At 49.8% G+C, this 57,671-nt stretch carries 39 protein-coding genes and 5 tRNA genes (1 of these 44 running past the window's edge); 32 read left to right on the plus strand and 12 right to left on the minus strand.

Annotated features, from left to right (window positions below):
- Positions 1-424: 424 nt before the first annotated feature.
- The 12 genes from M3087_RS07920 to M3087_RS07975 all read left to right on the plus strand — a co-directional run bounded on the left by M3087_RS07920 (position 425) and on the right by M3087_RS07975 (position 20,064).
- A complete protein-coding gene (locus M3087_RS07920) occupies positions 425-2,035 on the plus strand; it encodes a polysaccharide lyase family 1 protein (protein WP_249094873.1) in 1,611 nt (536 codons plus the stop codon).
- A 46-nt stretch (positions 2,036-2,081) separates the two neighbouring features.
- Positions 2,082-4,343, plus strand: coding sequence for a fasciclin domain-containing protein (locus tag M3087_RS07925; protein ID WP_249094875.1), 2,262 nt, complete (start codon positions 2,082-2,084; stop codon positions 4,341-4,343).
- A gap of 19 nt (positions 4,344-4,362) precedes the next feature.
- Positions 4,363-7,629: a SusC/RagA family TonB-linked outer membrane protein gene (locus M3087_RS07930; RefSeq protein ID WP_249094876.1), complete on the plus strand. Its 3,267-nt coding sequence runs from the start codon at positions 4,363-4,365 to the stop codon at positions 7,627-7,629.
- 13 nt (positions 7,630-7,642) lie between these two features.
- Positions 7,643-9,166 carry a RagB/SusD family nutrient uptake outer membrane protein gene (locus M3087_RS07935; protein WP_249094878.1) on the plus strand — a complete coding sequence of 508 codons (1,524 nt, stop codon included), beginning with the start codon at positions 7,643-7,645 and terminating at the stop codon, positions 9,164-9,166.
- A 24-nt stretch (positions 9,167-9,190) separates the two neighbouring features.
- Positions 9,191-10,963, plus strand: coding sequence for a DUF5108 domain-containing protein (locus M3087_RS07940; protein ID WP_249094880.1), 1,773 nt, complete (start codon positions 9,191-9,193; stop codon positions 10,961-10,963).
- Between the two features lie 5 nt (positions 10,964-10,968).
- The gene (locus tag M3087_RS07945; RefSeq protein WP_022384719.1) at positions 10,969-12,663 is read left to right on the plus strand and encodes a lipoprotein; all 1,695 of its coding nucleotides are present in this window, start codon (positions 10,969-10,971) and stop codon (positions 12,661-12,663) included.
- A 20-nt stretch (positions 12,664-12,683) separates the two neighbouring features.
- A complete protein-coding gene (locus M3087_RS07950) occupies positions 12,684-15,827 on the plus strand; it encodes a SusC/RagA family TonB-linked outer membrane protein (protein WP_249094882.1) in 3,144 nt (1,047 codons plus the stop codon).
- 6 nt (positions 15,828-15,833) lie between these two features.
- Entirely contained in the window at positions 15,834-17,513 is a 1,680-nt protein-coding gene (locus M3087_RS07955) for a RagB/SusD family nutrient uptake outer membrane protein (protein ID WP_249094885.1), read from the plus strand.
- 442 nt (positions 17,514-17,955) lie between these two features.
- Positions 17,956-18,501 carry an RNA polymerase sigma factor gene (locus M3087_RS07960; RefSeq protein WP_022384716.1) on the plus strand — a complete coding sequence of 182 codons (546 nt, stop codon included), beginning with the start codon at positions 17,956-17,958 and terminating at the stop codon, positions 18,499-18,501.
- Positions 18,485-18,844, plus strand: coding sequence for a hypothetical protein (locus M3087_RS07965; protein WP_249094886.1), 360 nt, complete (start codon positions 18,485-18,487; stop codon positions 18,842-18,844). Before M3087_RS07960 ends, M3087_RS07965 begins: the two co-directional genes overlap by 17 nt.
- 65 nt (positions 18,845-18,909) lie before the next feature.
- Positions 18,910-19,407, plus strand: a complete 498-nt coding sequence (locus tag M3087_RS07970; protein WP_249094890.1) for a hypothetical protein — start codon at positions 18,910-18,912, stop codon at positions 19,405-19,407.
- Positions 19,408-19,476: 69 nt separating this feature from the next.
- Positions 19,477-20,064 (plus strand): superoxide dismutase, encoded by a 588-nt coding sequence (locus M3087_RS07975; RefSeq protein ID WP_249094892.1) that lies wholly within the window; start codon positions 19,477-19,479, stop codon positions 20,062-20,064.
- A 112-nt stretch (positions 20,065-20,176) separates the two neighbouring features.
- Here the strand turns inward: M3087_RS07975 and dnaB are convergent, their stop codons facing one another.
- Positions 20,177-21,718 (minus strand): replicative DNA helicase, encoded by a 1,542-nt coding sequence (gene dnaB, locus M3087_RS07980; RefSeq protein WP_022384712.1) that lies wholly within the window; start codon positions 21,716-21,718, stop codon positions 20,177-20,179.
- Between the two features lie 169 nt (positions 21,719-21,887).
- Here dnaB and ispE point away from each other — a divergent pair, with 169 nt between their 5' ends.
- Complete coding sequence (gene ispE / locus M3087_RS07985) at positions 21,888-22,712, plus strand: 4-(cytidine 5'-diphospho)-2-C-methyl-D-erythritol kinase (RefSeq protein ID WP_249094894.1); 825 nt, start codon at positions 21,888-21,890, stop codon at positions 22,710-22,712.
- Positions 22,713-22,888: 176 nt separating this feature from the next.
- Positions 22,889-22,964: transfer RNA gene (locus M3087_RS07990), tRNA-Lys, on the plus strand.
- 174 nt (positions 22,965-23,138) lie between these two features.
- On the opposite strand, the gene M3087_RS07995 is transcribed toward M3087_RS07990, so the two are convergent.
- The 6 genes from M3087_RS07995 to M3087_RS08020 all read right to left on the minus strand — a co-directional run bounded on the left by M3087_RS07995 (position 23,139) and on the right by M3087_RS08020 (position 28,424).
- Positions 23,139-23,212 (minus strand) — tRNA-Arg (locus M3087_RS07995).
- Between the two features lie 14 nt (positions 23,213-23,226).
- Positions 23,227-23,300 (minus strand) — tRNA-Arg (locus M3087_RS08000).
- Positions 23,301-23,314: 14 nt separating this feature from the next.
- Positions 23,315-23,388 (minus strand) — tRNA-Arg (locus M3087_RS08005).
- A 19-nt stretch (positions 23,389-23,407) separates the two neighbouring features.
- Positions 23,408-23,481: transfer RNA gene (locus M3087_RS08010), tRNA-Arg, on the minus strand.
- 207 nt (positions 23,482-23,688) lie between these two features.
- Positions 23,689-25,737 carry a molecular chaperone HtpG gene (gene htpG, locus M3087_RS08015; protein WP_249094896.1) on the minus strand — a complete coding sequence of 683 codons (2,049 nt, stop codon included), beginning with the start codon at positions 25,735-25,737 and terminating at the stop codon, positions 23,689-23,691.
- 119 nt (positions 25,738-25,856) lie between these two features.
- The gene (locus M3087_RS08020) at positions 25,857-28,424 is read right to left on the minus strand and encodes an ATP-dependent Clp protease ATP-binding subunit (protein WP_249094898.1); all 2,568 of its coding nucleotides are present in this window, start codon (positions 28,422-28,424) and stop codon (positions 25,857-25,859) included.
- Between the two features lie 534 nt (positions 28,425-28,958).
- Between M3087_RS08020 and gyrA the strand changes: the two genes are divergently transcribed.
- Both gyrA and M3087_RS08030 read left to right on the plus strand, forming a co-directional pair.
- Positions 28,959-31,460, plus strand: a complete 2,502-nt coding sequence (gene gyrA, locus M3087_RS08025) for a DNA gyrase subunit A (RefSeq protein WP_249094900.1) — start codon at positions 28,959-28,961, stop codon at positions 31,458-31,460.
- Between the two features lie 20 nt (positions 31,461-31,480).
- A complete protein-coding gene (locus M3087_RS08030) occupies positions 31,481-32,734 on the plus strand; it encodes a tetratricopeptide repeat protein (protein ID WP_022384707.1) in 1,254 nt (417 codons plus the stop codon).
- 110 nt (positions 32,735-32,844) lie between these two features.
- On the opposite strand, the gene M3087_RS08035 is transcribed toward M3087_RS08030, so the two are convergent.
- On the minus strand, positions 32,845-33,885 hold the full coding sequence (locus tag M3087_RS08035; protein ID WP_410796958.1) for a diacylglycerol/lipid kinase family protein: 1,041 nt from the start codon (positions 33,883-33,885) through the stop codon (positions 32,845-32,847).
- Between the two features lie 322 nt (positions 33,886-34,207).
- Between M3087_RS08035 and spt the strand changes: the two genes are divergently transcribed.
- The 4 genes from spt to rmuC all read left to right on the plus strand — a co-directional run bounded on the left by spt (position 34,208) and on the right by rmuC (position 39,606).
- A complete protein-coding gene (gene spt, locus M3087_RS08040; RefSeq protein WP_249094904.1) occupies positions 34,208-35,407 on the plus strand; it encodes a serine palmitoyltransferase in 1,200 nt (399 codons plus the stop codon).
- Between the two features lie 175 nt (positions 35,408-35,582).
- Positions 35,583-36,755, plus strand: coding sequence for an iron-containing alcohol dehydrogenase (locus M3087_RS08045; protein WP_249094906.1), 1,173 nt, complete (start codon positions 35,583-35,585; stop codon positions 36,753-36,755).
- A gap of 77 nt (positions 36,756-36,832) precedes the next feature.
- Positions 36,833-38,368, plus strand: coding sequence for a carbon-nitrogen hydrolase family protein (locus M3087_RS08050; RefSeq protein WP_249094908.1), 1,536 nt, complete (start codon positions 36,833-36,835; stop codon positions 38,366-38,368).
- Positions 38,368-39,606, plus strand: coding sequence for a DNA recombination protein RmuC (gene rmuC / locus M3087_RS08055; RefSeq protein ID WP_249094910.1), 1,239 nt, complete (start codon positions 38,368-38,370; stop codon positions 39,604-39,606). The genes M3087_RS08050 and rmuC overlap by 1 nt, the downstream gene beginning before the upstream one ends.
- Before the next feature lie 102 nt (positions 39,607-39,708).
- On the opposite strand, the gene M3087_RS08060 is transcribed toward rmuC, so the two are convergent.
- Complete coding sequence (locus M3087_RS08060; protein WP_022383981.1) at positions 39,709-40,185, minus strand: hypothetical protein; 477 nt, start codon at positions 40,183-40,185, stop codon at positions 39,709-39,711.
- 197 nt (positions 40,186-40,382) lie between these two features.
- Between M3087_RS08060 and M3087_RS08065 the strand changes: the two genes are divergently transcribed.
- Genes M3087_RS08065 through M3087_RS08080 form a run of 4 tightly spaced genes read left to right on the plus strand, consistent with a single transcriptional unit; the run spans position 40,383 to position 44,590 of the window.
- Complete coding sequence (locus tag M3087_RS08065; RefSeq protein ID WP_249094912.1) at positions 40,383-41,315, plus strand: aldo/keto reductase; 933 nt, start codon at positions 40,383-40,385, stop codon at positions 41,313-41,315.
- Between the two features lie 27 nt (positions 41,316-41,342).
- Positions 41,343-42,266: an amidohydrolase family protein gene (locus tag M3087_RS08070; protein ID WP_249094913.1), complete on the plus strand. Its 924-nt coding sequence runs from the start codon at positions 41,343-41,345 to the stop codon at positions 42,264-42,266.
- 23 nt (positions 42,267-42,289) lie between these two features.
- Positions 42,290-43,552 (plus strand): L-fucose:H+ symporter permease, encoded by a 1,263-nt coding sequence (gene fucP, locus M3087_RS08075; RefSeq protein ID WP_022383978.1) that lies wholly within the window; start codon positions 42,290-42,292, stop codon positions 43,550-43,552.
- A 21-nt stretch (positions 43,553-43,573) separates the two neighbouring features.
- Positions 43,574-44,590 carry a zinc-binding alcohol dehydrogenase family protein gene (locus tag M3087_RS08080; protein ID WP_022383977.1) on the plus strand — a complete coding sequence of 339 codons (1,017 nt, stop codon included), beginning with the start codon at positions 43,574-43,576 and terminating at the stop codon, positions 44,588-44,590.
- A gap of 325 nt (positions 44,591-44,915) precedes the next feature.
- Here the strand turns inward: M3087_RS08080 and M3087_RS08085 are convergent, their stop codons facing one another.
- On the minus strand, positions 44,916-45,632 hold the full coding sequence (locus tag M3087_RS08085) for a tRNA1(Val) (adenine(37)-N6)-methyltransferase (RefSeq protein ID WP_249094915.1): 717 nt from the start codon (positions 45,630-45,632) through the stop codon (positions 44,916-44,918).
- Positions 45,633-45,785: 153 nt separating this feature from the next.
- Here M3087_RS08085 and lon point away from each other — a divergent pair, with 153 nt between their 5' ends.
- The 4 genes from lon to lepA all read left to right on the plus strand — a co-directional run bounded on the left by lon (position 45,786) and on the right by lepA (position 52,497).
- On the plus strand, positions 45,786-48,272 hold the full coding sequence (gene lon / locus M3087_RS08090) for an endopeptidase La (RefSeq protein WP_249094917.1): 2,487 nt from the start codon (positions 45,786-45,788) through the stop codon (positions 48,270-48,272).
- Positions 48,269-49,399 carry a tRNA guanosine(34) transglycosylase Tgt gene (gene tgt, locus M3087_RS08095; RefSeq protein WP_249094919.1) on the plus strand — a complete coding sequence of 377 codons (1,131 nt, stop codon included), beginning with the start codon at positions 48,269-48,271 and terminating at the stop codon, positions 49,397-49,399. Before lon ends, tgt begins: the two co-directional genes overlap by 4 nt.
- A gap of 24 nt (positions 49,400-49,423) precedes the next feature.
- Positions 49,424-50,548, plus strand: a complete 1,125-nt coding sequence (locus M3087_RS08100) for an LptF/LptG family permease (protein WP_022383973.1) — start codon at positions 49,424-49,426, stop codon at positions 50,546-50,548.
- A 167-nt stretch (positions 50,549-50,715) separates the two neighbouring features.
- Complete coding sequence (gene lepA / locus M3087_RS08105; protein ID WP_249094921.1) at positions 50,716-52,497, plus strand: translation elongation factor 4; 1,782 nt, start codon at positions 50,716-50,718, stop codon at positions 52,495-52,497.
- A 113-nt stretch (positions 52,498-52,610) separates the two neighbouring features.
- On the opposite strand, the gene M3087_RS08110 is transcribed toward lepA, so the two are convergent.
- Together M3087_RS08110 and M3087_RS08115 are read right to left on the minus strand one after the other, a co-directional pair.
- Complete coding sequence (locus tag M3087_RS08110; RefSeq protein WP_022383971.1) at positions 52,611-53,189, minus strand: Crp/Fnr family transcriptional regulator; 579 nt, start codon at positions 53,187-53,189, stop codon at positions 52,611-52,613.
- A gap of 435 nt (positions 53,190-53,624) precedes the next feature.
- Complete coding sequence (locus M3087_RS08115; protein ID WP_022383970.1) at positions 53,625-53,993, minus strand: 2-amino-4-hydroxy-6-hydroxymethyldihydropteridine diphosphokinase; 369 nt, start codon at positions 53,991-53,993, stop codon at positions 53,625-53,627.
- Positions 53,994-54,152: 159 nt separating this feature from the next.
- Here M3087_RS08115 and kdsB point away from each other — a divergent pair, with 159 nt between their 5' ends.
- The 4 genes from kdsB to M3087_RS08135 all read left to right on the plus strand — a co-directional run.
- Entirely contained in the window at positions 54,153-54,911 is a 759-nt protein-coding gene (kdsB, locus tag M3087_RS08120) for a 3-deoxy-manno-octulosonate cytidylyltransferase (RefSeq protein ID WP_249094924.1), read from the plus strand.
- Complete coding sequence (locus M3087_RS08125; RefSeq protein ID WP_249094926.1) at positions 54,898-56,205, plus strand: M16 family metallopeptidase; 1,308 nt, start codon at positions 54,898-54,900, stop codon at positions 56,203-56,205. The genes kdsB and M3087_RS08125 overlap by 14 nt, the downstream gene beginning before the upstream one ends.
- Before the next feature lie 93 nt (positions 56,206-56,298).
- Positions 56,299-57,423: a phosphatidylinositol-4-phosphate 5-kinase gene (locus M3087_RS08130; protein ID WP_410796946.1), complete on the plus strand. Its 1,125-nt coding sequence runs from the start codon at positions 56,299-56,301 to the stop codon at positions 57,421-57,423.
- 20 nt (positions 57,424-57,443) lie between these two features.
- A protein-coding gene (locus tag M3087_RS08135; RefSeq protein WP_249094928.1) for an inositol monophosphatase family protein crosses the window boundary here: on the plus strand, positions 57,444-57,671 show its beginning. 576 nt of this gene lie beyond the right edge of the window; the window shows 228 of its 804 coding nt (coding positions 1-228); the start codon lies at positions 57,444-57,446; its stop codon lies off the right edge, out of view.

A 57,671-nucleotide genomic window follows, 5' to 3' on the forward strand; every position in this document is an offset into this window, starting at 1 on the left:
TTATATATAGGGGACAACGGACGCAGGCTTCCCGGGTGGGCGACAGGCGGCGCGTCCGTCTGCTGGACAACCGGGGGGAATCAACGGACAGCGGCGAAAAAGTCTGGTAAAAAAAAATGGATTCTATCAATGGAACATCCGCAGGAGGCGGAGGGCCGGCGTCCCTGCCTTCCGCTGGTCGGAGTGCGGCGGCAACACCCCGAAGAGGACACTCCGAAGGGGGCGGTAGCGGGAAAAACTGCATTTTTTTCGCAAAAAAATCATTTTTCAAAGTTCAAAAATCAAATTTAATAGTTGTGTTTGTTTTGTTCTTTTCACCTTTGCCCACTATTTTAAGCTTAAAGGATGCTTACATCATGTACTCTAACCATCGAAGAACAGACTTATGATGAAAAAAAAGACTAAAGGAATGAAAGGAACGAGAATGGATCTCTCACTACGTGGATGCAGGATGAGCCTGGTCCTCGCACTGGGCGTGTTGCCGTTTCTGGCTTGTGCGGAGACGGAACCGATTGACGAAGATGACATCGACCCTGCCATCAACCCACCGATTACTTTTGTGGAGGACGACGACGAGCTCCCGTCCGAGGAAACACCCGACGGACCGTTCCCCGACCTGGGCTACGGCATCGAGACGACCTACGCCTTCCCCGGCTGTGTGGGACACGGACGGCTGACGAAGGGCGCACGTGCCGCGCGCAAGCCGACGCTCTACCGGGTGACGAACCTCAACAGCAGCGGACCCGGCTCGTTCAAGGAAGCCATCAGCCAGCCTGACCGCATCATCGTGTTCGGCGTGGCGGGAGTCATCGACATGAAGAAGGAGACGTACGTCTTCAAGAACAACCAGACGGTGCTCTTCGAGACCGCGCCGGGCGACGGCATCGAGCTGTACAACGGGCGGGTCAGCTCGTCGGGTGCCCAGGAACTCATCGTCCGCTACATGCGCATCCGCATGGGACGCCAGTACAGCGGAAGCGACTCGGGCGATGCCGGCGGACTGTCGTCGGGCAAGAACCAGGTCTTCGACCACTGCTCGTTCACCTGGGGATGCGATGAGTGCTTCTCCATCAACGCCGACAACAAGGGAACCCGTCCGCAGAACATCACCCTGCAGAACTCCATCGTCGGGCAGGGCTGCATGAACCACTCGGCGGGCGGCCTCATCCAGACCAACGACAACGAGGGCATCACCATCTACCGCAACCTGCTCATCGACAACGGCACGCGCAACTTCAAGGTGAAGGGGCTCAACCAGTATGTCAACAACGTGGTCTACAACTGGGGCAGCGGGGGCGCGTACATCATGGGCGGCGACTCCCAGGGACACTCGTCGACGGTCATCGAGAACAACTACTTCATCACCGGCCCGTGCAACGTGTGGCGCAACACGGCGGCTGCCGAGGTCGACCCGGACATCATCGGCGACGAGAGCCAGTGCATCCCCTCGGGCAGCGACGGCCGCTACTACATGGTCCTCAGGAAGGAGAAACCGTCGAAACCCTTCTCACGCGGCAACGACGGTTTTGACACCTACTGCCGGGGCAATTACTACGACAGCAACACGAACGGGGTGCTCGACGGCGTGGAAATCACCGACGCCAACTGGGACACGTTCCACAGCTTCCGTCCGACCTTCCTCAGCGCGCCCTCCTCGCTCCACCCGAAGCTGGAGGCAATGAGCGCCGCCGACGCCTACGAGTGGGTGGTGCAGCATGTGGGTGCATCGCTGCCGCGCCGCGACCGGGTGGACGCGTTCATGATTGACGAGCTGACGTCGCTGGGCACGAAGGGCACCATCCTGCGCGACACACGGAACACCACGCAGTATCCCATCGCCGACACGTGGCAACAGCTGGACACGGCGAACAACGTGAAGGACACCGACGGCGACGGCATGCCCGACGAGTGGGAGGACAAGTGGGGGCTCAACAAGCAGGATGCCTCCGATGCCGTGAAGGTGGCGTCGAACGGCTTCACGAACATCGAGAACTACTGCTTCTCGCTCGAATACCCGGACAAGTACGTCCGCTGAACAATGACTGGAAAACTACTTGAACAACCAATTAATATCAATCCCAATGAAAAAAGCTACATTAAGAAAGGCGCTCTACGCCTTGTGCTTCCCGTTCCTGCTCGCAGGCTGTGAAGACAAGATGGACGAGCATTACGAGATTCCCGGATGGGTGGCAGGCAGTGAGTGGGAAGTACTCTCCTCGGGAGAGCACGGCAATTTCTCCATCTTCCTCGAAGGGTGCGACATTGCAGGCTACACGAACATGCTGAAGGGGCGCAGTGTGATGACCGTCATGGCGCCCGACGACGAAGCCTTCCGTGCGTATCTGGAAGAGAAGGGGTATGCCTCCATCAAGGACATGCCTGTGGAGGAAGTCAAGAAGCTCATCGGCTTCCACCTGGTGAACTATTCCTACACCAAGGACATGCTGGAGAACTTCCGTCCGGAGGGCAGCGGTGTGGCGGACGACGGCACTCCGCAGCTGGATGCGGGCCTCTACTACAAGCACCGCACACGGAGCCAGGACGAGCCGACGCTGGAGTACAACCCGTCGACGGGCGAGGACGTGCTGGTGTATCACCGCGAACGTTTCCTTCCGGTCTTCTCCAGCCAGTTCTTCGCCACACGGAAGATTGACGCGAAGTCAAACTACGAGTATTTCTACCCCAACTCCACGTGGACGGGCGACACGGGCTTCAATGTGTCGAACGCGTCGGTGAAGGAGTATGGCATCATTGCCAACAACGGTTACATCTACACGCTCGACCGCGTGCTCGAACCGCTGGAGACGCTCTACACCGAGCTGAAGAACAACCCCGACTTCTCGACCTACCTCGAGCTGTATGATTCCTACGGCTCCTACGTGGTGAACAACGACCTGACGACGAAGTACGCGTCGGCGTATGGCGTGGAGGAGCTTTTCCAGCACACGCACACCGGCGTGCCCAGCATTGCGATGGAATGGCCGACGGACTCGGAGTATGCGTTCTCGTCGTTGTGCTCCATCTCCTACACCATCTTCGCCCCGACGAACGAGGCAATCGAAGACTTCTTCGAGCGTTTCTGGAAGAAGGGCGGTTATGAGTCACTGGCTGACGTCGACAAGGTGGCGTTGCAGATGTTCCTCTACAACTACATCTACAGCGGCTCGATGCTCTTCCCGTCCGACTTGAAGAACACCGACGACGTCCCCGTCTCCGGCGCGGGCACCGAACTCAACATCAACCCCGACGACGTGGCAAAGGACCGCCGCATCATGTGTGTCAACGGCGCCCTCTACGGGCTCGACCACATCGAGACCCCGTCAGCCTTCAGCTCGGTGGTCGGTTCGATATTCCAGAACAAGAACTCGCTGTCCTATCTCTATGCCCTGAACGGTTCGGGCCTGTACAGCAACTACGTGTCCGACGTGGCAAACTATGTCGTGCTCGTCCCCACGGTCGACCAGTTCTCGGCAGCGGGCATCTACACCGTGCAGAGCACGCAGGACCTCGAGCAGGAGGGCGACGACGGACGTGTGGCGCTGAACTCGGCACAGAAGCAGAGCATCATGTACATGCACTCCGCCAGCCTTGCCACGGGTGAGTCGAGCGAACTGCCCGCCACCGGCAAGAAGGTCTATCCGTTGAGCGAGAGCTGGAACTACTGGTTCGTGAAGGATGGCAAAATCACCTGCAACGCGCTGTTCAACCGTCAGCTGAACCCGCAGAACACCGGCGGCTCGCCCTTCTCGGCATTCCACAAGACGACGTCCGCCAGCAACGGAACGGTCTACAGCTTCGACTATGCCGGCATCTTCACCACCGAGAGCACCGACATCCGCCGCGACATTGCGATTTGTGCCGACAAGAACTACGTCTACCACCACTTCGCACAGTTGCTGAAACGTGCGGGCCTGGTGAGCGGCGAGATGCTGTTGCCCTCGGCTTACGGACGTTTCATCGCGTTCATCCCGACGAATGAGGCCATCGAGAAGGCCATCGCCGAGAACCGCATCCCGGGCATCACCGACGGTGCGTTCGACGCCGACGGCAACCTCAGCGGAACCATCGACCAGACGGCGTTGCGCAACTACATGTATTCCTATTTCATCATCATGGGCGACAACGGCATCACGAGCTATCCCTATGTCGGTTCGAACATGAAGAGCGGCACGTACCGTCCGCATCTGGCGGAAGCAAAAGGGCTGGTCTACACCGACGACGGCAGCCGCCTGAGTGTACGGCTGGAAGGCTCGTCCAACACCTGCCATGTGGTGGACACCTACGACCAGTTCCCCTTCGCCTTCGAGAATTGTTGCTTCCATCTGATCGATGATGTTTTATGATTTAACGGAAAACAGCTTTATGAAACTAACGAAATATTTACTGGTGAGCGCCCTTCTTGTCGGAGCTGCTGCTACCGACGCGGATGCCCAGGTAAAGAATCTGTCGGGAAAGGTGACGGAAATCTTTAATGGGAAAACGGAAGTCATGGTGGGCGTGAACATCAACATTGTCAATTCTCAAAACCGTTCGTTGGTGGGAGCCATCACCGACCTGAACGGTAACTTCAACATCAGTGTCCCCGACGAAAAGAACCTGACCATCGAAATCTCCTACATCGGCAAGAAGACGGTGCGCATCAAGTATACCGGACAGAACCGTCTGGATGTCAAGCTCGACGATGCCACGCAGGAAGTCAGCGAGGTGGTCATCACGGCAAACCGTCTCGACCGGAACTCGATGGGTATCAGCTCGCACGAACAGGTATCCGCCACGCAGAAGGTGAACCTCGAAGAGCTGGTGGCTGTTGCGCCGGTCACTTCGCTGGAAGATGCGTTGCAGGGCCAGTTGGGCGGTGTGGACATCGTCCTCGGCGGCGGCGACCCTGGTGCACGTGCCAGCATCCAGATTCGTGGTACCAGCACGCTGAATGCCAACTCGGACCCGTTGATTGTCATCGACGGCATCCCTTATCCGTCGGACATCAGCGATGACACCGACTTCTCCAACCTCGACAACGACGACCTGGGCGCCCTGCTCAACATCTCCCCGCAGGACATTGCCTCCGTCGAGGTGTTGAAGGATGCTGCCGCCACGGCAATCTGGGGAACGAAGGGCGCGAACGGTGTCCTGATGATTACGACCAAGAAAGGTACGGTCGGCAAGACACGCTTCTCCTTCTCGACCAAGTATTCCGCCAAGTTCGAGCCGGAGAGCATCCCCATGCTGAACGGCGACCAGTACACCGCCCTGTTGCAGGAGGCTATCTGGAACAGTGCGAACTACAGCGGCTTCAATACGACGTACCTCGACCTGCTGAACAATACCCCGGAAATCGGCGAAGACCCGAACTTCGAATACTACAACGAGTACCACCAGAACACCAACTGGCTCGACGAAGTGAAGCGCAACACCTACACGTGGGAGAACAACTTCTCGATGAGCGGTGGTGGTGAGCGTGCGACCTACCGTTTCGCCCTGGGCTACCTCGACGAAGGCGGTACGACCATCGGTACGGGCTTCAACCGTCTGAACTCTTCGCTGGACATCACCTATCGCTTCTCCGACCGGTTGAAGTTCAATGCCTACTTCTCCTATACGCAGTCCGACCGCGACAACAACTACTTCAACATCCGTAAGGAGGCGTTCCGCAAGATGCCGAACAAGTCACCTTATTATATAGACCCCGAGACGGGCTTGCGCACCGACCAGTACTTCTCCCGCTACAACACCGAGAGTACCGTCATCGATGCGGCTCCCGCGAAGTTGGATAAGACCGATGATGCGCGGAACTACAACCCGATTGCCCTTGCCAACGACGGCGAGTACAACACGCTGCAACGCGAGAGCAAGATGAACTTCAACGTGGAGTACAAGATTCTGCCGGAGTTGACCTACAAGGCATACATCAGCCTCAACATCCGCAACCAGAAGGATCGCAAGTTCCTCCCGCAGACCGCCACGGGCCTTGCCTGGACCGACAGCTACTCGAACCTGAGTACGGATGCGTCGTCCGACCTGCTCTCCATCAACTCGGAGAACCAGCTGATGTTCATCAAGAACTGGACCGACAAGCACAAGATTATTGCCAACGCCATCTTCCGTACGACGGACAGCCGGAAGGCAGCCTACAACAGCATGACCTATGGTAACGCCTCGTCCGACCTGTCCGACCCCATCATGGGCAGCACGGTGCAGAAGCTGACCTCCAGCGACACCGAAGAGCGCACCCTCTCGGGTATCCTGGCGTTCAACTACACCTTGCTGAACCGCTATGTGTTCAACGCCACGGTCAACATGGAGGGTAACTCCTCGATGGGTAAGTCCGAGCGTTGGGGAACCTTCCCTGCCGGTGGTTTCGCCTGGCACATTGCCGAGGAGCCGTTCATGCGCGACATCGACTGGCTGAATGAGCTGAAGCTCCGTTTCAGCGTCGGTCAGAGCGGACGTTCGGCAAGCGGTACGGGTGTCTACATCGGTGCGTTCGAAGCCGGCGACAACTACATGGACATGAGCGGCATCAAGCCGACGACCATGCAGCTCAACCGCCTGAAATGGGAGACAACGACTGAGTACAACACCGGTCTGGACATCTCGGTGCTGCATAACAGACTCCGTTTCACGTTCGATGTGTACCAGCGCTACACCCGCGATCTGTTGCAGAAGGATGTGAAGGTACCGACGACAACCGGTTACGGTGAATACAAGCTGAAGTATTACAACTCCGGTGAGATGACCAACAAGGGTTGGGAGTTCCGCACCGACTTCACGGCGTACGAGAACAAGGATTGGCGCGTGTCCGGCTATTTCAACATCAGCCGCAACGTGAACAAGATTACCGAACTCCCCATCAACAAGACCGACGAAGAATATACGTTCGACAACGGCAACTACGCCATCCGCAACGAGGTCGGCCGTCCGCAGGGCTCCTTCTACGGCTACCGTTACCTGGGTGTCTACCAGAACAAGGAGGCAACCTATGCCCGCGATGCGGAAGGCAACGTCATGAAGGACATCGAGGGCCAGCCCATCGTGATGCGGAACGGTACGGCAGTCGTTGCCCCGGGTGATGCCATCTACGAGGACATCAACCACGACGGTGTCATCAACCAGTACGACATCGTTTACCTGGGTAGTGCGCAACCCCGCTTCTTCGGCGGTGCCGGCCTGACGGTGTCCTGGAAATCCCTGAAGCTGACAGCCAACTTCTATGGACGTTACGGCATGAACGTGGTCAACCAGGCACGTATGGACAACGAGGCGATGTACAACGCCGACAACCAGAGTACCGCCGTGTTGCGTCGCTGGCGTAACGAAGGCGACCAGACCGACATCCCCCGTGCACTCTACAACCAGGGTTACAACTACCTGGGCTCCGACCGTTTCGTGGAAGACGCTTCCTACCTGCGTCTGAAGTCGCTTTCACTGACTTACCGTTTCCCGAAAGCCCTGTCGCAACGTTTGCGGATGAATACGGTCGATGTCTATGTGACGGGTTACAACCTCTTCACGTGGACGAAGTACACAGGACAAGATCCGGAAGTGAAACCCTCGTCAACCCTGACCAAGGATACGGCGATGACGCCTGCATCCATCCAGTTCACTTGCGGTGTAAACTTAAACTTCTAAACGGAATATTGATATGAAGAAAATATTTGCAGCAATAGCATTGTTCGGCAGCATGTTGACCATGAGCGGTTGTAGCGACTACCTGGACATCCTGCCGAAAGACAAACAGACGTCGGACATGTTCTGGAAGTCCAGAGAAGACGTCGAGGCGGTCCTGGGACAGTCGTACCACCTGTTGCGGGGCAGCGTCAAGGACATGCTCTACTGGGGTGAGTTGCGCGGCGGCTCGGTGAATACGTCCGAGACCGACCCGGCGAAGATTCAGGATTTCCAGATACTCCCCAACAACAAGTGTGTGAAGTGGGCTAACTTCTACAATGTCATCGGTCTTGCCAATGCCGTGCTCCACTATGCACCCGGCGTGATGGGCGAGGACGAGAGTTACAAGGAGGAGCAGATGAAGTCCAACCAGACGGAAGCCTACTTCCTGCGTGCCCTGTCTTACTTCTACCTCGTGCGCAACTTCCGCGACGTCCCCTTGATTACCGAACCGTATATCGACGACCAGATGCCGACCGACGTGGCAAAATCGTCGGAGAGCGAAGTGATTGCCCAAATCAAGAAGGACATCACCGATGCCCTGGCAACGAATGCGGCAAAGGAGACCTACACCGAGGCATGGGAGAACAAGGGACGTGCCACGAAATGGGCGCTCTATGCGCTGATGGCGGACGTCTGCCTGTGGAGCGAGGACTATGACGGCTGCATCACGTATGCCGACAACCTCATCAATGCGACGGCGAGCATCCGTCCGGTATTCATGTCGTCGAGCGCACAGTGGTTCACCATGTTCTATCCCGGCAACAGCAACGAGTCCATCTTCGAGATTCAGTTTGACGGCGACCTCGACCAGACCAGCGGTGGTCCGACCGACCTGACGTACTGGAACGCAGCTCCCGTGAAGCTCTACTTCTCGGAGACGATGACCGAGCGTCTGCAAGACCCCGAGACCCGTGCCAGTGTACGCGGTATCTACGGTACTTTCGGCTACGACAAAACGGCGACGACCGAAGTGACCAGCCCGGTCATCTGGAAGTACAACGGTATGGGCGACGAGTGGGAGCTGAAGCGTGAAGGTGACAACCAGGATGCCAACTTCATCGTCTACCGCATGGCGGATGTCATGCTGATGAAGGCGGAGGCGTTGATTCGCAAGGGAGGAACTGCCAACTGGCAGGAGGCGCTCGACCTCATCGGGCAGACACGTACCCGTGCCGGCATGACCACTCCCCTGGGCATTGATGCGGCAGAGACTAGCGAACTGGACCTGCTCAACGCCCTCCTGGAAGAGCGTGACCTGGAATTTGCAGCCGAAGGCAAACGCTGGTATGACCTGCTCCGCCTGGGCCGTCAGCAGAACTTCAAGTACAAGAGCCAGTTCATCGACCTGGTGATGACCAACAACACGACCGCCAACCGGAAGTGGTTGTCGTCGACCCTGAGCAACGATGATGCCTGGTTCCTGCCGATTCCCGAATGGGACATCCAGACCAACAAGCTGCTGGTGCAGAATCCTTATTATGACGTCGTACAATAAACCTTTCTTTAATTGCTAGTAATTATGAAATCGAAATACACAATCACAAACATGCTTCAACGGGTGTGCGGCAAGGCAGTCCTGGTCCTGATGGCCCTCATCTGCACGGTGACCGCCTGTGACGACCCGTATGAAGGCGATACGTTCACGGTGTATGACATGCAGCCGGCATCCACCTACCTGTCTTCCCGCGAGGATTGTTCCGAGTGGGTCGCCATCATGAAATATGCCGACCTGTACAACGCGGTGAATCAGGCAACCCAGTATTTCACGGTCTTCGTTCCGACGAACGATGCCGTGCAGCGTTTCTATCAGAAGCAGGGCGTCAGCTCCATCCAGGAACTGGGTCAGGAGTATGCCCGCGACCTGGTGAAGTTCCATGTTCTTGCCGATACGCTCGACCAGCAGAAGTTCATCGAGTCGGACGGTGTGCTGCCTTTCAAGACCATCTCCGAGGACGAACTGACACTGACCTATGGCGACGAGACTGCCGGCGGCGGTCTGCAATCGCTCTATCTGAACAACGAGGCTCACGTCATCGAGCTGGCAAACCGCGTTTCGAATGGTTTTGTCTACATCCTGGAGGACGTCATGACTCCGTTGACCCAGAGCGTGTACGAGCGTCTGTGTGAGCCCGAGCGTCCGTTCCAGCTGTTCCGTGAGGCTGTCGAAGCGACGGGACTGGACAAGCGCATCCACACCATCTATCAGGATACGGTCGATTCGAACGGCATGCCCATCACGTTGAAACGCAATTATACGGTCATTGCTGTCAGCGATGATGTCTACCGTCAGGAGGGCATCAACAGCCTGCAGGACCTGGTTGCCAAGTTGGAGGCGGGCAACGATTACACCAGCCCTTCCAATGCACTTTACCAGTATGTCGCTTACCACATCCTGTCGGGTGCCTACAACCTGGGCAAGATGCAGGCTTTCGACACGGACGACGCGACCTCCAAGAACTGGGAGACGCTCAACACGGAAGCCCTCATCAAGGTATCGCTGGTTGACGATGCGTTCTATCTGAACTATGCCGACGAGAACAGCCGCTGCCAGTTCCTGGAAGACGGTTCCGACATCCAGGCAAAGAACGGCTATGTGCATCAGGTCAACGGTTACATGCCGGTGGCTGAAGCGCAACCCGAGACGGTCCTCTTCGATGTGACGAACTACGAAGAAATCAAGAACTGGATCGAGGCTGGCAACGGCGACTTCGAAGAGATGAAATTCCAGACCACCCATGAGACGACCGAAGGCAATGCCGACGTCAGCACCTTGGGACTCTATGACTTCTCCCTGAACAACCCGAGCCCCTGGCGTCCCGGTTCGAGCAAGCCGTCGTGGTTCGTCATCTACTTCACCTCGAAGTCGAACAACGACTGGAAGAATGCCCAGAACCATGACATGCTGATGCTCAACCTCGGCACGAACGGCTGGATCTCCTTCACGACGCCGGTCATTGTGAAAGGCAAGTACAAGGTGAGCATCCAGTTCGGCAATGCGAAGTCGATGGACTTCATCGCCAACGCTACCAATGGCAGCAACGGCGGACAGATGGAATTCTCCATCGACGACCAGAACGTCACTTCCGCCTATCCGTACACCAGCCCGGATGTGCATAAGGGCGGTTCCTATCTCTTTAGCTATGTCGTATACGACGAGATCGAGTTCACCTCGACCTCTACCCATACGTTCAAGCTTGTCATGAAGGACCCGGCAGCGAGCACGAACTCCAACTACCGTTTCATGATTGACTATATCCTGTTTGAACCCATCACAAACACTGTAGAAGAATAAACCCTATGAAAGCAAAATATTATCTGTTAAGCGCATTGTGTGCTGCCGGTATCGGTCTGACAGGTACCGGTTGTTCGGATACCTGGGACGAGCACTATACCCCGGGTGAAAGTACGGTGAACAACACCGACGTGATGATTGTCGACGAGCCGCTCACCTCATACCTCTCCCAGGAGCCATCCTTGTCAGGCATGTACCAGCTGCTGGAGGAAACCGGCATCGTGGACCAGATGGAGCAGCGTCAGCAACTCTACACGGTGCTTGCCGTGGAGGGTGGCTCGCGTGCCGACGGCGAAGTGGACGGCGACGAACTGTACAAGGCACAGTCACACGTGTCCGACGTTTCTGTCTCCCCGTCCAACATCAAGGACGGACAACGCATCCTGATGTGGAACGGCAAGTACCTGAACATCTCCAAGACGGAGAACGAACAGGGAGAAACCGTCATCAAGTTCAACAATGCCACGGTGACCAAGACGGTGAAGACCAACAACGGCTACATCTACTGCATCGACCAGTATGTGGAAGCACCGCGCAGCATGTATGAGATGATCGAGAACCTGGGCGATGACTACTCCATCTTCCGCGAGATGGTCCTGAAGCGCAACGAACGGGTGTTCGATGAGTTCAACTCGACCATCATCGGTGTGGACAATACGGGTAACAACATCTATGACTCCGTCTTCGTGGTCAAGGCTCCCTACTTTGAGAACAAGGGCTTCAACCTCATGTCGGAGAACGTGACCGCCACCATGCTCATCCCCTCCAACGAGGTCATCAACGAAGCCATGGAAGTGGCTCACCAGAAGTTGGCGGAGTGGGAGCTGGAGCGCGAGGATACCGTGCTGCAGAACTGGATTCTCCAGTCGATGTTCTACAACCAGGTCTACACCAAGGCAGACTTTGAGGAGAACGAGGACCTCAGCTCGGTCTTCAGCACCCAGTGGCGTACGACGGTGCAGGAAGTGGATCTCGACAACCCTGTCTCCATGAGTAACGGTACGGCTTACTATGTGAAGAAAATCCACATCCCGACCAACGTGCTTATCTTCCGCTTGAAGGACTACTACAATTACTACGAGAAGCTGACCGACTCCGAGAAGCAGGAATACTTCGTGACGGAGAACCTGAGCTTTGAGAAGATTCGTCAGTCGGGCCTGATGACCGGTCTGGGATGGCCTCAGGGAGGATTCCCCCTGCGCGACTACTACTATGTCCTGTCCTTCACACTGACCGACCCGGACAACAAGACCTATGATTTGAAGTTCACACCGTTCAAGTATGAGGAAGACCCCTCGTCACCTTCCGGACACGTGACAGCCCCCTACAACATCCCGCCGGGCGAGTATGACCTCTGCCTCGGTTTCGAGCAGGCGAAGAGCCAGCAGCTGGGTTCCATCACCGTCTATGTCAACGGCGAGAAGATACAGACCATCGCTGCCAGCACGCTGGCAGGTAGTAGCTATCACTACGACCGTGCCGGACAGGGATATCCCGAAGGCTTCGATTCGAAGAAGGCTACGAGCGACGGTAACAAGAATGCCAGCAAGTATGACCGTGACGGAACGAAGGTGGGCACCATCACCATCACTGGAACGGAAGCCAAGCCCATCGAGCTGCGCTTCTCGGGCGAGGGCAGCAGTGTCACCAACCTCTGGTTGCACCACTGGTGTCTGAAACCGACAAAGAACTGTTATTAATTCTAAGAAACTAACGAATCATGAAAAAGATAAATCTTTTACTATTCTCTTTCCTGTTCACGATGCCTGCTGCGGGTGTGTATGCCCAAAGCGCTTCCAACAAGATCAGCGGACGGGTCTTGTCTACCCAGAACAAACCGATCGAGGGAGCCGTGGTGTCAGTGACCGACGGGACGGATGTGACGACCGATAAAGACGGATACTTCCAGATTGAATGCAAGAACCCGGCGCAAGCCACACTGACCATCTGGGCGTCGGGATACTATGGAATCAACCAGCAGCTGAACAACCGTGAGAAGGTGCGCATCGTGATGATTCCGACGGGCGAGTTCAAGTACAACGAGGCCAAAGTGCTGCCTTTCCGCATCGAGGACAATGTGGAGAGCACGTCGGCTGAGAACATCACCAAGAAGGACTTCGTGCTGGGACGTTCGAAGATTGACCGCGCCTTGTCGGGACAGGTTGCCGGCCTGCAGATGACAGCCGGAAGCGGCATGCCGGGAGAGGGAAGCTACATGAACCTCCGTGGTGTGCGCTCCTTCATCGGCAACAATGCACCGCTGGTGGTCATCAACGGGGTGCCTTACATCCCTGACAACCACGACTCGCAGCTCATCAACGGACTGAGCCGTGACATCTTCCAGGCATACAACATCGACGACATCCAGAACATCACGGTGCTGAAGGGTGCCGAGGCAGCCATGTACGGTTCGATGGGTGCCAACGGTGTCATCCTGATTGAGACCGACGGTGCGAAGTCGGACAACCTGAACACGCAAATCAGTTACTACGGACAATTCGGCGTGAACTGGAACGACAAGCGCATGTCGCTGCTCAATGGCATCGACTACAAGTCCTACCTGACCGACATCGGTATCGGTTACTATGACACGATGGATGAGTTCTTCACGAACTTCCCCTTCATGAAGGATGCCAACAGCAAATACGGCTACCTGTACAACAACAATACCGACTGGCAGGACGAGATTTATCAGAACGGATTCACGACCGACAACCTGTTCCGTGTGGAGGGAGGCGACGCTATCGCCAAGTATGACCTCTCGCTGGGTTACTCCATGCAGGAAGGCATCCTCAAGGGGACGAACCAGAACCGCTTCCACACCCAGCTGAACGGTAACGTGGCGGTGAGCAGCAACTTCGAAATCTATACGACCGTCGGTCTTGCCTATCTGGACGGCGACTACCAGGAGCAGGGCATGAGCGACCGCACGAACCCGATTCTTGCCGCATACGCCCGTTCGCCTTTCCTCTCTCCCTATAAGAAGAACGACGACGGTAGCGTGACGCCCATCTACTCCAACTACTATTACGGCATCTGCGAGAACATGGACTTCGCCGTGAGCAACCCGCTGGCGCTGGTCAACACGCTGGATGCGAACAGCCGTCAGTATGACGTGAACATCAAGGTGGGCTTCAACTACCGCCCGATACAGGAAGTGACGGTGAACGGAGTCTTCGGCTTGTATTACAACTACAACAAGGAGCACATGTTCATCCCCGGCAAGGACGAGCAGGCCATCATCCCCGTGACCGACATCTACGGAGAGGAGACCAACACCGTGCGCGACGGAGTGGGAGAGACCACGAACTACTTCTACAACCTGAATGCCCGCTACAAGAAGGTGTTCGGCGGACGCCATGCCGTGAATGCCATGGCAGGATTCCAGGCACTGCTCACCCAACACGAGTACGATGGCGGCTTCGGTCGGAACACGGCGAACGACTTCTATCAGGTGATGGACGCCACCGAAAGCATCGGACGCTACATCCAGGGTTACCTCGAGAAGTGGAACTGGATGAACTTCTATGCCCACGCCGACTACACCTGGAACAACATCCTGACCGGTTCGTTCAGCATGTCGGTCGATGGCTCTTCGGCTACCGGCAAGTACACCAACCGCTTCCGTGTCTATCCGGCAGGAGGTGTCACCTGGATGGTGAAGAACATGCCGGCATTGCAGGACAAGGACTGGCTCAGTCGCCTGGACCTGCGTGCTGAATACAGCCTGACGGGAAACAGCCGCTTCTCGTCGAATTACGGCAAGTCCTACTACAGCAGCTCGCCCTACATGGATGTGTCGGGCATCATCCGCAACCAGATTCCCAATACCCATCTGCGTCCGGAGAAGACACGCCAGATGAACCTGAGTCTCGACGCTGCCTTCCTGCGCAACCGCATCGAGCTGGGTGTGGACTACTACATCGGTAACACCGAAGACGTCATCATGCCGGTGTCCAAATCGTCGGTTTACGGCACTTTGCCCTACTATGCCAACTGCGGACGGATTGACAACAAGGGAGTGGAACTCTCCATGCAGGCATCGCTCGTCCGTCTGCGCGACTTCGAGTGGATTGTCGGCGGAAACATCGCCTTCACCGACAGCAAGGTCAAGTCGCTGGGCGACAACGAGCAGATGGTGACCTCCTTCAGCGACGGCTCGCAGGTGGTCAGCCGGGTAGGCGGCCATCCGTATGAGTTCTACGGCTTGCAGGCAGACGGAGTCTACTCCACCCAGGCTGAGGCTGAGCAGGCAGGTCTGCTGAACAGCAACCGCCAGGCATACCAGGCAGGAGACGTCCGCTTCGTCGACCAGAACGGGGACGGCATCATCAACTCCCATGACTACGTGTCACTGGGCAGCGCCACTCCCGATTACTTCGGCGGCTTCTATACCCACATCCGCTACAAGGGCTTCGGCATTTCTGCCGAGTTCTCCTACTCGAAGGGCAACCAGGCATACAACGCCGTACGCCGTCAGCTGGAGTCCGTGTCGGGCTTCGGCAACCAGAGCGCAGCCGTGGCAAACCGCTGGAACCTGGAAGGACAGGAGACGGAAATCCCCCGTGCTACCTACGGCGACCCCATGGGCAACAGCAGCTTCTCTTCACGCTGGATTGAAGATGCCTCTTACCTCCGCATGAAGAACATCACCGTGAGCTACAGCTTTGACAAGCCCATCTGGAACTTCTTCCGTTCGGGAACGGTCTATGTGACGGGTGAGAACCTCTGGACACTGACCGAATACCTCGGCATGGACCCTGAGTTCGCCTACTCCGCTTTCAGCAGCGCCACACAGGGATTCGACATGGCGAAGGTGATGCAGCCGAAATCTGTCAAACTGGGTATTAACTTGAAATTCTGACGCGAAATGAAAAAGATACTATTGAGCACAATGTTGCTTTGTGGTGCAGCCATGCTGGGCGGATGTTCCGACTTCTTCGAGGTCGACACCAAGAATGTGCTGGACGACGAAAACTACATCACGGAAGAGAATGAAGTCTATTCCGGATACATCGGTCTGATGACCAAGATGCAGGCCATCGGAGACAAAGTGATTTACCTGAACGAGCTGCGGGGCGAGATGGTGAAGCCGACCGCCTTTGCGCCGAGCGAGCTTTACAGCCTCTACAACTACGAGGACGACCTCACCGGCAACTCGTATGCCGACCCTGCCGGCTACTACGAGCTGGTCAACGCCTGCAACGATTACCTGCGCAAGCTGAAGGCATACAAGGACTCGCACACGTTGAACGACAGCTACTACAAGTCTCTCGTCAGCAGTGCACTCCGCATCAAGGCATGGGCGTTCATGACCATCGCCAAGACCTACGGCGAAGTGGTCTGGGTGGACAAACCCATGACCTCGCTGCGGGACCTGTCACAGTTCAAGACCTTGAACCTCGACGACGCGATGGCAGCCTGCAAGAACCTGCTCGACATCGGCTATGACGGTGTAGACGGGACGTATGACATCTCCTGGCAGGAATGGCTGGACCCCAGTACGGCAGGAACCACGGACAGCCCCTACCGCGACTGGGACAACATCACGCCGCCTTACTATGCCGTCTATGGAGAAATCTGCCTGTGGCTCGGCAAATACCAGCGGTGCATCGACGTCATCCTGGAGCACATGAACGAGATTGCCTACACGACGACCAGCAATGCACAGTACCTGCGCGGACGCTGGCTCCTGGGCAAGTACCGCGATTACTGGACGGACAACACCTACTACAACTACGAGGTCGTGTCCGCCATCTCCTATGACAGCAACAACCGTCAGACGAACAGCCTGCTGAAGCACTTTGACTCGGACAGCCCCAACAAATACTGGCTGGCACCGAGCGAAGCCGGCATGGCACGGTTCAGCGATGACACCTTTACCCCGCTGGGAACACAGGAGGAAGACTGGCGTGCTGGAGACACCTTCGCCGAGCAGAACGGCAACTGGATTATCAGCAAGTTCCGTGCGGTGGGTTCTTCCAAACCGGCCTATGAAGACGACGTCCGCGTGTACACCTACCGGGGTGCGGACCTCTACTTCATGCTCGCCGAGGCATTCAACCAGCTGGGCAAGACCGAGGTGGTGGATGCGTTGATAAACAACGGTCTGGAGTATTATAAGGATGAGTTCGAAGCTGATGCCGACGGTGTCTACTCCGGCACCTGGAACGGCTTCCTGCCCAACTGGACGTCCAATAAGACCAACTACCTGCGCGGCGGTTCGCTGGAAATCACCACCCGCAGCGTGAACAGTGTCGACCTGGGCATCCGCGGATGCAACGAGAAGCAAATCGGTGCCCGTTCGTTCACCGGCGACAAGCGCGCCAACGACGAGGAAATCCTGAAGGAGATGATGATGGAGATGTCCTGCGAAGGCAAGGTCTACCCGGCAATGATTCGCATGGCGAAACGCTACAACGACCCGAGCTTCATGGCACAGTGCATCGGTGAGAAATACGAGGAGACCGGCAATGCCGCCGAAATCCGCGCCAAAATCATGAACGGTGACTACTTCATCAAATGGGATTTGGATACCGATAAAAAGTGATTCAAATAACAGATAAAGGTTAAGGGTGAATAAGCGGAATGTCGTTTCCGGCATTCCCGTCGGGCAGCCCCGGAAGGCCGATTGAGTCTTCCGGGGCTTGCTTTATCTATCCGCCACATAGACGGCATCCATCCCCGGCTCAGACTGCATTAAAGTACGGCTTGTACAGACCAAAGTATTATACTTAGACCCCCTAAGTATTATACTTAGGCAGCCTAAGTATTATACTTTGCTCCGTCTATCCCCGGGTTTAATGTCGTCTATGCCGTACACAGGGAGGGCGCAAGGCCGCAGGGTACGACCGATGCCGTTGGCTCATGCCGGAAGTATGCCGTATCTTTGTGTGCATAAACCCAGACAGAACAAATAAAGGTTAAAGAGAAACCCGGACTTGAACTTCCTCTCAGGCTTCGGGTCTACAGAGTAAACCATCAGATGAAACATGGATGAAGAGATATTGCAGATTGCTGATAAGGACAAGGAAAAAGGTTTCAGATGTTTGATTGAGCGTTACCAGGAACCCCTGTATTGGCATGTCCGCCGCATGTTGCCCGGTCATGACGATGCCGAGGATGTGCTGCAGGAGACTTTCCTGCGCGCCTACAAGCATTGGGGCTCCTTCAAGGGGAGCAGCAAGCTGTCGACCTGGCTGTACAAGATAGCCACCAATGAAGCTCTCCGCTTCCTGGAGAAGAACAAGCACACCCTTCTTCCCCTGGACGACCTGGAACGGGTCCCGGAGGTGGAGTGGCAGGACAACGAGGCGGATGCCGAGTCTGCCGAACGCCTGGTCATCCTGCAGAAGGCCATCCGGCAGTTGCCGGAACGACAACGACTGGTGTTCAACCTGCGTTATTACGACGAACTGGATTATGCGGACATTTCCGAAATCCTGGAAACACAGGTGGAGACATTGAAGACCAATTTCTTCTATGCCAAAGAGAATATAAAGAAATACATACAGAAGTACTATGATGAAAGAATTTGACTTAAACGATTTCGGCAAGCAGATGCCCTATCACGTTCCGGAAGGCTTCTTCGCCCGTTTCCCGGAACAGGTGATGCGGAAGGTAGCAGTGGAACGTCGCCGTCGCCGGATGTGGCGTCTGTCTGTCGGCATGACAGCCGTGGCAGCCCTGGTGGCAGGCATCGTGTTCTGGACCGGGACTCCCGAAGTGATACCGTCCGTGCCATCCGGCGACTATGCGGACCGGATGGTGACGTTGGCAGAGCAGCTGGATGCCTACCTGGACCACCTCTCCGATGAAGAGCTGGCCGAGCAATACGACTACTATGCCGCCGATGTCACACTGACGCTTTACGAGGAGTAGGTTGGGGGAGGAGGACTTCCTCACTCATCCTGTCAACAATATTGTCTACTAAAAATGAATGGATTATGAAACAGAAAATGGTAATGTGGCTGACAGCATTCGTACTGTTGGCAGGCAGTCTCTCGGCACAGGAGACGAAGAATGACGCACGGACGGAACGCAAACGTCCAGATTTCGCAGCCATGCAACTGAAGCAGGTGCTCGATGCCCTGATGCTCGACGATGCGACGGCAGCAAAGTTTACCCCCGTCTATCAGGCCTATCAGAAGGAGATGCGGGAATGCCGTCTGCCTCGGTTGAAAAAGAAGAGCAACGAGATGACCGATGAAGAGATTGCCCAAGAGATTGAGCGTCAGTTCACACAGGGACGTAAGGTGATAGACGTCAAGGAGAAGTACTACAAGGAGTTCAAGAAAATCCTGACGATGAAGCAAATCCGTGAGGTTTACCGCCTGGAACGGTTCAACATGCGTCGCATGGGCAAGGAAATCAACCGACGCCAGGGGATGAAGCCGCACCCGATGCCGGGCATGCCCTTTGGTAAAGAGATGCAAAAGAAGTAACTTTGTACGGTCCTGTTGTTCCCATGTGGAAGAGCAGGGCCGTACTAACATTTAAAAAAACATCCTGTTATGAAGAATGAAATGCCTAAGCTCCCTTATCCGTCAAACGGGTTGGAGCCAGTAATCAGTGCCGAGACGATAGACTATCACTTCGGCAAGCATCTGCAAACCTATGTGACCAACTTGGCAAATCTGACCAAGGGAACGGCTTATGAAGAAAAAGAGGTTGAGGACATCGTGGCAACAGCTCCTGATGGAGGCATTTTCAACAATGCCGGACAGGTGCTCAATCACACGCTTTACTTCCTGCAATTCACGGTTCCCGGTCAGGGAAAGGCGCCGCAAGGGAAACTCGCCGAGCTGATTGCACGTGATTTCGGCAGCTTGGACGCCTTCAAGCAACAGTTTGAGGATGCCGCTGTGACACTCTTCGGTTCGGGTTGGGCATGGCTTTCCCTGGACCCGGAAGGTCATCTGAAGATTACGAAGGAAGGGAATGCCGGCAATCCGTGGCGTCAGGGCTGCAAGCCGTTGTTGTGCATCGATGTCTGGGAACATGCCTACTACGTGGATTATCGGAATCGCCGTGCCGAACATGTAAAGAAACTTTGGGACATTATCGACTGGGAGGTGGTTGGCTCACGACTGGAAGCCTAGTTCCCCTGTTCGTTGTCAACTGACTATCGCATCGGTGTCGTCCGGGTAGCACCGTATCAATTAGAAAAGGCACGTTCCTGAAAGGAGAGGAGCGTGCCTTTGTGTGTTCATTCTAGAATGGCATACCGGGAGGAGGTGTTCCAAACGGGTCGTCCTGTGGCGGTTCCGCAGGAGGCGGAGGGGGCATACCGGGGTCATTCATCCCCGAGCCTCGCAGTACTTCCCCTTCCAGCGGAACAATCATGTCATCGTCCGGATTCTGGAAGCGGGCAAACTCTGATTTGAAGCGTAACAGGACATCCCCGACCGCACCATTACGGTGCTTGGCAATGATGATTTCGGCCATGCCATGTAGGTCGTTGCCTTTTTCATCCTGATAAATCTTGTAATATTCCGGGCGGTGGATGAAGCATACCATATCCGCATCCTGCTCGATGGCTCCCGATTCACGCAAGTCACTCAGTTGCGGTCGTTTTCCGTCGATTCCCTCACGACTCTCCACACCACGGTTCAACTGACTCAAGGCAATGATGGGGATGTTCAGCTCTTTGGCTAGTCCCTTCAGCGAACGTGAGATGGTGCTGACCTCTTCCTGACGGCTGCCAAACGACATGCCACTGGCATTCATCAGCTGCAAATAGTCGATGATGATAAGCTTCACATCGTGTTCGCGGACCAACCGACGCGCCTTCGTCCGCAACTCAAAGACAGAGAGAGACGGTGTATCATCGACGTACAAGGGGGCATCATAGAGGTCCTTTATCTTATAGTCCAGTTGTCCCCACTCATAAGGTGCCAGCTGTCCGCTTCGGATTTTCTCACCGGGAATCTCACATACATTCACAATCAGACGGTTCACCAGCTGGACATTGCTCATTTCAAGCGAGAACAAGGCTACCGGTGTCTTTTGGTTGACGGCAATGTTCTTTGCCATGGAGAGCACGAAGGCAGTCTTACCCATGGCAGGACGTGCCGCGATAATCACCAGGTCGGAGTTCTGCCAGCCCGAGGTCATCTTGTCGAGCTGATGGAAGCCGCTGGGTAATCCACTCAGACCGTCCGTACGTGCGGCCGCCTTTTGCAGCATGTCGTACGCCTCCTTGATGACAGGATTGATTTGCGTATAATCCTTTTTCATGTTCTGTTGGGAGATCTCAAAGAGTTTCCCTTCAGCTTCCTGCATGAGGTCGTCCACATCCTGGGTGGCATCAAACGCTTTCGTCTGTATATTGCTGGTAAATGTAATCAGCTCACGAGCCAGGAATTTCTGTGCAATGATGCGGGCATGATATTCAATGTGCGCCGAGGAGGCAACCTTACCACTCAGCTGCGTGATATAGAAGGGACCTCCTACATCATCCAGCTCCCCGGTCTTCTTCAGTTGTTCGGTCACTGTCAGAATATCAACCGGCTGTTGCTGGATGGCAAGTGTACTGATGGCCTTGTAGATGAGCTGGTGCCGTTGGTCATAGAACGACTCGGGACGTAAGATTTCGCTCACCAGGGAATAGGCATCTCGTTCAATCATGAGGGCACCCAACACAGCCTCTTCCAGTTCCGGAGCTTGAGGCTGGAGATGACCATACTCGTTCATTTCCGGGACTTTGGCTTTTGACTGTCGTGTTCGTGTATTATTTCGTTTAGGTTCCGGCATAGTTGTTTTCTTCTGTTTTTAGCAACGCAAAGATAAGCAAAACTAAGGAGGAGGAGCGAGCTTGGAACGATGCTTTTTTTGAACAAACGAATGATTCTTTTGGGTGTCAACCTGTCAAATTAAAAAGTTTCGTTTATATTTGTCCCGACAATAAAACCATCAAAACACTATGATAACCTTTCCAAATGCCAAAATAAATCTGGGATTGAACATTGTTGAAAAACGCCCTGATGGCTATCATAACATTGAGACCATCTTCTATCCCATTCACCTGGAAGACGCACTTGAGGTCGTTCCTCTCAATGGTTCGGAACAAGAATATGACTTGAAAATCAGTGGAACACCTATTGAAGGCTCTCCCGAGGACAACCTTGTGGTGAAAGCCTACCGTTTGCTGAAGTCCGACTATGATATTCCGCCTATACATATATATATGTACAAGCACATCCCGATGGGAGCCGGTTTGGGTGGAGGTTCATCCGATGCAGCCTTCATGATCAAACTGCTCAATGAGAAATTTTCCTTGGGGATGAGTGTAGAACAAATGGAAGCTTATGCAGCCCGTCTAGGAGCGGATTGTGCTTTCTTTATCAAAGACCGCCCCGTGTTCGCTACCGGTATCGGGAATGTATTTACTCCTATTGAATTATCCTTGAAGGGCATGTATATTGTCCTGGTTAAGCCGGACATCTCCGTCTCGACAGCTGAAGCCTATAGTCATGTAACGCCCCGTCGCCCGGTCGCATCACTTCCTGAACTTATCCGTCTGCCGATTGAACAATGGAAGGAGCGTATCGTGAATGACTTCGAACATAGCGTCTTTCTTGCTCATCCGGAAATTGCTGCCATCAAGGATAAGCTGTATGATATGGGTGCTGTCTATGCTTCCATGTCAGGTTCCGGTTCTACTGTTTTCGGTATTTTCAAGGAGTCCGTACCTTATGTGGATGAACATTTTGGAGAATGCTTCTGCCGTATCCGTGAATTGGAATAAGATGTCGTAGAAATGGATGCCGAAAGAGAAAATCATCTGCTTTTTCGGTATCCATTAAGAATGAGTGCCTTATTCCTGTCCGATAGCGTATCAATGTAAAATTGACAATAAAAAAGTCATCGCATGTTTTGGCACTTTCGAAAAAAGCCTTACCTTTGCAAACGCAAATGAGAAATGCACTCTTAGCTCAGTTGGTAGAGCAATTGACTCTTAATCAATGGGTCCAGGGTTCGAGTCCCTGAGGGTGTACCACAGTGAGAAACTGTTCTCTAAGAATCCTGAGGGTTGATAGACTTTCAGGATTTTTTTTGTTTGAATCTTTTGGTAGGTGGTTGTATGATTATAAAAAAAGATGCCAACAAAAAGAAATCAATTCTTTTGCTGGCATGTAACGGACATTATTCCAATTCAGTGGAATGTTGTAAGTGACTCCGACAGGATTCAAACCTGTAACCTTCTGATCCGTAGTCAGATGCTCTATTCAGTTGAGCTACGGAGCCATAACCAAAACTTGTGACTCCCATAGGATTCAAACCTATAACCTTCTGATCCGTAGTCAGATGCTCTATTCAGTTGAGCTAGGGAGCCTTGATTATATTGAGTGACTCCGACAGGATTCAAACCTGTAACCTTCTGATCCGTAGTCAGATGCTCTATTCAGTTGAGCTACGGAGCCATACTCCTAATCAATGAAGTGATCGCGACAGGATTCAAACCTGTAACCGGCTGATCCGTAGTCAGCTACTCTATTCAGTTGAGCTACGCGACCCTTTTTCTTTAACGGTTGCAAAGGTACGTACTTTTGATACAACTACCAAACATTAAGACGACTTTTTCACCACTATTGCTAACAAAATTCCGGACAGGACTGATATTCAAAAGAAAATTTATCGGTAAAAAATAGAAAGGGCAATCAATCGATATGTGCATAAAGATTGACTGCCCTCTTCTCTGTTTGTTGACTCTTCAGAAGAGATTATCCGATGAGTTCAATACTGCGTTTGATGAAATTATTTAAGGCTTCACCTTTTAGCATATTATTTTGCAATAAAGCCAAGTCGATGAGTTGTCGTATAACTTTGTTGGTTCCGGCATAATTACTCAAAATCGTTTCTTTCTTGGCCTTTTCTTCAGTGATTTGTTTTTCTACGCGCTCCAGTTCATCCTTGTCTGCCGTTGTTATGTCTTCCGGTTTCTTGCCTTCTTGCGCCTGATGAAGTTCGTTATGCCGTTTATTTAAATCGGCTAAAGTCAGATTCAATGGAGTCAAATCAGCGGCGCAAGCCGTCTCTGAATGGTTGAGTACATCTTTGACCAGTTTGTTGTCGGTATTGAGGACGATGTTAAACATGTCAGACATTTCGCCGTAGAAGCTCATACCCGGTTGGATACGTGACATTTCTTTCATACGGCGCATATATTCACTCTGCGTAATCAGAATCGGGGCTACATTATCGCCCAATGCCTGTGCTTCAACATTGAATTCTGCCTTCTCCACTTTTGGAAGTTGGCTTCGGAATACACTGACAAGAATTTCCTGCTTTTCAGATGCAAGTTCAGATGCATGTGCATCCTCTTTCACTATCAAACGGTCAATTGTATCACTATCCACGCGGGTGAAGCGACTCTTTTCCAGCTTACGTTCCAGCATGCTGATAAGGGCAACATCGAGTTGACCATCCATTAGGAGCACATTGTAACCTTTGTTCTTGGCTGCTTCTATATAGCTATATTGCTCTTCGAGGTTATTGGCATACAAGTATATGATGTTCCCTTCTTTATCGGTCTGTTCTCCTTTGATAAGATTCTGATATTCTTCGAAAGTGTAGTAGTGTGCATCTGTATCTTTGAGCAGTGTGAATTTATTAGCACGGTCGTAGAAGTCTTCTTCTGTAAGCATGCCGTAATGGATGAAGATTTTCAAGTCATCCCACTTCGCTTCGAAATCTTTGCGGTCGCTCTTAAAGATAGCCTGCAAACGATCAGATACCTTCTTTGAGATGTAGGTCGAAATCTTCTTCACATTGGAGTCACTCTGCAAGTAGGAGCGTGAAACATTCAAAGGTATGTCCGGGGAATCTATAACTCCATGGAGCAGGGTTAAGAAATCAGGAACAATACCTTCTACTGAATCAGTTACATATACTTGGTTGCAGTAAAGTTGGATTTTGTTTTTCTGCAAGTCGATGTTACTCTTGATACGTGGAAAATAGAGTATTCCTGTCAGGTTGAACGGATAGTCTACGTTCAGATGAATCCAGAACAATGGTTCGTCAGCCATTGGATACAATTCACGATAGAAGTTCTTATAGTCTTCATCTTTCAATTCGGCAGGTTTACGTGTCCATAAAGGAGTCGTGTTATTGATGATGTTGTCTTCCTCGGTATCCACTTGTTTCCCATCTTTCCACTCTTTCTTTTTGCCGAAGGCTACAGGAATAGGCAAGAAGTGGCAGTATTTCTTTAATAAGGAGGACAAGCGTTCTTCCTCCAGAAACTCCTTGCAGTCTTCATCAATGTAGAGAATGATATCCGTACCACGATCTGCTTTCTCTACCTCTTCCAATGTAAATTCAGGACTACCGTCACAGGTCCATTTCATCGGTTGGGCATCTTCGCGGTAAGAACGGGTGATAAGTTCAACTTTTTTAGCTACCATGAAGGCAGAATAGAAGCCAAGACCGAAATGTCCGATAATGGCATTTGCGTCATCTTTGTACTTTGCCAAAAAGTCATTAGCACCTGAGAAAGCAATTTGATTGATATATTTCTCAATCTCTTCCGCAGTCAGTCCAAGTCCACGGTCAGAGATAGTGATACTGTCTTTATTGAGGGAAACGTGGATGGTCAAGTCACCCATTTCACCTTTGAATTCTCCTTTTGCAGCCAGTGTTTTCAGCTTTTGAGTGGCATCAACTGCATTAGAAACCAGCTCGCGGAGAAAGATTTCATGATCACTGTATAAGAACTTTTTGATGATGGGGAAGATATTTTCTGTCGTAACCCCAATATTTCCTTTTTGCATAGGTCTTTATTTATTTTATGTATATCCGTTTCTTTAGCTTTTCAGCATTTATGACAACACAAAATAAATGCCAGGCATGTGGATGCCTGACATTTTGTCTTATTATACTGCTTGGACTGTTATTTCTGAACCTTTATGGGAGGCAGAACCGTGAAAGCCAGCTTGTCTTTTTGTGCGGGCGAAATTGCTGCTTTCAGGATACTTCCGGTTACCGGAGAATCATTGATGAACAGCTCGGAAATACCGTCTTCAAGATAGGTCTGGATAGCTCGACGAAGAGGACGTGCACCGAACTGGATGTCAAAACCATGATCTGAGATGAAGTCTTTTACTTCATCCGTTACTTCCAGTTTGTATCCTAAGTTTTCTACACGCTTCATCAGTTGTGCCAATTCGAGGTCTACGATGCGGCGGATAGCCGGACGGTCAAGTTGATCGAAAGTAATGATTTCATCGATACGATTGAGGAACTCTGGGGCAAATGATTTGTTGAGAGCTTTCTGGATAATACTCCGTGAATGCTCTTTATCATCATCCACATTCAGTAGTGCTGAAAATCCAATACCTCGTCCGAATTCCTTCAATTGTCGGGTACCAATGTTGGAAGTCATTATGATAACCGTGTTTTTAAAATCTATGGTACGACCATAACTGTCTGTCAAGCGTCCTTCATCCATCACTTGCAACAATAGGTTGAAAACATCCCCATGGGCCTTTTCAATCTCATCCAATAGAATGATAGAGTAGGGGCGGCGCCGAACCTTTTCTGTCAATTGTCCTCCTTCTTCATAACCTACATAGCCCGGAGGAGCACCGACAAGACGGGATACAGTGAATTTCTCCATGTACTCACTCATATCGATGCGTATCAATGCATCCGACGAACCGAACATATATGTAGCCAGTTCCTTCGCCAATAACGTTTTTCCGACGCCGGTTGGGCCTAGAAACATGAATGTCCCAATCGGACGGTTCGGGTCCTTTAATCCGACACGACTTCGTTGGATAGCACGTACCAGTTTGTCCACTGCTGCATCCTGTGCTATGATTTTGCCGGTCAGAGCTTCGCGCATGCCTTTCAATCGGATACTTTCAGCCTGTGCCATCCGTTGTACAGGTACTCCTGACATCATGGACACTACATCGGCAATTTGGCCTTCATCAACCACTTCCCGATTGTCTTTCAGGCTTTCTTCCCAAATACGTTTCATTTCATCCAATTGCAGTTGCATGCTTTTTTCTTTGTCACGGTAGTTTGCTGCCAGTTCATAGTTTTGTGCTTTGACAGCTGACATCCGAAGCTGTTTTAACCGATCGATTTCCTGTTCCTGCTCTTCGATTTCCTTCGGTACGCTGATATTTGTCAGGTGTACGCGTGAACCGGCCTCATCGAGTGCATCAATGGCTTTGTCTGGAAAGTTGCGGTCAGAAATATAGCGTCCCGTCAATTTGACACAAGCTTCCAATGCTTCCTGAGTATAGGATACGTTGTGGTGGTCTTCATACTTCTCTTTGATGTTTTTCAATATCTGGAGCGTTTCTTCCGGAGATGTTGGTTCTACTATCACTTTCTGGAAACGGCGCTCCAAAGCTCCATCTTTTTCGATGCTCTTACGATATTCATCCAGGGTGGTTGCTCCGATACATTGTATTTCCCCGCGAGCCAAGGCTGGTTTCAGCATGTTGGCTGCATCCATTGAACCTGGAGCGGAACCGGCTCCGACAATCGTATGTATCTCATCAATGAAAAGAATAACATCCGGGTTATCCTTCAGCTCTTTGAGAATTGTACGAATGCGCTCTTCGAACTGTCCACGGTATTTGGTTCCGGCCACCACCGAAGTCATATCAAGTGATACCACACGCTTATTGAACAAGACGCGGGATACTTTCTTTTCAATGATGCGCAAAGCTAGTCCTTCAACAATAGCCGATTTGCCTACTCCCGGTTCTCCAATCAGTACGGGATTGTTCTTTTTGCGACGGCTCAATATTTGTGCCAGTCGTTCTATTTCCTTTTCACGCCCTACAACGGGATCCAGCCGACCTAATTCCGCAGCTTTTGTCAAGTCCATGCCAAACATGTCAATCGTCGGAGTGTCATTAATGGGACGCTTCGTTTGTGTCTGCTGGACCTGTTGTCCATTGCCTAAGTTGTTGTTTCCGTTGGATTGTCCAGGAGCATCTTCTTCATCTTCGTCGTAGCCATTCATGCCGGCATTGACGTCGGCTTGTTTCAAGGATAGCTCTTCAAAAACGAGTGAATAGGTAACATCATTCCGTTCCAAGACCTGTGCCGCCATGTTGTCATGCTGTTTTAAAATGGCTAATAGCAGGTGCTCGTCGCTTACGACTTCTTTTTTTAATAAGCGTGCTTCCAGAATGCCTAAACGCAAGATACGTGCACTAGTTTCGTCAAGCATAACTTCGTTTTCATTCGTGATGCGGGCATGTGAGTAAGTATAGTCATTGCTTTGCTTTTCGATGCGTGCTTCTATCTCGTTTTTTATTGTTCCCAAATCTACATACAGCTTCTTTTGTAAAACTTCAATCGCTCTTCCTGAACCTTCCTTAAGCAAGCCCAAGAGCAAATGTTCCGGTCCTACGTGATCGCTATTCAACCGGATAGCCTCCTGCTTGCTGTAAATCAGGATTTCTGATACTTTTTGTGAAAATTGATTGTTCATATGTTTTCCTTGTCTCTCAAATTGTTTACACTTGCAAATATAACAGGGTTTATGTCTCTGTACACTTATCTTTCATTATCTATAACAAATAATATACCAAAGTGGACCTTGGTAGGATGCATGCGCAGATAAAACAAGGGAAAAGAGCATTATTTAACGAGGCTTAGACCATTTATTGGAAGGCAATCTACGGAGCTTTGGAGATATTGAGTGAATCGGGCGAGTTGTTTTATTCAGTTGTTGCAGGCTTAAGGTGTAGTTGTCAGGTAACAAACTGATGAATAGGCCATACCGTTGGGAAACTTGAGGACGTCGGAACTTAAGTTATCCCGTAAGTCGTATAGGAAAAAGGATATGGGCTATACCTATTCGTCTGATGGGATAAACTTATCTATCGTGGGGCTATAATGGAACTTATATGAAACTTTTTTAGCAGTCCTGAAGCTCTCTTTTCTAGCTAAAAAGTTCGGCAGTTCGCAAATTTGTCGTATTTTAGCATGATTTTTGTGAGATGTATAATTAATATTTTATTAAATGCTTGAACAAGATAGGATTATAAAAATTAACATTGAGGAGGAGATGAAAACCTCTTACATAGACTATTCTATGTCAGTCATTGTGGCACGTGCTCTTCCCGATGTTCGTGACGGCTTTAAGCCTGTGCACCGTCGTATTTTATATGGTATGATGGAGCTAGGCAACACCTCTGATAAACCTTATAAAAAATCAGCCAGAATCGTCGGTGAGGTCCTTGGTAAATATCACCCTCATGGCGATTCCTCAGTATATGGGGCTTTGGTTCGCATGGCTCAGGATTGGGCGATGCGTTATCCATTGGTCGATGGACAAGGAAACTTCGGTTCGGTCGACGGTGATAGCCCTGCGGCGATGCGTTATACCGAGGCCCGCTTGAAGAAGCTGGGTGAGGAAATGATGCAAGACCTTTACAAAGAGACTGTAGACTTTCAGAATAACTTTGACGATACCTTACAAGAACCGACTGTTATGCCGACTCGTATTCCTCAGTTGCTTATTAATGGAGCTTCGGGTATTGCGGTAGGTATGGCAACTAATATTCCTCCTCACAACCTTTCGGAGGTAATTGATGCCTGTGTGGCTTATATCGATAATAATGATATTGACACGGCAGGTCTGATGCAATATGTAAAAGCTCCTGATTTTCCGACGGGAGGATATATATATGGTATAAATGGTGTCCGCGAAGCTTATGAGACTGGACGTGGACGTGTCGTGATGCGTGCAAAGGCTGAAATTGAGACTGGTGACACACATGACAAGATTGTGGTAAGCGAGATACCTTATAATGTCAATAAGGCAGAACTTATCAAGAGTATTGCAGAGATGGTCGGCGATAAAAAGATCGATGGTATTTCCAATATTAATGATGAGTCTGACCGTGAAGGCATGCGTATTGTCATCGATGTGAAGCGTGATGCCAATGCCAGCATTGTTCTGAACAAGCTGTTTAAAATGACAGCCCTGCAAACTTCGTTCAGTGTCAACTGTATTGCTTTGGTCCATGGACGTCCCAAGACACTAAGCCTGAAGGATTGTATCAAATATTTTGTTGAACACCGCCATGAGGTAGTCATTCGTCGTACGAGGTTTGATCTCCGTAAGGCACAGGAAAGAGCACATATTTTAGAGGGCTTAATCATTGCCTCTGATAATATTGATGAGGTGATACGTATTATTCGGGCTGCAAAAACTCCGAATGATGCTATCGCGAACTTGATGGAACGGTTTGGATTAAGTGAAATACAGGCGCGTGCTATTGTGGAAATGCGCTTGCGTCAGCTAACCGGACTGTTACAAGACCAGCTTCATGCAGAATATGAGGAAATTAAACGCCAGATAGCTTACTACGAAAGTATCCTGTCGGATGATGAAATGTGCCGTAAGGTTATCAAGGACGAGCTGATTGAAGTAAAAGAGAAGTATGGTGATGAGCGTCGTTCGGAGATTGTTTATGCTTCGGAAGAATTTAATCCGGAAGACTTCTATGCAGACGATGAAATGGTTATCACAATTTCTCATTTGGGGTATATCAAGCGTACACCTCTCTCTGAATTCCGGGCTCAGAACCGTGGAGGAGTGGGAGCGAAGGGCAGTGACACGCGTGATACCGACTTCGTGGAGAACATCTATCCGGCAACGATGCATAATACGATGTTGTTCTTCACCCAAAAGGGAAGATGCTATTGGCTCAAGGTCTATGAAATCCCTGAAGGGTCTAAGAATTCGAAGGGAAGAGCTATTCAAAATCTTCTCAATATTGACCCTGACGACATGGTGACAGCTTTCATTCGTGTGAAGACGCTGAATGATGAGGAATACATCAATAATCACTACTTGCTATTCTGCACCCAAAAGGGAACAATCAAAAAGACTTGTCTAGAACAATATTCCCGTCCCCGTCAGAATGGTGTGAATGCTATTAATATCGTTGACGATGATCGCGTGATTGAAGTACGTATGACGAACGGTGACAATGAGATTATCATAGCAAATCGCAATGGTCGTGCTATCCGGTTCCACGAAAGCGCCGTTCGTGTAATGGGACGTACTGCTACCGGTGTACGCGGTATCACTCTTGATGAAGATGGTAGTGATGAGGTGATTGGTATGATTTGTATTAAAGATCCTGAGAAGGAATCAATTATGGTTGTTTCTGAGCAAGGATATGGTAAGCGTTCTGATATAGAAGATTATCGTATTACAAATCGTGGAGGAAAGGGTGTGAAGACACTTAACATTACTGATAAGACTGGAAAATTGGTTGCCATCAAATCAGTCACTGATGAAAATGACTTGATGATAATCAATAAGTCGGGCATTACGATCCGCCTGAAGGTTGCTGATGTACGTATTATGGGACGTGCTACTCAGGGTGTGCGATTGATTAATCTGGAGAAGCGTAATGACCAGATAGCTTCCGTTTGTAAGGTGAACTCCGAAACAGATGAAGAAGGAGTTGAACTTGTAGATGACGAGAATACAGATATCACTGAATAACTATTAATTATCAAACAATTATGAAGAAAGTATTATTTTCCGTAGCATTAGTGATGGCTTCATGTGTTGCTTTCGGGCAGACCAAAGCAGTAAAAGAAGCCAAGCGCCAGGCAGACGCAAAGAAGTTTGCAGAAGCTGAGCAATTGATTAATCAAGCCTTGGAAAACGCTGAGACCAAAGATGATGCCAATACGTGGAACGTGGCAGGTTACGTCCAGCAAAAAATCAACGAAGAAGAAAATACCAAGGCTTACTTGAAACAGCCCTTTGACACTGTGAAGATGTACAACAGCACGTATAAGATGTTTGAGTTCTTCAACAAGTGTGATGAGTTGGAGCAGATTCCCAACGAGAAAGGCAAAGTGAAAATTAGATATCGTAAGGCAAATGCCGCCACGATGCAACAGAACCGTCCGAATCTGATTAACGGTGGTGTGCTTTACTTTAACAATGGAAATGATGCCGAAGCATATAAGTATTTTAGTATGTATATTGATTCTGCTGAATATCCGATGTTGAAGGAGGCTAATATTGCGGCTACTGACAGCATGATGCCTACCATTGCTTATTATACAGCATTGGCTGCAACGAAGATGGCGCAGGAAGCTGATCAGAATAATAATAAGGATGCTGCCAAAGCCAGCTACCAGAACGTATTGAAGTATGCAGACCTTGCCTCAAACGATAAAGAAAATGGTAAGTTTGCTCTTGAGTTCAAAGCTGGTGCTTACAAGGCTTTGGGTGATACAGCTCAATGGGTAGCGACTTTGCAGGACGGTGTACAGCGTTTCCCCGCACACTCTTATTTCTTTGGCAACTATATTGACTATTGTTCCAATGCTGGTAAATATGCCGAGGCTGTGAAATTTGCCGATGACATGATTGCAAAGAATGGTAATTCGGATTTCTATCAGTACGTAAAAGGGTATCTTTACCAGAACATGAAGGAGTATGATAAGGCAATTGCTGCTTATAAGCAGGCTATCGAATTGAAGCCTGACTATGTTGAAGCTTACTCAAACTTAGGTTTGTGCTATTGCCAGCAGGCTATTGAGTTCGGCGAAAAAGCGGTATCTGATATTGATGATCCGAAATATCAGGAGGAGCAGGCCAAGATTAAGAAGTTCTATGAAGATGCCAGACCCTATTATGAGAAGGCACGCCAATTGGCTCCGGACAAAAAGGATTTGTGGGGTAATGGTTTGTATACCATCTACTACAAATTGAATATGGGTGAAGAATTTAAAGAAATCGAGAAATTGATGCAGATGTAATTGCAGGTTTCCTGAAATAAAAATAAAGGGTTGCATGTCGCAACCCTTTATTTTTATAGGAGTGATTGTGAAGGAAAGATGTAACAATCCTTCGTATTTCGTTTTTGAATTTATCGCTTGGATAATTTACGGAGCAAGTCGCGGTTTAACTCCAGCCATTTTTTATTCCGTTGCTGTATATTCTCTCGAATAGCATTCACGTCGACAATGTAGTCGCTTACTATTTGCAAGAGCGATTCGGGGCGTCTGCGACGACGTTTGTTGGGGTTAATCACCAGGTTCAGAGACTTGGGAATTACTTCCACTGTGATGTCACGACCAGCCATGATGGGGTCGCCATCAAAGTGAATAACCCCTTCTTTCGCACGGTGGATATGGAGTTGCTTGCATCGGTATGTTTTAATACGGCTATTCTGATCAATAGTGCGATTGAACAATTGGAAGGAAAGAGCTGGTACATCAAGGACGGTAAATGGTTCCAAGATCGTCACATCAAGCAGTCCGTCGTGTAGGGAAGCTTGTGGGGCAATATAAGCATTGTTCCCGTATTGGGATGCATTGGCACAGGCGATAAGATAAGCTTTCAGATGTTTGATTTCAGTCTCATTGCTTAGTTCGATATCATACGTTTCCGGTTTGTAGGTAAGACTTTCGTGAAGCATGTTTTCCAAATAGGTAAGCATGCCTCTTCTACCGGATTTAGCAAACTTCATGCTGACGAAAGCATCAAAACCCACTCCGCAAGTGCAGAAAAAAGGGATATCATTGATTTTGCCATAGTCCACACAACTGGTTACACCCATGTTGATGATATCAATTGCCCGTTTGGGATCCATGGGAATTTGTAAATGTCGTGCCAATCCGTTTCCGGAACCACAGGGTATGATACCCAAAGCTGCTTTTGTATGGACCAGGGAACGGCCAATCTCATTGATGGTACCATCGCCTCCGATGGCAACGACCATGAAAGCTCCTTCGGCGGCTGCAATGGATGCCAATTCAATGGCATGTCCGGCAAATTGAGTGGGAGTAACCTCAAAATCATATTTATTGCGGTCCACATATTTGTCAATCATCTCCAGGATAGACTTCTTGCTTTGAGTCCCGGATATAGGATTGACGATGAATGTTATTCTCTGTTTCTCCATGATGTTATCCCTTGATTCTATGTTTCCTATGTTTTGACGAATTGAGTGACAAAGGTATGTAAAAAAGCAATAGCAGGCAAGGACGTTTGTCCTGAAAAGGTTGCATTGTTACATTGGAGTGTCAGTTTATCTTGACAAGATACCTCACTCTTGTAAAAACGATAACTTTTTGGAAAAAAACCGATGAAGGACTTCCACGGATTTATATTTTTCTTATCTTTGCCCCCTGTTTTTAAGACTATAAGCAGAATTTCTTAAAAAACGAATCGGAATATTTAAGAAAAACAGAACAACGTAAGCACGAGGCTTACAGGTAAAAAAGAATATGGGATTATTACAAGACAAATTAGCGAAATATGACCTGCCGCAGCAAATTATGGCAAAGGGCGTATATCCTTACTTTAGATGTATTGAAAGTGGGCAGAACACGGAGGTGATGATGAGCGGTCACAAAGTCTTGATGTTTGGTTCAAACTCTTATCTGGGGTTGACAAACCATCCAAAGGTTATTGAGGCAGCTGTCGAAGCGACACGAAAATATGGTACAGGCTGTGCCGGCTCACGTTTCCTCAATGGTACATTGGACCTCCACTTGGCTTTGGAAAAGGAATTGGCTGAGTTTGTCGGTAAGGAAGAGGCTATTATCTATTCAACGGGTTTCCAGGTAAACTTGGGAGTCGTGTCATGCGTGACCGGACGTAATGACTACATCTTGTGTGATGAACTGGACCACGCCTCTATCGTGGAGGGACGACGTCTGTCATTTTCTACAGCTGCAAAATTTAAGCATAACGACATGGAGGACTTGGAACGTGAATTGCAGAAATGCAATCCAGAGTCCATTAAATTGATTGTAGTAGATGGCGTGTTCAGCATGGAAGGTGATATGGCAAATCTGCCTGAGATCGTACGTCTGAAGAAGAAATACAATGCAAGCATTATGGTCGACGAAGCACACGGACTGGGTGTGTTGGGACGTCAAGGTCGGGGAACCTGTGACCACTTTGGAGTAACCGATGATGTGGATCTCATTATGGGTACCTTCAGCAAATCGCTTGCTGCAATCGGTGGTTTCATCGCCTCTGATGCTTCGGTCATCAATTATCTTCGTCACAATTCTCGTTCGTATATTTTCAGCGCAAGTAATACGCCTGCAGCGACTGCTGCTGCCCGGGCAGCTCTCCACATCATGAAGACTGAGCCCGAACGCATCCAACATTTATGGGATGTAACGAACTATGCGCTGACAAGCTTCCGTCAGCTTGGCTTCGAAATAGGCAATACGTCGACTCCTATTATTCCGCTTTATGTACGTGATATGGATAAGACCTTCCAAGTGACTACGATGCTGTTTGAAGAAGGGGTATTTGTCAATCCGGTAGTTCCACCGGCTTGCTCGCCCAATGACACATTGATTCGTTTCTCTCTGATGGCTACCCATACAAAGGAGCAGGTGGACATTGCTATTGAGAAGCTGGTAAAATGCTTCAAGGCACTCGATATACCTTTGAATCCTGAAAAGTAACGAAGCTCTGCCTCTATTCGGCGTAGCTCTCAAGTAAAATAAAGACGCGGATGATGCGGAACTGTAAAACGGTCCGAGTCATCCGCGTTACGATTTTCTAGGCCCTGAATGTTAGAGAAGATGCCGGGGCAGATACTTGAAATGAAGTAATAAGAATTAGAAAACATAGTACAGTATGAACAATTTTACATTTTATAGCCCTACCGAATTTGTCTTCGGGAAGGGCACAGAGATGCAGACTGGTGAATTGGTACGTAAATACGGTGCTTCCAAAGTACTTATCGTATATGGAGGCGGTTCAGTCGTGCGTAGCGGACTTTTAGAGCGCGTGAAGCAGACATTGGCGCAAACAGGGATACCCTGTATCGAATTGGGCGGAGTGCAACCAAACCCAATTGATACCAAGGTTTATGAGGGTATAGACCTTTGCCGTCGTGAAGGCGTGGACTTCGTGCTCGCTGTAGGTGGCGGCTCTGTCATTGATACGGCGAAAGCAATTGCTGCCGGAGTGCCTTATGAAGGTGATTTCTGGGATTTCTACATTCAGAAGGCTACTGTAAGCTCCGCCTTAAAGGTAGCGGTCGTGTTGACAATCCCGGCAGCTGGTAGCGAAGGCTCGGGCAACTCAGTCATAACCAAAGTCAGTACCCTGCAAAAGATGAGTCTGCGTGCTCCCGAACTGTTGCGTCCTCGCTTTTCTATCATGAATCCTGAGTTGACATTCACGCTTCCGCCTTATCAGACAGCAGCAGGTATTGTAGACATGATGGCACACATCATGGAACGTTATTTCACAAATACTGTTGATACCGAGATTGCGGACCGCCTGTGTGAAGGTACTCTGAAAGCCATTATTACCGAAGCACCTCGTGTCATGGCTGATCCGAAGGATTATGGAGCACGTGCCAATATCATGTGGAGTGGCATGATTGCACACAATGGAACCTGTGGCGTGGGCAATGAAGAGGATTGGGCTTCTCATTTCATGGAACACGAGATCAGCGCTTTATATGATGTCACTCACGGAGCAGGATTGGCTGTGATATTCCCGGCCTGGCTTACTTGGATGGCTTCGCATCATGTCGAGAAAGTCGCTCAGTATGCGGCTCGTGTCTGGGATGTCCCGGTTTCTGAAGACCTGAAGGCGATGGCTTTGGAAGGTGTGGCACGTTTGAAGTCTTTCTTTACTTCCATTGGCATGCCTGTCAATTTCGCCCAATTGGGTGTGGAACATCCGGATATTGAGCTGCTGGTGGAACACTTGCATGCCAATAAAGGAGAGCAGGTCGGATGTTATGTACGCTTGGGACGTAAAGAGACCCGGGAAATCTATGAATTGGCCCTTTAAGAGGTGGGGCTTTGAGTGACCGGGTATAAGCAGGTCAGTCGGACTCTATTTAGATAATTTGCATAAACAAACACAAGATGGAAACACTACATATAAATAAGGTGGAGGTACGTAACCTCCAAATGGACGATTATGCCCAGTTGGCACAATCGTTTACGCGTGTCTATGCCGATAAGGATGTGTTTTGGACACGGGAGCAAATCAAGAAACTCATCACAATCTTTCCTGAAGGGCAGGTGGTGACGGTGGTTGACGACAAGATTGTGGGCTGTGCACTGTCAATCATCGTTGACTATGACATGGTGAAAGGAGATCATACGTATGCCAAGGTGACCGGCAATGAGACCTTTAATACACACAATCCGAAAGGGAACATCCTTTATGGTATTGAGGTCTTCATTCATCCGGACTATCGGGGATTGCGCTTGGCGCGCCGTATGTATGAGTACCGGAAGGAGCTTTGTGAAAAGCTGAATCTGAAGGCTATCATGTTTGGTGGACGCATACCCAACTATCATAAGTATGCCGACCACATGCGTCCGAAAGAGTATATAGAGAAAGTACGTTCACGTGAAATTTATGACCCGGTGTTGACCTTCCAGCTTTCCAATGACTTCCATGTACGTCGGGTCATGAAGAACTATCTGCCCAACGATGAAGAGTCAAAACATTGCGCGACCTTGTTGCAATGGGACAACATATATTACCAGCCGCCTACGCAGGACTATGTAGACAAGAAGACAACTGTACGGATTGGACTGGTGCAGTGGCAGATGCGTTCTTATAATACATTGGATGATGTCTTTGAACAGGTTGAATTCTTCGTGGATGCCGTCTCGGACTACAAGAGCGATTTCGTCCTTTTCCCGGAATATTTCAACGCTCCTCTCATGGCGAAATACAACCACATGGGGGAGGCACAGTCCATCCGTGCGCTTGCCAAGTATACCGAGGAAGTGCGGGAACGCTTTATTAATCTGGCAATCAGCTATAATATCAATATCATTACCGGCAGTATGCCTTATATCAAGGAAGACGGCTCGCTTTACAATGTTGGTTTTCTGTGCCGTCGGGATGGTAGTTATGAGATGTATGAAAAGGTTCACGTGACTCCGGACGAGATTAAGAGTTGGGGCTTGAGCGGTGGAAAAATGGTGAAGACCTTTGACACGGATTGTGCCAAGATTGGCGTGCTGATATGTTACGATGTGGAATTTCCTGAGTTGTCGCGTATCATGGCAGACCAAGGCATGCAGATTCTGTTTGTTCCCTTCCTGACCGACACGCAGAACGGCTATTCCCGAGTCCGCATTTGTGCTCAGGCACGTGCCATTGAGAATGAATGCTTCGTTGCAATAGCCGGTAGTGTGGGCAATCTGCCGCGTGTACACAATATGGATATCCAGTATGCCCAGTCCGGCGTGTTTACGCCATGCGACTTTGCGTTCCCGACCGACGGACGCCGTGCTGAGGCTACTCCGAATACGGAGATGATTCTTGTCTCGGATGTTGACCTTGACCTTTTGAGTGAACTTCATACCTATGGAAGTGTCCGCAACCTGCGTGACCGACGTAGCGACTTGTATGAACTCAAAGTGAAGATGAAAGTGTGATGGTCACTCTATTGGCATTGGTGTGCGGACTGGCTTTAGGCATCTTGATCGGTCTGTTTATTGAACGTGCCAAGTCCCGTCAGTTGCAGACAGCCTTGTCTCTGGCAGAGCGGGAACAGGCACGTCTGCAGGCTGTGGCTGAAGCGATGCGCGTGCAGAGCGAACAGGATGCCCGGCTACTGAAACAGGCAGAGGAAGAACGGCGGCAACAGGCGGAGGTGATGAAGTCGGAGTTCCGTAATCTGGCCAACGAGCTGCTCGAAGCAAAGACGGCTTCGCTCAAGCAAGCCAACGTCGAACAGCTGACTGCTGTACTTACGCCGTTGAAAGAGAATATCGAGCAACTAGGCAAGTCCGTGGTGGAAGGGCGCATCGCGGGGGTGCAGCAGAAGGAGTCGGTCGAACATGCCATCCGCAACCTGATGGAGAAAGCCGAGCGGATAGGAGAGGATGCCGTAAACCTGACGAAGGCGTTAAAGGCCAATCCAAAGGTGCAGGGAGACTGGGGCGAGATGATTCTGGAGCGGATGCTAGAGGAGTCCGGTCTGAGGCGTGGCGAGGAATATTTCATCCAGGAGAACTGCATCACGGAAGATGGACGCAATGTGCGTCCCGATGTCATAGTCCGTTTTCCTGAGAAGCGCAGTGTGATTATAGACTCTAAGGTGTCATTTACGGCCTACGTGAATTACATCAACGCTGTCAGTCCTGACGAACAGGCTCAGGCATTGTCCGCCCATCTGCTGTCGATGCGTGAACATATCAACGAGCTGGCAGGGAAAGACTATTCGAAGGTCGTGAAGGATTCCATAGGCTATGTGCTTATGTTTGTTCCGAACGAGGGGGCATACATTGCGGCGCTGGAGAAAGACCGGGATTTGCTGAACTATGCCTATAAGAAGCGGATTATCCTGATCAGTCCGTCCAACCTGATGATGGCTCTTCAGCTGGCTTACAACTTGTGGCAGAGCGAAAGGCAGACACGCAATGTGGAGGAAATCATTCGGCGTGGCAATTTGCTTTACGAGAAGTTTGTCACTTTTGTAACGGCATTTGAGAAGCTTGGCAAGCAACTGGATGATACACGCCGTCAGTACGATCAGGCCTTTGGGACCTTGGCTCGTGGCAATGGAAATATCATCGTGAGCTTCCATAAGCTGAAAGAACTGGGCTTGACACCGAAGAAGGATATTCCTCCGACGGTGATGGAAAAGACGGAAAACGACCTGATAGAGTAAATGAAGATGCCCGTTCTGGCGGAGCTGGGGGAAGAAGATTGTTGGAAACTCCCCGTGGCAGTCCAGAGCGGGCATCTTTTATTGGATGGCTGTTGCTGAGTGTTACTTCAGTTTGCTGAGCCCCTTTTTTACTTCCTTCAAGGCGGTTACCCAGTCCGTGTCAAGACTGAATGGGGTGATGTAGTTGGGGTCATTGATAAACGAGCCAATGGTCTCGACATCTTTATCGTTGAAGAACGGATGTTCCGCACTGGTTGTGATGAACAGTTCGATTCCCTTGCGACGCAACTCGGTATCCTTGGTCTGGCTCATCCAGGCAATGAAGTCCGTGACATAGGCCTGCATGGCTAAAGCCTGGTCGTCGAGGATCTTATATTGTGCAGCATTTTCAGGCTTGGCCTGTGACTTCATGTAGTTGAGCGCAGTGAAATAGAAGTAGTTTATTTTCGTATTGTAGTCATTCACATCGTTTGTGTTAACCACATGTGAGGCCTTCTCCAACAAGGTGTTGAATACTTCCTGCCCCTGCATGTAACTGGCAGAAAGCAACAAGGCTGCCGATAAAATCCATTTTTTCATAGTTGTAATGTTCTTTTGATGAATTGTTAAGGGTAAGGTATCCTTTCACGTCTCGGACAGACAGGCTAGGATGCATTATCCGATGCCAAAGCTACGCCTTTTTGAAAAAAAAGACAAATAAATAGTGGGGAACTATGGAGCATACCTTCAAATCGCGTACTTTTGTGTGTAAATATAACCCTAATATATCAAGGACTATGAAATACAATGAAATCGGTAAGACCGGCATGAAGGTGTCGAGTCTGAGTTTTGGCGCATCTTCTCTGGGTGGCGTGTTCCATGAAATCAACGAAGGCAGAGCCTTGGAAGCTGTATATACGGCGGTAGATAAAGGAATGAACTTCATCGATGTTTCTCCCTATTATGGTCATTATAAAGCTGAGACGGTCCTGGGAAAGGCCTTGCAGCATATTGACCGGAAGAAATATTATCTCTCGACAAAGGTCGGACGTTATGGAAAGGATGGGGTCAACCTGTGGAACTATTCAGCACAACGTGCCAAGGAGAGTGTATATGAGAGCTTGGAGCGTCTGCACATCGACTATATAGACTTGATTAATGTGCATGATGTGGAGTTCTCCAACATGTTCCAAGTAATCAATGAGACCTTGCCGGCTCTTTGTGAGTTGCGCGATGAGGGAGTGGTGAAGCATGTGGGTATCACCGACCTGCAACCGGAGAACCTCCAGTTTGTCATCGACCGGGTGCCGGAAGGTACGGTGGAGAGTGTCTTGTGCTTCTGCCATTATTGCCTGAACGATGATCTCTTGACCGATTACTTCGATTACTTTGAAAGCAAAGGCATCGGCATCATCAATGCATCGCCTTTCTCCATGGGTTTGTTGTCCAAACGTGGCGTACCGGCTTGGCATCCGGCACCCAAGGCACTGGTGGAGGCTTGCCGGCGTGCGACCGAACATTGTGAGGCAAAAGGCTATCCTATCGAGAAACTGGCTGTGCAGTATGCGGTAAGCAATCCCCGAATCGCGACAACACTGTTCAGCTCTGCCAATCCCGACAATGTCTTGAAGAACATCGCTTATGTGGAAGAGCCTATTGACTGGGAACTGGTGAAAGAGGTGCAGGACATCATTGGAGACCAGAAGCGGGTAGGCTGGGCTAACTCATAACTTTTGCGAATCTAAAACTGGAAATCGATGGATTTTAAGATTATAGATGCTCATTCCCACTTGTGGCTCAAGCAGGACACCGTGGTGAATGGGCTTCCCATTCGTACGTTGGAGAATGGGCGCTCGGAGTTCATGGGGGAGATACGTCAGATGTTGCCGCCATTCATGATTGACGGACGGAACAGTGCGGAAGTCTTCCTCTCCAACATGGATTATGCCCAGGTGTCGGCAGCTGTGGTGACACAGGAGTTCATTGACGGCATACAGAACGATTACCTTTGGGACGTTGTGACGCGCTATCCGGACCGCTTCTTTGTGTGCGGCATGTGCGAGTTCCGCCGTCCCGGTTTCCTGGAGGAAGCCCGTCGGCTGATTGAACAGGGTTTTAAAGCCATTAAAATACCTGCCCATCGCCTGCTCCTTCCGGAAGGGAGAATCATGCTGAACTCACCGGAAATGATGTCGATGTTCCACCTGATGGAGGACAACGATGTCCTGTTGTCCATTGATATGGCGGACGGGGAGACACAGGTCGGAGAGATGAAGGAAGTGATTGCCGAATGTCCCCGCCTGCGTATCGCAATCGGACATTTCGGAATGGTGACCACCGATGGGTGGACCGAACAAATCAAGCTGGCGCGTCATCCCGGAGTCATGATTGAATCCGGAGGCATCACCTGGTTGTTTAACAGTGAATTCTATCCTTTCCGGGGGGCTGTCCGTGCCATTCGTGAGGCTGCGGACCTGGTGGGGATGGACAAACTGATGTGGGGCTCGGACTATCCGCGTACCATCACGGCTATTACCTATCGGATGTCGTATGACTTTGTCCTGAAATCGGACGAGCTGACGGAAGAAGACAAAGCCTTGTTCCTGGGCCGTAATGCAGAGCGCTTCTACGGCTTCAAGCGGCTGGTCGATTTGCCTTACATCAAGAATATGTCTGAGTAAACGTTTACGCAAACACAACGCACATGAAAAAGAATACATATCTAATCCCTTTGTCACTCATCTTCTGCCTCTTCTTCCTGTGGGCCATCAGCAGCAACCTGCTGCCCACCATGATACGGCAGCTGATGAAGACCTGTGAGCTGAACACGTTCGAAGCTTCGTTCACGGAGACGTTCTACTGGTTGGCTTATTTCATTTTCCCCATTCCCATAGCGATGTACATGAAGCGCTACAGCTATAAGTCGGGCATCATCTTCGGACTGGTGCTGGCTGCCTGCGGTGGTTTGCTGTTCATACCGGCTGCCATGATTAAGGAATATTGGGCCTATCTGGGCATCTTCTTCATTATTGCTACGGGTATGTGCTTTCTTGAGACGGCTGCCAACCCCTATGTGACCGCTCTCGGCGACCCGGCGACAGCGCCGCGTCGGCTGAACCTGGCACAGTCGTTCAACGGACTGGGTGCCTTCATTGCAGCCATGTTTCTGAGTAAACTCGTGCTGAGCGGTGACACCTATACCCGGGAGACGCTTCCGCTGGACTATCCCGGCGGGTGGGAAGGATATATCCAGATGGAGACCGACTCCATGAAACTGCCTTACCTCATCCTGGCAGCCCTGCTCATCGTGATTGCCGTGGTCTTTGTCTTCTCCCGTCTGCCTAAAATCAAGGAGGGAGACCATGTGGAGGGCGAGGTGACCGACAGGAAAGAGAAGCTGATAAACTTCAAGGTGCTCCGCCGTTCGCACCTGCGTTGGGGAGTCATAGCCCAATTCTTCTACAATGGCGGACAGACGGCTATCAACAGCCTGTTCCTGGTCTATTGCTGCACGTACGCAGGGTTGTCGGAAGACGTGGCTACGACCTTCTTCGGATTCTACATGCTGGCGTTCCTGGTCGGCCGATGGGTCGGCACGCTGCTGATGGTGCGTTTCCGTCCGCAGGACATGCTGCTGGTGTATGCACTTGCCAATGTGGTTTTGTGCCTGGTGGTAGTCTGCAACGGAGGAACTGTCGGGCTCTATGCCATGCTGGCAATCTCCTTCTTCATGTCCATCATGTATCCGACGCAGTTCTCGCTGGCGTTGAAAGACCTGGGAGCAGACACGAAGAGCGGGTCGGCTTTCCTTGTGATGGCCATCGTGGGAAATGCCTGTCTGCCTCAGCTGACGGCCTATTTCATGCACGTCAATCCTGCCGTTTACTATACGGCGTATCTCGTGCCTCTCGTTTGTTTTGCCTTCTGTGCCTATTACGGATGGAAGGGTTATAAAGTAATTGACTGAACACATATTCATACGAACAAAATGAAAGCAGTAAAGATTACAGCCACTGAAGAAATGCAGGTGGTTGACATTGAAAAGCCGGTGCTCAAGTCCGGTGAAGTATTGGTAAAACTCAGTTATGTAGGTTTCTGTGGTTCGGACCTCAACACCTTCCTCGGACGTAATCCGATGGTGAAGATGCCGGTCATCCCCGGTCATGAGATTGGAGCCGTGATTGCCGAAGTCGGTGCTGATGTACCCGACACCTTGAAGCCGGGCATGGTGGTTACCATCAATCCTTATACCAATTGTGAGAAATGTCCTTCGTGCCGCAATCATCGTGCCAATGCCTGCCAGCACAACGAGACGTTGGGCGTGCAACGTGACGGAGCCATGCGCGAGTACCTGGCTGTCCCCTGGACAAAGATTATTCCAGCGGAAGGCATCTCACCGCGCGACTGCGCATTGATTGAGCCGATGAGCGTTGGTTTCCATGCCGTGTCACGTGGTCAGGTGACCGACATCGACACGGTCATGGTGATCGGTTGTGGCATGATTGGTGTGGGAGCCATTGTCCGTGCTTCGCTGCGCGGCGCTACCGTGATTGCGGTAGACCTGGATGATGAGAAGCTTGCGTTGGCAAAGGAGCTGGGCGCAGCCTATACCATCAATTCCAAGACGGAGGATGTACACGCCCGTCTGCAAGCCATCACCGACGGAGCCGGTCCCGATGTAGTCATCGAGGCAGTCGGCAGCCCCGTGACATACGTGACGGCAGTGAACGAGGTGGCATTTACCGGACGGGTTGTATGCATCGGTTATGCCAAGTCGGAAGTGTCGTTCCAGACAAAGTACTTTGTACAGAAGGAACTGGATATCCGCGGCTCGCGCAACGCTTTGCCTGAAGATTTCCGTGCCGTGATTCGTTACATGCGCCAAGGCGTATGCCCGGTAGACAAGCTTGTCAGCTGTGTGGCAGAACCGGAAGGAGCATTGAAGGCCATGCAGGATTGGGCGGCAGCCCCGGCAAAGGTGTTCCGTGTGCTCGTGAAGTTTTAAACGGACGGAACAGGATTGATACAAAGGCCTTGCTGTCCCTCGCGGACAAGCATAGGATAAGCCCGGTCAAGTGCCGGGCTTTATTTTGTATAAGTGCCGCTTTAATGGACCAAAGTATAATACTTAGGCCCCCTAAGTATTATACTTTGGCAGCCTAAGTATAATACTTTGGTCTGTATAAGCCGGGCTTGTATCGAGCTGTTCCCCTATATGGAGAATGTATAAGCCTGCCTTTGTACGGCAGTCTTCGCAATAAAGACACGGAAGTACAGTAGTTCCCCCTTGTTCCTGTTCGGATGGAGGATGGCTGTACTTCCGTGTCTTTTTATTTGTCCAGGTATAAATCTCGGGTGAGTTCCCGGTAGGCTTCCGTGTAAATCCCCGGTTGGGTCGCGATGACCAGTTCGTCCGTTATGACTTCCGCCGGAACAGACTTGCCGAAAGCCAGCAGCACCCGCTTGGGTTGCGCCCGACTCAAGGTGCGTACGTTGGTGCGGCGATGCAGATAGAGCCCTTTCCCCGCTGCATTCACAATAAAGTCCGTAGCGGAATCGGACGGGATAATGACTGAAAATTCCCCTCCGTCAGCCAGTAGCAGGCACACACCTTGCAGCAGTTCTGCGTAGGAGAGGCTGTCCGTGTGTCGTGCCTGGGTGCGTGCTTCCGAGGGACTGTGCAGCGAACTGTTGAAGAAGGGAGGGTTGGATACGATGATGTCGAACGGGTGGGATACCCGGGTGGCATACTGCCGTATGTCGGCTTCCACGACCTCGATGCGTGCAGCCCAGGGACTGTTCCGGACATTCTCCGCCGCCTGTAAGGCAGCTTCCCGGTCCAGCTCAACCGCTGTGATGCGGGCATCGGGAACCCGTTGTGCCAGGATGAGAGCAATCAGCCCCGTCCCCGTACCGATGTCGAGTATGGAGCAGCCCTGTCCCGTCCGTGTCCAGGCACCCAGCAACACACCATCGGTCCCGACTTTCATGGCACACCGGTCATGAAACACCGTGAATTGTTTGAATTGGAAATAGGAGTTGGACATAATGTCTGCAAAGATAAAATACATTTCAATATATTTGTTCATCATTCTTAATTCTTCATCAAAGAGTTGCCCTTCTTTGAAAGTATACGTAAATTTGCAACCACTTTGCGCTTATGTGAAAGGCGCATATTAAAACACTTGACAAGACGAACAATGATTAAAAGAAGATTTAGCGAATTGGACGACACTCACGAACAGGAAAGTTCGTTTTCTCTGATTGCCGATTTTGATGGTAATGAAGAACAATTGTTTGAGGAAGAGATTGATAAGTGCCTGCCTATTTTGCCGCTACGCAATATGGTGTTGTTCCCGGGAGTAGTGCTTCCCGTTGCCATAGGACGTAAGTCCTCTCTCCGTCTTATAGACCATGCATACAAGAAAGGAAAGACCATCGGTGCAGTGTGTCAGCTGCGTCCCGAGGTGGAGCGCCCGGGACTGGAAGACCTGTATCCCATAGGCGTTGTAGCAAAGATTGTGCGTGTGTTCGAAATGCCAGACCAGACAACCACCGTCATTCTGCAAGGTATGCAGCGTTTCCAACTGCTGGAAGTGCATGATGCTCCCAAAGAGAATTTCCTGCTCGGCACAGTCAGCCAGCTGCAAGAGAGCTTCCCTGAAAAAGGAGACATGGAGTTCAAGGTGCTGGTGGATACTTGTAAGGACCTTACCGTGCAGTTCATCAAGAATGCCGATAACATACAGGCTGAAGCAGCTTTTGCAATCAAGAACATCAACAGCCAGATGTTCCTTATCAACTTCATCTGTGCCAATCTGCCACTGAGTGTGGAGGAGAAGGAACAACTGCTCAAGGAAGATTCTTTGCAGGACCGTGCTTACCGCCTCTTGGGTTATCTGAAGCGTGAGGTGAAGCTTGCCGAGCTGAAGGCCAACATTCAGATGCGTACCAAGGAAGACCTGGACCAGCAACAGCGCGAATACTTCCTCCAGCAGCAGATGAAGAACATCCAGGATGAGCTGGGGGGAAATCCGCAGGACCAGGACCTGGCCGAATTGCAGCAGCGAGCCTCCAAGAAGAAATGGAATGAGGAAGTCCGCCGTGCGTTCGAACGGGAATTGTCCAAGTTGGAACGCACCAATCCGCAGTCTCCGGATTACAATGTGCAACTCAATTACCTGGAGACTCTGCTCAGTCTCCCCTGGAATGAATATACGACCGACAATCTGAACCTGTCGCACGCAGAGAAGGTGCTGAACAAGGATCACTACGGACTGGAGAAGGTGAAGGAGCGTATCCTGGAGCATCTCGCTGTCCTGAAACTGCGCGGTGACTTGAAGTCGCCCATCATTTGCCTGTATGGCCCTCCGGGAGTCGGAAAGACTTCGCTCGGACGTTCCATTGCCGCAGCCCTTGGACGTAAGTATGTGCGTGTGTCCTTGGGAGGACTCCATGATGAGTCTGAGATTCGTGGTCACCGGCGTACGTATATCGGTGCGATGCCGGGTCGTATTATCAAGAACCTGATGAAGGCAGGCTCATCCAACCCCGTGTTTATCCTGGACGAGATAGACAAAGTGAGTCAGGCTACCGTCAATGGAGACCCGTCGTCGGCTCTATTGGAGGTCTTGGACCCGGAACAGAACAATGCTTTCCATGACAACTTCCTGGATATCGATTACGATTTGTCGAAAGTGATGTTCATCGCTACGGCAAATAACCTGAACACCATTCCGGCTCCCTTGCTTGACCGTATGGAGCTGATTGAAGTGAGTGGGTATATCACGGAAGAGAAGATAGAGATTGCACGCCGTCACCTGATTCCCAAAGAGATGGAGAATGTGGGCATGGACAAGCAACATGCAGTGAAGTTGCCCAAGGCTACCATTGAAGCAATCATTGAATCATATACCCGCGAGTCCGGAGTGCGTGAACTGGAAAAGAAGATCAGCAAGGTCTTCCGTAAACTGGTGCGCAGCTATGCGACTCATGGCTCCTATCCGATGGCAGAGGTGAAGCCCGCCAACCTGAAAGAGCTTTTGGGAGCTCCGGAATATACCCGTGACAAGTATCAGGGGAATGACTATGCCGGTGTTGTTACTGGCTTGGCATGGACTGCAGTAGGTGGAGAAATCCTGTTCGTGGAAACCAGCGTTAGCCGTGGCAAAGGCGGACGTCTTACGCTGACCGGTAACCTGGGTGATGTCATGAAAGAGTCAGCCATGTTGGCTTTGGAGTACATCAAGGCGCATGCACCGCTGCTCGGCATAGACCCTGAGGTCTTTGAGAATTGGAATATTCATGTCCACGTGCCTGAGGGAGCAATCCCGAAGGACGGTCCGTCAGCCGGCATCACGATGGCGACCTCCCTGGCATCCGCGTTGACCCAACGTAAGGTAAAGAGCAATCTTGCCATGACCGGTGAGATCACCCTGCGGGGACGCGTATTGCCTGTTGGTGGAATCAAGGAGAAGATTCTGGCTGCCAAGCGTGCGGGAATCAAGGAGATTATCCTCTGTTCCGACAACCGGAAGGACATTGAAGAGATTCCCGTCATATACCTGAAGGGACTTACATTCCATTATGTAACGGATGTGAAAGAGGTGTTCCGTCTGGCACTGACCGATGAGAAGGTGGCTGATGCCATTGATTTTACCATTACTCCAGCAAAGAAAGACGAATGAAATTTGAACTGCAACATACCGACCCCCGGAGTCAGGCACGAGCCGGACTAATCACGACTGCCCACGGACAGATTGAGACCCCCATCTTCATGCCTGTTGGTACACTGGGCAGTGTCAAGGGAGTTCATCTGTATGAACTGAAGGAAGACATTGAGGCGCAAATCATCCTGGGCAATACCTATCACCTCTATCTGCGTCCCGGACTGGAGGTGCTCGAACGTGCCGGAGGCCTCCACAAGTTTAATGGCTTTGACCGTCCGATGCTGACAGACAGCGGTGGCTTCCAGGTCTTTTCCCTCTCCGGGATACGTAAATTGCGTGAAGAAGGAGCAGAGTTCCGTTCACACATTGACGGCTCGAAACATTTCTTCACGCCGGAAAAGGTGATGGACATCGAGCGTGTTATCGGCGCCGATATCATGATGGCATTCGATGAATGTCCTCCGGGAAATTCCGATTATGCCTATGCCAAGAAGTCTTTAGGCCTGACGCACCGGTGGCTTGACCGTTGCATAACCCGTTTCAATGAGACGGAGCCGAAATACGGTTACCAACAGTCACTTTTCCCCATTGTGCAAGGTTGTGTTTATCCGGATTTACGACGTCAGTCCGCCGAGTTTGTCGCTTCCAAGGAATGTGACGGCAATGCCATCGGAGGATTGGCAGTGGGAGAGCCGACGGAGAAAATGTATGAGATGATAGAGATTGTCAATGAGATTCTGCCCACTGACAAGCCTCGTTATCTGATGGGAGTAGGGACACCAGTCAACATTCTTGAAGGCATCGAACGCGGTGTGGACATGTTCGATTGTGTGATGCCAACCCGTAATGGACGTAATGCCATGCTGTTTACCAAAGACGGTATCATGAACATGCGCAACAAGAAATGGGAAATGGACTTTTCACCGATTGAGGCTGATGGTGCTTCCCGTGTGGACACGCTCTATACGAAAGCCTATTTGCGTCACCTGTTCCATGCGCAAGAGCTATTGGCCATGCAGATTGCTTCGATACACAACCTGGCTTTCTACTTGTGGCTGGTAGGCGAGGCCCGTCGGCACATCATTGCGGGAGATTTCTCCACATGGAAGGCTACCATGGTGAAACGGCTGTCTACCAGACTCTAATTAATCCTTCTTTACACTGAGACTATGCGACTGCAACTAAAAAACATTTTCAAAGGGAGGCTGCTTAAGCGACTTGATATTTACATCATCAAGAAGTTCTTGGGCACTTATTTCTTTGCCATTGCCCTCATCATATCAATTGCTGTGGTATTTGATATGAATGAGAATCTTGACAAGTTTACAGATAAGGGAGCTTCTTGGTATGCCATCATTACCCAGTATTATCTGAACTTTATCCCTTACTTTTCCAACTTGTTCAGTCCGTTGTTCGTTTTCATCTCTGTCATTTTCTTTACCTCCAAGTTGGCCGAGAACTCAGAAATCATAGCCATGTTCTCTACGGGAATGAGTTTCAAGCGACTCATGCGCCCATACATGATTTCAGCCGGACTCATTGCCGTGCTGACCTACTTTCTGGGAGCTTTCATTATCCCCCAGGGAAGTGAGATTCGTCTGAACTTTGAGGACCAATATAAAAAGAAGAAGAAAGTCGACTATGTGCATAACGTACAGATGGAAGTGGCAGATGGTGTCATCGCATATATTGAGCGTTATGAGGACTATAACAAGACCGGATATCGTTTCTCCCTTGACAAGTTTGTAGACAAGAAGCTGGTGTCTCACCTCACAGCCCGACGGGTTGTCTATGATACCCTCAGTACAAACAAGGAACAGTGGCAGTTGCGTGACTACATGATACGTGAATTGGATGGTACTCGCGAAATTATCACACGCGGAGAGAAGCTGGATACGGTACTGCATATTCAGCCACGGGATTTTCTCATTTCCAAAGGTCAGCAGGAAACCATGACAAGTCCTGAACTGCGTTCGTACGTACAACGACAGAAGGAGCGGGGCTTTGCCAATATCAAGGAGTTCGAGATCGAATATCACAAGCGCATTGCCATGTCATTCGCATCATTTATCCTGACAACAATCGGTCTGTCACTCTCCTCACGTAAGACCAAGGGAGGTATGGGACTGCATTTGGGCGTCGGGCTGGCCCTCAGTTTCTCCTACATCCTCTTTCAGACCATTTCGGCAACTTTTGCTGTCAATGCCAATCTTCCGCCCGTTATCGCCGTCTGGATTCCGAATGTTCTCTACGCCGGGATAGCGGTTTATCTCTATCGGAAGGCTCCGAAATAGGCATGTTCAATGATTTGGAGAAGCACACTAAATGAAGTATATTTGCAGCCAAATTAGTAATAAATGTATATGATCAGGAATGCAGAGACACAAAGCGACAGAATGGATAAAGCCGATTCTGTAGCTCTGTGTCTTTGTGTTTCATAAATCTTTCGAAATACCCATTCATGAAGAATATAAGAAACTTTTGCATTATTGCGCACATTGACCATGGTAAATCCACGTTGGCCGATCGTTTGTTGGAATACACCAATACGATACAGGTGACCGAAGGGCAGATGCTCGACGACATGGATTTGGAGCGCGAACGTGGCATTACCATCAAGAGCCATGCCATTCAGATGGAGTATGTTTATAAAGGTGAGAAATATGTGCTCAACCTTATTGATACTCCGGGACACGTGGACTTTTCATACGAGGTTTCCCGTTCCATTGCTGCTTGCGAGGGGGCTCTCCTCATTGTTGATGCCACGCAGGGTGTGCAGGCGCAAACCATATCCAATCTGTATATGGCCATAGAGCATGACCTGGAGATTATTCCTGTTATTAATAAGTGCGACATGGCAAGCGCGATGCCTGATGAGGTCGAGGATGAAATCGTCGAGTTGTTAGGCTGTCGACGGGATGAGATTATCCGTGCTTCAGGTAAGACCGGAATGGGTGTTGAAGAGATTCTGCAGGCAGTCATAGAACGCATTCCACATCCGGAAGGTGATGAAGAGGCTCCGTTGCAAGCTTTGATTTTTGACTCCGTTTTCAATTCGTTCCGTGGAATCATAGCCTATTTCAAGATAGAGAACGGCATTATCCGGCAAGGGGATAAGGTGAAATTCTTCAATACGGGGAAAGAGTATGATGCGGATGAAATCGGCGTCCTGAAGATGGACATGATACCTCGTAAGGAACTGCGTACCGGTGATGTCGGTTATATCATATCCGGTATTAAGACCTCCAGGGAGGTAAAAGTCGGTGATACGATAACTCATATAGCGCGTCCCTGTTCAGAGGCTATTGCCGGGTTTGAAGAAGTGAAGCCGATGGTGTTTGCAGGTGTATATCCCATAGAAGCGGAAGATTTCGAAGACCTCCGTTCCTCTTTGGAGAAGCTTCAGCTGAACGATGCTTCGCTCACTTTCCAGCCCGAGTCATCACTGGCTTTGGGATTCGGCTTCCGCTGCGGCTTTTTGGGATTGCTTCACATGGAGATTGTGCAGGAACGTCTGGACCGTGAGTTTGATATGAATGTGATTACAACGGTTCCCAACGTATCCTACCGTATCTTTGATAAGCAGGGAGGCATGAAGGAGGTGCATAATCCTGGCGGTATGCCCGATCCTACGCTGATTGACCATATCGAGGAGCCTTATATCGCAGCCTCAATTATTACCACCACGGACTATATTGGCCCCATTATGACTCTTTGTCTGGGTAAACGAGGGGAGTTGGTGAAGCAAGAGTACATTTCGGGCAACCGGGTGGAGCTGCATTACAAGATGCCTTTAGGTGAGATTGTGATTGACTTCTATGACAAGCTGAAGAGCATTTCCAAGGGCTATGCTTCCTTTGATTATCATCCCTGTGGCTTCCGTCCTTCAAAATTGATCAAGCTTGATATTTTGCTCAATGGAGAACCCGTGGATGCGTTGTCCACACTGACTCATGTAGATAATGCGTATGAACTGGGACGTCGGATGTGTGAGAAGCTGAAAGAGCTTATTCCGCGACAGCAGTTTGAAATTGCCATTCAGGCGGCTATCGGTGCCAAGATTATAGCTCGTGAGACAATCAAGGCCGTGCGTAAGGATGTGACGGCAAAATGCTATGGCGGTGATGTTAGCCGCAAGCGTAAACTGTTGGAAAAACAAAAGCGCGGAAAGAAACGTATGAAGCAGATTGGTAATGTAGAAGTTCCCCAAAAGGCCTTCCTCGCAGTCTTGAAACTTGATTGAGAGAAGACGGGAACAAATCTATGATAAACAATAAACGCGGTTGATACAGAATAAAGCTGATGGCTGTCTGTTTCAACCGCGTTACTAGTATATTTTATTCCTTTCAAGGGAATCTAAAGTTGTCCGGAGCGGACTCTACTCAGTGTTTCCGGAGTCATTTGCAGCAAGGATGCGATATAGACCAGGGGAGCCCGTTTGACAATCTCGGGATAATTCTCCAGCAATCTTTTGTAACGGACATTGGACGGTTCAAAGCGTAGCAAGTCAGCTTTGCGCTGTGATTCCACCAATGAGAACTCCAGGATAGAGCGGTAGAGCAGTTCAAGGTCGTACGATTCCGCGGTAATACGTTGTAGATCGTCATACGCAATTCCCCATACGGCGGAATTCTCCAAGGCTTCTACAACCAGATTGGATGGTACGCGCCGTAAGAAGCTTTCCAAACACATGACCACTTCATTGTCGCAAGCGAGGTGCTCAGTCAGCTCTTTGTTGTATTTGAAGTAGTATTGTCTTAGCAAGCCTTTTTCCACATAAAATAAATAGTTTTGCACTTGGCCTTCTTCCAACAGCTTAGTGCCCTTTCTGGTCTTAAAAGGGACGATGACTTCAGCCAGTCTTTCCAAACAGGGCACAGGAAGTGTATGGTATTTTTTAGCCAACAGTCTTGCTATTTCACGTTTTTTCTCCATAATGATTTTCGAGTATGATACTGCTTGAGTCAATCAGTTACCGAGATCTGTTAGTTCCTGCCGATAGCACAATGTCAAAATTTGCCTTTTGAGCAATTTTTTTTCTCCTGTGTTAATCATACATTTCTACTTGTTGGTAGATAGACAGGATGGTCAAGCAGCATTAGATGTGTATTATATGTCGTTTTAGTCTAGCAAATGTAGATATAATTTTTGAGTTTCTCGTGAGGTTTTGAACGAAACTTTTATGTTTGCCTGTAGCAGAATGCGTGTGGTAGACTTTATCTCCAGAGTATTGCAAAGCCATGATGGGTTCTTTTTCCAGTATGTTTGTTCTGATTATTTTGTTTGTAACTCCGAAAAATATTTTACTAATACATAACTCTATATGCAGATAAACTAGGCATAAATCAGACTCTTACGAATATATTCCTTTCACAGATTTTCTATATCATGCTGATATTGTGCAAAGTCCATTGGCTTTATGATGGTATCTCCATGAGCCAGCAAGTCGATGTCTATATGGATGGTTTCATGTTCCTTATCATCCGGACGGCGTCCGCAGAAACGTTCCATGACTTTCAGGGCGGCACGTACTTCGTCAGCATCCTGGTCTGTTGTGAAACGTGCAATACGATTATAAAAAGGAGAATGATTGTGGTGCATACCGATAGGCTCAGTCTCTTTGATAGGGGAGAAGGTGATATTGGGATAGGCACGTACCAGTAAGTTATAAGCCTGTTGAAGATGATGGGAGGCATCCGTATTCGAGCCTAGACTGATAATGCAATGTACTTCTTTCATCGTATGTTAAGATTGTTGTGTTTTATTCGACCAATTTATGGAGCAAAATAAACATTTTATGTTAGGAGCTCCAAGGAATGTTCCGTATATTTGCATGATGACTGGTTGTCATAGATGTGTCTAAGACAACTGATATCTTTCCAATTAAAATCTTTTAGTATGAAATTTTTAGGAATTATTCCCGCACGATATGCCTCGACTCGTTTCCCTGGGAAACCTTTGGCGAAATTGGGAGGCAAACCGATGATTGAGCGTGTCTATGAACAGGTCAGCGGGCAAGTAGATGACGTTTATGTAGCTACTGATGATGAACGTATCGAACAAACAGTCAAGTCTTTTGGCGGACAAGTCGTCATGACGTCTCCGGATCACCGCAGTGGAACAGACCGTTGTTATGAAGCTTTTACCCATGTTGGGGAGGGCTTTGATGTTGTCATCAATATCCAAGGTGATGAGCCTTTTATTCAGGCAGAACAGTTAGCTGCGTTAAAAGCTTGTTTTGAGGATGAACGCACACAGATAGCCACCTTGGTCAAGCCCTTTACCGTAGCCGATGGGCTCCCGGCTCTAGAGAATCCGAATTCACCGAAAGTGGTCGTTGATGCAGCGATGCATGCACTCTATTTCAGTCGTTCAGTGATTCCTTACTTGCGGAATTGTCCCAAGGAAGAATGGCTGTCTTCTCATACTTTTTACAAACATATCGGGCTGTATGCTTATCGTGTTGAAGCATTGAAGTCTATCACATCATTGCCCCAGTCGCAGCTCGAACTTGCTGAGTCTCTTGAACAATTACGCTGGCTGGAAAACGGTTATACGATAAAAGTCGGAATCAGTTCAATAGAGACTATAGGTATTGATACTCCCGAAGATTTGGTCAAAGCAGAAGAATATTTGAAGAAGCATGGCATTAGATAGAACTCAGCAGCCACTTGTCCGTCCCATGGCACCGTTTGTCATTCCTGAACCAGTGGAACATCGGATGCCCAATGGAATCCCAGTGCATGTATTTCGGGCAGGTGAAGAGGAAGTAGTACGTTTGGATATTATGCTTCGTGGCGGTATTTGGGAACAGAGCCAGCCCCTTCAGGCGACTTTTACCAGTCGTATGTTGCGTGAGGGGACGAAACGCTTTTCTTCTGCTGACATTGCGGAGCAGCTCGACTACTATGGGGCATGGTTGGATGTTTCAGCTTCCATGAATTATTCATTTGTCACGCTGTATACACTTACCAAGTATTTTGCACCCACTCTTGCACTGGTGACTTCGATGCTGACGGAGCCCTTGTTCCCTGAAAAGGAATTTCAAATAGTAGTTGATGGTAATCGGCAGCAATACTTGGTGAACCGTGAGAAAGTGGACGTCATTGCCCGTAGAAAATTAAATCAGCTTCTTTTCGGACTTTCCCATCCATGCGGTCGCTATGCAGAGCTGGAGGATTATGACCGTTTGACAACCGAAGCTTTGCGCACGATGCATCGTCGTTATTACAATATTCATAATTGCATCTGCTATTTGTCCGGTCATGTGACCGATGAAATATTGCATGTGCTTGACGAAGAACTGGGAGCGGAAGCTTGGGGAGATGGCGAAAAGGCTTTGCCGATTACTGACATACTTCCTCCTTCGAACACTGTTCAAACACTGTTTGTAGAACGTTCGGATGCGATGCAAAGTGCTATTCGTATGGGGTGCTTCTCTATAGATTGTACCCATCCTGATTATTTGAAGACACGTTTGTTGATTACTCTCTTTGGAGGTTATTTCGGCAGTCGCCTCATGAAGAATATCCGGGAGGATAAAGGTTATACTTATGGTATAAGTTCCGGGATGGTAGCGTATCCATTTCGCAATATGATCGTTGTCAGTACCCAAGCGGCGAATGAATATGCCCGTTCGGTTGTAACAGAAGTCGGACGCGAGATTGATAGACTCCAGCAAGAACGGGTAGCTGATGAGGAACTTACAATGGTGAAGAATTACACGATGGGGGATATGTGCCGAAGCTATGAGAGTCCGTTTTCATTGGCAGATGCCTACATATTCCTTGAAACGGCAGGACTTCCCAGAGACTTTTTCTGCCGCTCCCAAGAGGCTGTCTTGGATGCAACAGCTGACGAATTGCGCGATTTAGCTTGTAAATATTTGCGTAAAGAAAGCTTTACGGAGGTGATAGCTGGTAAAAAATGTGCAGAAGAGTTTGCTACATAGGGTTGAAAAGTGAAAGAAAACTTAATGGAACTTGTCCGATAAAATGGAATCTGCTACTTTTGAACGACAATCTCAAATCAACAGACAATGCTCATGAAGAAAAAATACATTCTCTATGCATTCTTTATTTTTGCCATGCCATTAGTCGGCAATGCTCAAATCAAAATAGGTAATTATACATTTAAGGATGGCGGTGAATATACCGGTGAACTGAAAAGCCGAAGGCCTAACGGAAAAGGTAAGACCGTCTTTAAAAATGGTGACACCTATGAAGGCGAGTATGTCAAAGGGTTGCGCGAAGGATATGGAATCTATGTAAAGAAAGACGGTGAACGCTACGAAGGAAATTGGTATCAAAACGTACGCCACGGGAAAGGCATCAAATATTTTAACAATAACAATCGTTACGAGGGCATGTGGTATGCTGACCACCAGCATGGGCAAGGAACGATGTATTACTATAACGGGGATGTCTATGAAGGAAATTGGGCCAATGATAAGCGTAATGGCAAGGGTAAATATACATGGTCAAATGGTGCATTCTATACCGGTGAGTGGAAGAATGACAAGAAGAGTGGAAATGGAACACTTGACTGGAATGACGGTTCACGCTATGTAGGTGAATGGAAGAGTGACATGCGTGATGGCCAGGGTAAATATTATTATTCCAATGGCGATGAGTACATCGGCGAGTGGCACAATAATGAACAGCATGGAAAAGGTACTTATATCTATAACAATAAGGACAAGTACGAAGGAGACTATTTCCATGGAAAACGTACCGGAAAAGGTATTTACACGCATGCCAATGGCGATATGTATATTGGTGAGTTTCTTGACGGCGATCAGAACGGGCATGGCAAGTTCACTTGGGTGAACGGTTCTGTCTATGACGGTCAATGGAAAAACAACAAACGCGAAGGCAGAGGTATCTACACCTGGATTAACGGAGATGTGTACAACGGGGAGTGGAAAGACAATCTGGCTGATGGCTTCGGAGAGTTGGTGAATGCCGATGGCTCAATGTATAAAGGACATTTTGCAAAGGGCAAGAAAGACGGACAAGGTACACTCATTGATAAGGATGGCAATCGTTATGAGGGATTCTTTAAACAAGACGTGAAAGACGGTCCGTTCATAGAGAAAGACAGCAATGGCAATGTCATCCGTCGTGGTACTTACAAGTTGGGCCGGCTTGATACGGTAGCAAAGAACTGAGGAAATCAGGAGGGAATAACATGCTTGATTTAGAGAATATCACCAATGAAGTCTGCCGGATTGCCAAGGATGCCGGTCGTTTCCTGCGAGAGGAATGTGGGCGTTTCCGGCGTGAATGCGTAGAGCACAAAGGAGCTCATGACTATGTTTCCTACGTTGACAAGGAGTCTGAACGGCGTATCGTAGAACAGCTGCATGCTCTGTTGCCGGAAGCCGGCTTCATTGCAGAAGAAGGAAGTGCGGGCATG

It is taken from the genome of Mediterranea sp. ET5, assembly GCF_023337025.1.
Lineage (GTDB): Bacteria > Bacteroidota > Bacteroidia > Bacteroidales > Bacteroidaceae > Phocaeicola_A.

Bases quoted from the DNA above. Each gene is read 5' to 3' on its own strand.
- M3087_RS07920 (WP_249094873.1), top strand. From the start codon at position 425: ATGGATCTCTCACTACGTGGATGCAGGATGAGCCTGGTCCTCGCACTG.
- M3087_RS07925 (WP_249094875.1), top strand. From the start codon at position 2,082: ATGAAAAAAGCTACATTAAGAAAGGCGCTCTACGCCTTGTGCTTCCCG.
- M3087_RS07930 (WP_249094876.1), top strand. From the start codon at position 4,363: ATGAAACTAACGAAATATTTACTGGTGAGCGCCCTTCTTGTCGGAGCT.
- M3087_RS07935 (WP_249094878.1), top strand. From the start codon at position 7,643: ATGAAGAAAATATTTGCAGCAATAGCATTGTTCGGCAGCATGTTGACC.
- M3087_RS07940 (WP_249094880.1), top strand. From the start codon at position 9,191: ATGAAATCGAAATACACAATCACAAACATGCTTCAACGGGTGTGCGGC.
- M3087_RS07945 (WP_022384719.1), top strand. From the start codon at position 10,969: ATGAAAGCAAAATATTATCTGTTAAGCGCATTGTGTGCTGCCGGTATC.
- M3087_RS07950 (WP_249094882.1), top strand. From the start codon at position 12,684: ATGAAAAAGATAAATCTTTTACTATTCTCTTTCCTGTTCACGATGCCT.
- M3087_RS07955 (WP_249094885.1), top strand. From the start codon at position 15,834: ATGAAAAAGATACTATTGAGCACAATGTTGCTTTGTGGTGCAGCCATG.
- M3087_RS07960 (WP_022384716.1), top strand. From the start codon at position 17,956: ATGGATGAAGAGATATTGCAGATTGCTGATAAGGACAAGGAAAAAGGT.
- M3087_RS07965 (WP_249094886.1), top strand. From the start codon at position 18,485: ATGATGAAAGAATTTGACTTAAACGATTTCGGCAAGCAGATGCCCTAT.
- M3087_RS07970 (WP_249094890.1), top strand. From the start codon at position 18,910: ATGAAACAGAAAATGGTAATGTGGCTGACAGCATTCGTACTGTTGGCA.
- M3087_RS07975 (WP_249094892.1), top strand. From the start codon at position 19,477: ATGAAGAATGAAATGCCTAAGCTCCCTTATCCGTCAAACGGGTTGGAG.
- dnaB (WP_022384712.1), bottom strand. From the start codon at position 21,718: ATGCCGGAACCTAAACGAAATAATACACGAACACGACAGTCAAAAGCC.
- ispE (WP_249094894.1), top strand. From the start codon at position 21,888: ATGATAACCTTTCCAAATGCCAAAATAAATCTGGGATTGAACATTGTT.
- htpG (WP_249094896.1), bottom strand. From the start codon at position 25,737: ATGCAAAAAGGAAATATTGGGGTTACGACAGAAAATATCTTCCCCATC.
- M3087_RS08020 (WP_249094898.1), bottom strand. From the start codon at position 28,424: ATGAACAATCAATTTTCACAAAAAGTATCAGAAATCCTGATTTACAGC.
- gyrA (WP_249094900.1), top strand. From the start codon at position 28,959: ATGCTTGAACAAGATAGGATTATAAAAATTAACATTGAGGAGGAGATG.
- M3087_RS08030 (WP_022384707.1), top strand. From the start codon at position 31,481: ATGAAGAAAGTATTATTTTCCGTAGCATTAGTGATGGCTTCATGTGTT.
- spt (WP_249094904.1), top strand. From the start codon at position 34,208: ATGGGATTATTACAAGACAAATTAGCGAAATATGACCTGCCGCAGCAA.
- M3087_RS08045 (WP_249094906.1), top strand. From the start codon at position 35,583: ATGAACAATTTTACATTTTATAGCCCTACCGAATTTGTCTTCGGGAAG.
- M3087_RS08050 (WP_249094908.1), top strand. From the start codon at position 36,833: ATGGAAACACTACATATAAATAAGGTGGAGGTACGTAACCTCCAAATG.
- rmuC (WP_249094910.1), top strand. From the start codon at position 38,368: ATGGTCACTCTATTGGCATTGGTGTGCGGACTGGCTTTAGGCATCTTG.
- M3087_RS08060 (WP_022383981.1), bottom strand. From the start codon at position 40,185: ATGAAAAAATGGATTTTATCGGCAGCCTTGTTGCTTTCTGCCAGTTAC.
- M3087_RS08065 (WP_249094912.1), top strand. From the start codon at position 40,383: ATGAAATACAATGAAATCGGTAAGACCGGCATGAAGGTGTCGAGTCTG.
- M3087_RS08070 (WP_249094913.1), top strand. From the start codon at position 41,343: ATGGATTTTAAGATTATAGATGCTCATTCCCACTTGTGGCTCAAGCAG.
- fucP (WP_022383978.1), top strand. From the start codon at position 42,290: ATGAAAAAGAATACATATCTAATCCCTTTGTCACTCATCTTCTGCCTC.
- M3087_RS08080 (WP_022383977.1), top strand. From the start codon at position 43,574: ATGAAAGCAGTAAAGATTACAGCCACTGAAGAAATGCAGGTGGTTGAC.
- M3087_RS08085 (WP_249094915.1), bottom strand. From the start codon at position 45,632: ATGTCCAACTCCTATTTCCAATTCAAACAATTCACGGTGTTTCATGAC.
- lon (WP_249094917.1), top strand. From the start codon at position 45,786: ATGATTAAAAGAAGATTTAGCGAATTGGACGACACTCACGAACAGGAA.
- tgt (WP_249094919.1), top strand. From the start codon at position 48,269: ATGAAATTTGAACTGCAACATACCGACCCCCGGAGTCAGGCACGAGCC.
- M3087_RS08100 (WP_022383973.1), top strand. From the start codon at position 49,424: ATGCGACTGCAACTAAAAAACATTTTCAAAGGGAGGCTGCTTAAGCGA.
- lepA (WP_249094921.1), top strand. From the start codon at position 50,716: ATGAAGAATATAAGAAACTTTTGCATTATTGCGCACATTGACCATGGT.
- M3087_RS08110 (WP_022383971.1), bottom strand. From the start codon at position 53,189: ATGGAGAAAAAACGTGAAATAGCAAGACTGTTGGCTAAAAAATACCAT.
- M3087_RS08115 (WP_022383970.1), bottom strand. From the start codon at position 53,993: ATGAAAGAAGTACATTGCATTATCAGTCTAGGCTCGAATACGGATGCC.
- kdsB (WP_249094924.1), top strand. From the start codon at position 54,153: ATGAAATTTTTAGGAATTATTCCCGCACGATATGCCTCGACTCGTTTC.
- M3087_RS08125 (WP_249094926.1), top strand. From the start codon at position 54,898: ATGGCATTAGATAGAACTCAGCAGCCACTTGTCCGTCCCATGGCACCG.
- M3087_RS08130 (WP_410796946.1), top strand. From the start codon at position 56,299: ATGAAGAAAAAATACATTCTCTATGCATTCTTTATTTTTGCCATGCCA.